This window comes from Kordia aestuariivivens (genome assembly GCF_014397005.1).
GTDB lineage: Bacteria > Bacteroidota > Bacteroidia > Flavobacteriales > Flavobacteriaceae > Kordia > Kordia aestuariivivens.
This window is the reverse complement of the sequence record NZ_JACGWS010000002.1, coordinates 403,701-459,640: the sequence shown is the minus strand read 5'-3', so window position 1 is coordinate 459,640 and position 55,940 is coordinate 403,701. Positions and strand designations below refer to the sequence as shown.

At 31.9% G+C, this 55,940-nt stretch carries 59 protein-coding genes and 1 tRNA gene (1 of these 60 only partly in view); 29 read left to right on the top strand and 31 right to left on the bottom strand.

Annotation, left to right across the window (positions count from 1 at the left end):
- The 13 genes from H2O64_RS05470 to H2O64_RS05410 all read left to right on the top strand — a co-directional run.
- Nucleotides 1-1,007: NAD(P)/FAD-dependent oxidoreductase (locus H2O64_RS05470; protein ID WP_235982774.1), on the top strand; the 1,007-nt coding region annotated here is incomplete at its 5' end.
- 429 nt (nt 1,008-1,436) lie between these two features.
- Complete coding sequence (locus H2O64_RS05465; protein ID WP_235982773.1) at nt 1,437-2,099, top strand: VIT1/CCC1 transporter family protein; 663 nt, start codon at nt 1,437-1,439, stop codon at nt 2,097-2,099.
- A gap of 75 nt (nt 2,100-2,174) precedes the next feature.
- Nucleotides 2,175-2,690, top strand: a complete 516-nt coding sequence (locus H2O64_RS05460; RefSeq protein ID WP_187561148.1) for a flavodoxin domain-containing protein — start codon at nt 2,175-2,177, stop codon at nt 2,688-2,690.
- Nucleotides 2,691-2,829: 139 nt separating this feature from the next.
- Nucleotides 2,830-3,453 carry a hypothetical protein gene (locus H2O64_RS05455; protein WP_187561147.1) on the top strand — a complete coding sequence of 208 codons (624 nt, stop codon included), beginning with the start codon at nt 2,830-2,832 and terminating at the stop codon, nt 3,451-3,453.
- A 63-nt stretch (nt 3,454-3,516) separates the two neighbouring features.
- Nucleotides 3,517-3,993 (top strand): hypothetical protein, encoded by a 477-nt coding sequence (locus H2O64_RS05450; RefSeq protein ID WP_187561146.1) that lies wholly within the window; start codon nt 3,517-3,519, stop codon nt 3,991-3,993.
- 63 nt (nt 3,994-4,056) lie between these two features.
- A complete protein-coding gene (locus tag H2O64_RS05445) occupies nt 4,057-4,677 on the top strand; it encodes a DUF4386 domain-containing protein (protein WP_187561145.1) in 621 nt (206 codons plus the stop codon).
- A 12-nt stretch (nt 4,678-4,689) separates the two neighbouring features.
- Nucleotides 4,690-4,959, top strand: a complete 270-nt coding sequence (locus H2O64_RS05440) for a DUF4386 family protein (RefSeq protein WP_187561144.1) — start codon at nt 4,690-4,692, stop codon at nt 4,957-4,959.
- An 11-nt stretch (nt 4,960-4,970) separates the two neighbouring features.
- The gene (locus H2O64_RS05435) at nt 4,971-5,708 is read left to right on the top strand and encodes a DUF4386 domain-containing protein (protein ID WP_187561143.1); all 738 of its coding nucleotides are present in this window, start codon (nt 4,971-4,973) and stop codon (nt 5,706-5,708) included.
- 112 nt (nt 5,709-5,820) lie between these two features.
- Nucleotides 5,821-6,234, top strand: a complete 414-nt coding sequence (locus H2O64_RS05430; protein WP_187561142.1) for a DUF7670 domain-containing protein — start codon at nt 5,821-5,823, stop codon at nt 6,232-6,234.
- A 36-nt stretch (nt 6,235-6,270) separates the two neighbouring features.
- The gene (locus H2O64_RS05425) at nt 6,271-7,170 is read left to right on the top strand and encodes an alpha/beta fold hydrolase (protein WP_187561141.1); all 900 of its coding nucleotides are present in this window, start codon (nt 6,271-6,273) and stop codon (nt 7,168-7,170) included.
- A gap of 35 nt (nt 7,171-7,205) precedes the next feature.
- The gene (locus H2O64_RS05420; RefSeq protein ID WP_187561140.1) at nt 7,206-7,763 is read left to right on the top strand and encodes a GyrI-like domain-containing protein; all 558 of its coding nucleotides are present in this window, start codon (nt 7,206-7,208) and stop codon (nt 7,761-7,763) included.
- A gap of 29 nt (nt 7,764-7,792) precedes the next feature.
- Nucleotides 7,793-8,467 carry a DUF4332 domain-containing protein gene (locus tag H2O64_RS05415; RefSeq protein WP_187561139.1) on the top strand — a complete coding sequence of 225 codons (675 nt, stop codon included), beginning with the start codon at nt 7,793-7,795 and terminating at the stop codon, nt 8,465-8,467.
- Between the two features lie 80 nt (nt 8,468-8,547).
- Nucleotides 8,548-9,072 (top strand): hypothetical protein, encoded by a 525-nt coding sequence (locus tag H2O64_RS05410; RefSeq protein WP_187561138.1) that lies wholly within the window; start codon nt 8,548-8,550, stop codon nt 9,070-9,072.
- A 28-nt stretch (nt 9,073-9,100) separates the two neighbouring features.
- On the opposite strand, the gene H2O64_RS05405 is transcribed toward H2O64_RS05410, so the two are convergent.
- From H2O64_RS05405 to H2O64_RS05355, 11 genes are all read right to left on the bottom strand, one after another.
- On the bottom strand, nt 9,101-9,469 hold the full coding sequence (locus H2O64_RS05405; RefSeq protein ID WP_187561137.1) for a GerW family sporulation protein: 369 nt from the start codon (nt 9,467-9,469) through the stop codon (nt 9,101-9,103).
- Between the two features lie 12 nt (nt 9,470-9,481).
- On the bottom strand, nt 9,482-9,868 hold the full coding sequence (locus H2O64_RS05400; RefSeq protein ID WP_187561136.1) for a hypothetical protein: 387 nt from the start codon (nt 9,866-9,868) through the stop codon (nt 9,482-9,484).
- 578 nt (nt 9,869-10,446) lie between these two features.
- Nucleotides 10,447-10,602 carry a hypothetical protein gene (locus tag H2O64_RS05395; protein ID WP_187561135.1) on the bottom strand — a complete coding sequence of 52 codons (156 nt, stop codon included), beginning with the start codon at nt 10,600-10,602 and terminating at the stop codon, nt 10,447-10,449.
- Between the two features lie 91 nt (nt 10,603-10,693).
- The gene (locus H2O64_RS05390) at nt 10,694-11,869 is read right to left on the bottom strand and encodes a radical SAM/SPASM domain-containing protein (protein WP_187561134.1); all 1,176 of its coding nucleotides are present in this window, start codon (nt 11,867-11,869) and stop codon (nt 10,694-10,696) included.
- Nucleotides 11,870-11,967: 98 nt separating this feature from the next.
- The gene (locus H2O64_RS05385) at nt 11,968-12,207 is read right to left on the bottom strand and encodes an acyl carrier protein (RefSeq protein ID WP_187561133.1); all 240 of its coding nucleotides are present in this window, start codon (nt 12,205-12,207) and stop codon (nt 11,968-11,970) included.
- A gap of 176 nt (nt 12,208-12,383) precedes the next feature.
- Nucleotides 12,384-12,716 carry a hypothetical protein gene (locus H2O64_RS05380; RefSeq protein ID WP_187561132.1) on the bottom strand — a complete coding sequence of 111 codons (333 nt, stop codon included), beginning with the start codon at nt 12,714-12,716 and terminating at the stop codon, nt 12,384-12,386.
- Nucleotides 12,717-13,158: 442 nt separating this feature from the next.
- A complete protein-coding gene (locus H2O64_RS05375) occupies nt 13,159-13,944 on the bottom strand; it encodes a glycosyltransferase (protein ID WP_187561131.1) in 786 nt (261 codons plus the stop codon).
- Complete coding sequence (locus H2O64_RS05370) at nt 13,941-15,413, bottom strand: glycosyltransferase family 4 protein (protein WP_187561130.1); 1,473 nt, start codon at nt 15,411-15,413, stop codon at nt 13,941-13,943. The genes H2O64_RS05375 and H2O64_RS05370 overlap by 4 nt, the downstream gene beginning before the upstream one ends.
- Before the next feature lie 5 nt (nt 15,414-15,418).
- On the bottom strand, nt 15,419-17,041 hold the full coding sequence (locus H2O64_RS05365; protein ID WP_187561129.1) for a hypothetical protein: 1,623 nt from the start codon (nt 17,039-17,041) through the stop codon (nt 15,419-15,421).
- Between the two features lie 102 nt (nt 17,042-17,143).
- Entirely contained in the window at nt 17,144-17,341 is a 198-nt protein-coding gene (locus H2O64_RS05360) for a hypothetical protein (protein ID WP_187561128.1), read from the bottom strand.
- A gap of 81 nt (nt 17,342-17,422) precedes the next feature.
- The gene (locus tag H2O64_RS05355; protein WP_187561127.1) at nt 17,423-19,756 is read right to left on the bottom strand and encodes an outer membrane beta-barrel family protein; all 2,334 of its coding nucleotides are present in this window, start codon (nt 19,754-19,756) and stop codon (nt 17,423-17,425) included.
- A 47-nt stretch (nt 19,757-19,803) separates the two neighbouring features.
- Between H2O64_RS05355 and H2O64_RS05350 the strand changes: the two genes are divergently transcribed.
- Genes H2O64_RS05350 through H2O64_RS05340 form a run of 3 tightly spaced genes read left to right on the top strand, consistent with a single transcriptional unit; the run spans nt 19,804 to nt 22,892 of the window.
- Nucleotides 19,804-21,099, top strand: a complete 1,296-nt coding sequence (locus tag H2O64_RS05350) for an HAD-IIIA family hydrolase (protein ID WP_187561126.1) — start codon at nt 19,804-19,806, stop codon at nt 21,097-21,099.
- Entirely contained in the window at nt 21,096-22,070 is a 975-nt protein-coding gene (locus tag H2O64_RS05345) for a GHMP family kinase ATP-binding protein (RefSeq protein ID WP_187561125.1), read from the top strand. Before H2O64_RS05350 ends, H2O64_RS05345 begins: the two co-directional genes overlap by 4 nt.
- A 12-nt stretch (nt 22,071-22,082) precedes the next feature.
- Nucleotides 22,083-22,892 (top strand): FkbM family methyltransferase, encoded by an 810-nt coding sequence (locus H2O64_RS05340; RefSeq protein ID WP_187561124.1) that lies wholly within the window; start codon nt 22,083-22,085, stop codon nt 22,890-22,892.
- Here H2O64_RS05340 and H2O64_RS05335 read toward each other — a convergent pair.
- The 4 genes from H2O64_RS05335 to H2O64_RS05320 form a co-directional block, all read right to left on the bottom strand.
- A complete protein-coding gene (locus tag H2O64_RS05335) occupies nt 22,879-23,421 on the bottom strand; it encodes a D-sedoheptulose-7-phosphate isomerase (RefSeq protein WP_187561123.1) in 543 nt (180 codons plus the stop codon). The genes H2O64_RS05340 and H2O64_RS05335 overlap by 14 nt on opposite strands.
- A gap of 96 nt (nt 23,422-23,517) precedes the next feature.
- Nucleotides 23,518-23,694 carry a hypothetical protein gene (locus H2O64_RS05330; RefSeq protein ID WP_187561122.1) on the bottom strand — a complete coding sequence of 59 codons (177 nt, stop codon included), beginning with the start codon at nt 23,692-23,694 and terminating at the stop codon, nt 23,518-23,520.
- Between the two features lie 173 nt (nt 23,695-23,867).
- A complete protein-coding gene (locus H2O64_RS05325; protein WP_187561121.1) occupies nt 23,868-24,056 on the bottom strand; it encodes a hypothetical protein in 189 nt (62 codons plus the stop codon).
- A gap of 336 nt (nt 24,057-24,392) precedes the next feature.
- Nucleotides 24,393-24,536: a hypothetical protein gene (locus H2O64_RS05320; RefSeq protein WP_187561120.1), complete on the bottom strand. Its 144-nt coding sequence runs from the start codon at nt 24,534-24,536 to the stop codon at nt 24,393-24,395.
- 230 nt (nt 24,537-24,766) lie between these two features.
- Between H2O64_RS05320 and H2O64_RS05315 the strand changes: the two genes are divergently transcribed.
- A complete protein-coding gene (locus H2O64_RS05315; protein WP_187561119.1) occupies nt 24,767-25,825 on the top strand; it encodes a polysaccharide pyruvyl transferase family protein in 1,059 nt (352 codons plus the stop codon).
- A gap of 122 nt (nt 25,826-25,947) precedes the next feature.
- On the opposite strand, the gene H2O64_RS05310 is transcribed toward H2O64_RS05315, so the two are convergent.
- Entirely contained in the window at nt 25,948-27,003 is a 1,056-nt protein-coding gene (locus H2O64_RS05310; protein ID WP_187561118.1) for a glycosyltransferase family protein, read from the bottom strand.
- A 119-nt stretch (nt 27,004-27,122) separates the two neighbouring features.
- Nucleotides 27,123-27,398: an acyl carrier protein gene (locus tag H2O64_RS05305; RefSeq protein ID WP_187561117.1), complete on the bottom strand. Its 276-nt coding sequence runs from the start codon at nt 27,396-27,398 to the stop codon at nt 27,123-27,125.
- 94 nt (nt 27,399-27,492) lie between these two features.
- On the opposite strand from H2O64_RS05305, the gene H2O64_RS05300 reads away from it, so the two are divergent.
- Together H2O64_RS05300 and H2O64_RS05295 are read left to right on the top strand one after the other, a co-directional pair.
- Complete coding sequence (locus H2O64_RS05300; RefSeq protein ID WP_187561116.1) at nt 27,493-28,767, top strand: exo-beta-N-acetylmuramidase NamZ family protein; 1,275 nt, start codon at nt 27,493-27,495, stop codon at nt 28,765-28,767.
- A 42-nt stretch (nt 28,768-28,809) separates the two neighbouring features.
- The gene (locus H2O64_RS05295; RefSeq protein ID WP_187561115.1) at nt 28,810-29,742 is read left to right on the top strand and encodes a hypothetical protein; all 933 of its coding nucleotides are present in this window, start codon (nt 28,810-28,812) and stop codon (nt 29,740-29,742) included.
- 119 nt (nt 29,743-29,861) lie between these two features.
- Here H2O64_RS05295 and H2O64_RS05290 read toward each other — a convergent pair whose 3' ends face one another.
- Entirely contained in the window at nt 29,862-30,584 is a 723-nt protein-coding gene (locus H2O64_RS05290) for a helix-turn-helix transcriptional regulator (protein WP_187561114.1), read from the bottom strand.
- Nucleotides 30,585-30,709: 125 nt separating this feature from the next.
- Here H2O64_RS05290 and H2O64_RS05285 point away from each other — a divergent pair, with 125 nt between their 5' ends.
- From H2O64_RS05285 to H2O64_RS05250, 8 genes are all read left to right on the top strand, one after another.
- Nucleotides 30,710-31,105, top strand: a complete 396-nt coding sequence (locus H2O64_RS05285) for a molecular chaperone Tir (protein ID WP_187561113.1) — start codon at nt 30,710-30,712, stop codon at nt 31,103-31,105.
- A gap of 13 nt (nt 31,106-31,118) precedes the next feature.
- The gene (locus tag H2O64_RS05280) at nt 31,119-31,844 is read left to right on the top strand and encodes a PspA/IM30 family protein (RefSeq protein ID WP_187561112.1); all 726 of its coding nucleotides are present in this window, start codon (nt 31,119-31,121) and stop codon (nt 31,842-31,844) included.
- A gap of 87 nt (nt 31,845-31,931) precedes the next feature.
- Entirely contained in the window at nt 31,932-32,297 is a 366-nt protein-coding gene (gene speD, locus H2O64_RS05275) for an adenosylmethionine decarboxylase (protein ID WP_187561111.1), read from the top strand.
- A 1-nt stretch (nt 32,298) separates the two neighbouring features.
- Nucleotides 32,299-33,126, top strand: a complete 828-nt coding sequence (locus tag H2O64_RS05270; RefSeq protein ID WP_187561110.1) for an ion transporter — start codon at nt 32,299-32,301, stop codon at nt 33,124-33,126.
- A gap of 2 nt (nt 33,127-33,128) precedes the next feature.
- Entirely contained in the window at nt 33,129-33,665 is a 537-nt protein-coding gene (locus tag H2O64_RS05265) for a DUF4178 domain-containing protein (RefSeq protein ID WP_187561109.1), read from the top strand.
- 6 nt (nt 33,666-33,671) lie between these two features.
- Complete coding sequence (locus tag H2O64_RS05260; RefSeq protein WP_187561108.1) at nt 33,672-34,394, top strand: hypothetical protein; 723 nt, start codon at nt 33,672-33,674, stop codon at nt 34,392-34,394.
- A gap of 31 nt (nt 34,395-34,425) precedes the next feature.
- Nucleotides 34,426-35,295: a DUF350 domain-containing protein gene (locus tag H2O64_RS05255; RefSeq protein ID WP_187561107.1), complete on the top strand. Its 870-nt coding sequence runs from the start codon at nt 34,426-34,428 to the stop codon at nt 35,293-35,295.
- A gap of 24 nt (nt 35,296-35,319) precedes the next feature.
- Nucleotides 35,320-36,852 carry a polyamine aminopropyltransferase gene (locus H2O64_RS05250; protein WP_187561106.1) on the top strand — a complete coding sequence of 511 codons (1,533 nt, stop codon included), beginning with the start codon at nt 35,320-35,322 and terminating at the stop codon, nt 36,850-36,852.
- On the opposite strand, the gene H2O64_RS05245 is transcribed toward H2O64_RS05250, so the two are convergent.
- The 5 genes from H2O64_RS05245 to H2O64_RS05225 all read right to left on the bottom strand — a co-directional run bounded on the left by H2O64_RS05245 (nt 36,849) and on the right by H2O64_RS05225 (nt 46,097).
- A complete protein-coding gene (locus H2O64_RS05245; RefSeq protein WP_187561105.1) occupies nt 36,849-38,366 on the bottom strand; it encodes an NAD(P)-binding protein in 1,518 nt (505 codons plus the stop codon). The genes H2O64_RS05250 and H2O64_RS05245 overlap by 4 nt on opposite strands.
- Before the next feature lie 14 nt (nt 38,367-38,380).
- Nucleotides 38,381-39,922 (bottom strand): polyamine aminopropyltransferase, encoded by a 1,542-nt coding sequence (locus H2O64_RS05240; RefSeq protein ID WP_187561104.1) that lies wholly within the window; start codon nt 39,920-39,922, stop codon nt 38,381-38,383.
- A 985-nt stretch (nt 39,923-40,907) separates the two neighbouring features.
- On the bottom strand, nt 40,908-42,035 hold the full coding sequence (locus H2O64_RS05235; RefSeq protein WP_187561103.1) for an OmpA family protein: 1,128 nt from the start codon (nt 42,033-42,035) through the stop codon (nt 40,908-40,910).
- 20 nt (nt 42,036-42,055) lie between these two features.
- Entirely contained in the window at nt 42,056-44,152 is a 2,097-nt protein-coding gene (locus H2O64_RS05230; protein ID WP_187561102.1) for a hypothetical protein, read from the bottom strand.
- Nucleotides 44,153-44,174: 22 nt separating this feature from the next.
- Nucleotides 44,175-46,097 carry a hypothetical protein gene (locus tag H2O64_RS05225; RefSeq protein WP_187561101.1) on the bottom strand — a complete coding sequence of 641 codons (1,923 nt, stop codon included), beginning with the start codon at nt 46,095-46,097 and terminating at the stop codon, nt 44,175-44,177.
- Between the two features lie 139 nt (nt 46,098-46,236).
- Here H2O64_RS05225 and H2O64_RS05220 point away from each other — a divergent pair, with 139 nt between their 5' ends.
- Together H2O64_RS05220 and H2O64_RS05215 are read left to right on the top strand one after the other, a co-directional pair.
- On the top strand, nt 46,237-46,779 hold the full coding sequence (locus H2O64_RS05220) for an RNA polymerase sigma factor (protein WP_187561100.1): 543 nt from the start codon (nt 46,237-46,239) through the stop codon (nt 46,777-46,779).
- Between the two features lie 3 nt (nt 46,780-46,782).
- Nucleotides 46,783-47,493 (top strand): tetratricopeptide repeat protein, encoded by a 711-nt coding sequence (locus H2O64_RS05215; RefSeq protein WP_187561099.1) that lies wholly within the window; start codon nt 46,783-46,785, stop codon nt 47,491-47,493.
- Here H2O64_RS05215 and H2O64_RS05210 read toward each other — a convergent pair.
- From H2O64_RS05210 to H2O64_RS05175, 8 genes are all read right to left on the bottom strand, one after another.
- Nucleotides 47,473-50,535: a CHAT domain-containing protein gene (locus H2O64_RS05210; RefSeq protein WP_187561098.1), complete on the bottom strand. Its 3,063-nt coding sequence runs from the start codon at nt 50,533-50,535 to the stop codon at nt 47,473-47,475. The genes H2O64_RS05215 and H2O64_RS05210 overlap by 21 nt on opposite strands.
- 319 nt (nt 50,536-50,854) lie before the next feature.
- Nucleotides 50,855-50,930, bottom strand: a tRNA-His gene (locus H2O64_RS05205).
- A 123-nt stretch (nt 50,931-51,053) separates the two neighbouring features.
- Nucleotides 51,054-51,266 (bottom strand): hypothetical protein, encoded by a 213-nt coding sequence (locus H2O64_RS05200; protein WP_187561097.1) that lies wholly within the window; start codon nt 51,264-51,266, stop codon nt 51,054-51,056.
- 11 nt (nt 51,267-51,277) lie between these two features.
- Nucleotides 51,278-51,994, bottom strand: a complete 717-nt coding sequence (gene bshB1, locus H2O64_RS05195; RefSeq protein ID WP_187561095.1) for a bacillithiol biosynthesis deacetylase BshB1 — start codon at nt 51,992-51,994, stop codon at nt 51,278-51,280.
- Between the two features lie 234 nt (nt 51,995-52,228).
- Nucleotides 52,229-53,011 (bottom strand): hypothetical protein, encoded by a 783-nt coding sequence (locus H2O64_RS05190; protein ID WP_187561093.1) that lies wholly within the window; start codon nt 53,009-53,011, stop codon nt 52,229-52,231.
- A 74-nt stretch (nt 53,012-53,085) separates the two neighbouring features.
- Nucleotides 53,086-53,622, bottom strand: coding sequence for a hypothetical protein (locus tag H2O64_RS05185; protein WP_187561092.1), 537 nt, complete (start codon nt 53,620-53,622; stop codon nt 53,086-53,088).
- Between the two features lie 121 nt (nt 53,623-53,743).
- Nucleotides 53,744-54,901, bottom strand: coding sequence for a trans-sulfuration enzyme family protein (locus H2O64_RS05180; protein WP_187561090.1), 1,158 nt, complete (start codon nt 54,899-54,901; stop codon nt 53,744-53,746).
- A 47-nt stretch (nt 54,902-54,948) separates the two neighbouring features.
- Nucleotides 54,949-55,940, bottom strand: the 3' portion of a protein-coding gene (locus H2O64_RS05175) for an MATE family efflux transporter (protein ID WP_187561089.1). The gene runs 418 nt beyond the window's last position; 992 of the gene's 1,410 nt are visible here — the last part of the coding sequence; its start codon lies off the right edge, out of view; it ends in the stop codon at nt 54,949-54,951.

The window sequence follows — 55,940 nt, the reverse complement described above, 5'->3', positions numbered from 1 at the left end:
CTTTTGACCCAGATACCAATACAGTAGCTACCGCTAAAAATGGTGTAATATCGTATGAATATCTAATTGTAGCTCCTGGCTTGAAACTTGATCCTTCTAAAGTGGAAGGACTCACAGATGCTATTGACAAAGGAGTTGTTTGTAGTAACTATACAAACCCAAATCATACTTGGAAGGTTATTAAAAATTTTAAAGGAGGCGTTGCATTATTCACGCAACCTCCAAAGCCCTATAAATGTGGCGGAGCACCACAAAAAATAATGTATTTGGCAGATGACCATTTTAAAAGATCGGGTGTCAAGAATAAAACCAAAGTTATATTTGCTACCTCAGGAGATGGTATTTTTCCAGTTCCAGAAATTGCTGAAACACTTTATAAGGTAATAGATCGAAAAGGGATAAATATCAAGTTCAGCTATGAACTTAAAAAAATAGACAGTGCTAAAAAAATAGCTTGGTTTACGGTAAGCCCTGAGAGTACGGAGCGTAACCCTATAACTTTAGATCTTATGAAGGAAAAAAACCTAGTAGGGATTGCCTATGATATGTTGCATTTAGTACCTCCTAATACGTCTCCAGACTTTATAAAAAATTCTTCTTTAGTTGATGAAGCTGGATGGGTAGATGTTGATCCATATACTTTACAACACAAAAAATATCAGAACATATTTGGATTGGGAGATGTTTCTAATGTTCCTACATCAAAAACGGGAGCAGCCATACGAAAACAGGCGCCAGTAGTTGTCAATAATATTATAAATCTGATTGAACTCCAAAAATTAAGTTCAAAGAAATATGATGGATATTCTTCTTGCCCGTTTATTACAGGATATGGAAAAATGGTGCTTGCAGAATTTGATTATACAAAAAAATTCACACCAGATCCAAAATTAAAACGACTCTTAATCAAGGATTCATCAAAAGAACATTGGAGACTTTGGGTTCTTAAAAAATATATTCTACCCTATCTATATTGGAATAAAATGCTAAAAGGGAAAGAAGTCTAAATAGTATTTCTCCATAGTTATGTGTCATTGTACATTCCCAAAATTCAAGCTAGAATGATAACGAACACGCAACAATGATATAATTCATTATGGTTTTGTATCGCATCAAAATCATAGTCTAGCACTTTTAATTACTGTGAGCACGCTTTCGCGAAAACGTACTCAAAAAAAGATACTACTTCACTTGAAATAGTATCTTTTTTATTTTAGAAAACAGCGTCTTAACTTATTCTGCGAATTCTGACATATCTCGATTCTTTAGCACTCTTAAGGTCAACGCACTTCCTAGAAAAGAGTTATAAAATGCCCCACATCAGTAAACCAATGATTGTTGGAGTAACTGATATTGATCATTTTAGTTTTTAGTTGAAATACATACTTTAGTCATATTATAGAATTTCACTTATGAGGAACGAAAAGCACTATGTAATGAGAAGTGGTTGGCTTAGAGCTGCCATTTTAGGAGCTAATGATGGTATCTTATCTACCGCAAGTATTGTTATTGGAGTGGCAGCAGCTTCGGTAACAAAAGAACCCATAATCCTTGCTGGAGTTGCCAGTCTGGTTGCCGGCGCTTTATCTATGGCAGCGGGTGAATATGTATCTGTAAGTTCACAGGCAGATTTGGAAGAAGCAGATCTTAATCGTGAAATCAAAGAACTTAAAGAAACTCCCGAAGAAGAGTTAGTTGAGCTTGCTAAAATTTATGAGTCCAGAGGTTTAGATAAAGTATTATCAATAGAAGTAGCAAAGCAACTCACAAATCACAACGCTTTAGAAGCACACGCTAGAGATGAGCTAGGGATCAATGAGATTAGTGCCGCAAAGCCGTTGCAAGCTGCTTTAGCTTCGGGACTTGCTTTTGTATTTGGCGGAATCCTACCTGTACTCGCTATTTCATTTTTGCCCTTATCTCAAATGGTAATCTTGCAATACCTATTGGCTTTGATATTTCTTATAGTTCTGGGAACCATAGCTGCAAAAGCGGGCGGTTCTAGTATTAAAAAGGCAATATTAAGAATAGCATTTTGGGGTACAGTGGCTATGGGAACAACTGCATATATTGGGTATTTGTTCGGGATTAATGTCTAATAATATTTTTAGCCTTTTGATTAAAGATTTCTGAAAAATTTTATCAAGTCAAATTAATTATAAATATGATGTATTATGAAAGGAGCCATTTTTTTCTCAACTAAGCATGGCAGCACGGCACAATACGCCAATTGGATTGGTGAAGCCACTGGCTTTCCAGTTTTTGATGTGAATGATGCTAAAGCAGATCCATCTAAGTACGATTTTTTAATATTAGGTAGCGCACTGATTTTTTATCGGCTAACCATTCGAAAATGGGTAAAAGCGAATTTGGCGGACCTCGAAGGCAGATCGAAGATTTTGTTTTCTGTTTCTGGTGCTGGAGCGGGATCCAAACTTAATCAATGGGTTGCTGCATCTCTGCCAGAAAGTTTGTTGTCAAAAATGAATCATGTTGCACTTCGCGGCAGAATGAATCCAGCGAAACTTAGTTGGGTGCTTAGACAGATTATGAAAATTGGGGCATTACTAAACCCCAATCGCAAAGCTAGCAAAGAAGAGCGTGAAGGCTTTGACTATGTTGATAAATCTAGCATTGAACCCATTCTAAAGTTGATTGAGGAATTCCAATTAAGTGAGGTGTCAACTTAAGGATATTGTTAAAATAAATAATTTTCATGTGCTAAGTAAGAGATCATAGCACTAGAATCACTAATGCTTTTCAAATGACACAAGTCATTGTTTCAATATGCTATAGATGATAACTTCGATGTATTAATCCAAATATATCATGAAAAAAAAATACTTAATAATAATAGTAATTGCCATGTTTACAACAATGGCTTTTAGTCAAGAAGTTGCCTTAACAGATTCTGAAAATACTCAAACCGAAAAGCAAAAAATTGATCGACCACATACCATAGGAAGCTCGCTATGGGTTCTTAGTAATCTCTTTGATGATCCCGATCATTTTTATAAGTTAAGTTATGGCTACCAGTTTACAGAAAAAGACAATATTATAGCAGAGTTGCTCACTTGGACCTATGATGAGCCTTTGGGAGAATACGGCTCTGCAGACCAATTCTATCCAGGTCAAGTAAAAGCCTTCGGTATTGGATTTGGATATCAACGTTTCCATTGGAAGAAATTATTCACAACGGTATCTGCAACCAACTTTCTTCAGAAATTCGAAAATACAGAAGGCAAAAAAATTCAAAATGGGTATCAGTTATACCTCCAACTTATTGTGGGCTACCGCGTTGAATTCTTTAAGAAACGCTTGTATGTGGAACCTGCTTATTCATTTAGGTATTGGCCTGTTAATACGAATTTCCCCGATTCCTTTGCCGAAATTGAAAGGGGAAAACGTAATTACAAAATTGAAGCTAGTCTAAATTTTGGTTTTAGATTTTGACGTCACTAGTATAATTTATTCGTGTAAAAATGAAAATAGTATCTAATATATAAATCAATAATTATGAAAAAAATGATTTTAGCTGGCTTAATAGCTCTTGCAACCACATTCTTTACAACGGCGCAAAACGAATCGAATAATAAAAAACCAACGTTTGAAGTTAAAGTAATTACTAGTGTAGAATCGATAGTGCCGCTTGGCTTAGGTCGTTCACGACTTATTTCTACCAATGCAATTCGTGATTATAAGGAATTCTCATCAGAACAAACGGAAGAAGATAACAAACGAAATAAATCAAAACGAAAAGATATCCGTGTTAAGGATTTTGAAGAAACAAAACTATTGAACTTCTATAATATAGGCGGGATCCGTTTTCAAAATATTGCTGCCAATGATGCCGTCATATCCTCAAAATTAACAGCAATGTTGGCTGAAGGTTGGGATTTAATATTCGTAACAAGTGCTGTAGAAAGTGATGCAGGTGAAACCGATGAGCAAGGGATATTCATTACACGTTATATTTTTAAAAGACGATTGTAATAACATTCTGAAAATAAGAGAATTGACAACCTAAAATCTTCGATTCAAACACAAGGAATTAATATGAAAAAAATTCTCTCTAATATATCGTCAAGAAAAGCAGCAATGGTTGTAGGGATTGCATTTATCGCCTCGGTTTTTATAGTAACCTTAGTTGATGATTTTCTTTTAGCAAATTTTGTTATTCCTGGAGATACTGCTGCTTTAGCCATTGATATTGAAGCTAATAAAAAGCTCTTTGGTTTTGCAGTTATTGGTTATCTGCTCGTACTTATGCTTGATTCTATTATTGGTCTAGCACTTTATGTAGTTCTTAAGCCAGCCAATAAATACCTTGCTTCGGTAACTGGAGGGCTCAGGCTGCTATATGCTTTTTCTCTGATAATTGGGTTATTTGCGCTGGTTTTTCAAGTTATCGATGTTTATGATTATGCATCTATAAAACTTGTTGGATATATATTTTTTGCCTCCCATATTTTGGTACTTGGTTATTCGGTTTTCAAGTCAGGATATATCCCGAAAAGCCTTGGTGTATTGTTAATGTTTGCATCGTTTACATACATTGTTTTTTTTATAGATATAAATCTGTCAAAAACGATCGAAACGAGTATCATGATGATTATGGGGCTTGCGGAACTTTCACTAAGTATATGGCTTATCGCGAAAAGAAAGAAGCTACCTTAAAAAATAGATTTTATGGATTCAAATAAGCGTATAGCTAAAATTGTCGGACTATTATTTATAACAGCCACGGTTACTTCTTCACTGAGTATTTGGATTACTGAACCCATTTTTGAAGCCACGAATTTGCTTGAGGCTTTTTCGGATCAATCAAATCAAATTTCATTGGCAGGAATTCTCATACTTGTAGATGCTATTTCAGTTGTATTTATCGCGATACTATTATCCCCTATTCTTAATCAGAAATGGTTTCAATTGTTTAAATATGGAATTTGGAACGAATGAACACAAACAAAATGAATATTATTATTATCGATAAAAAGCAACATAAAATTGCAAAAATCATGGGCATCATGTTTTTACTTACGCTTGTTGTGCCTTTAATAAATTGGATGTTTGTACTTCAAAAATTTATTATTCCAGAGAATGTTTTAGCCACAGCCAATAATATCATAACAAATGAGTTGCTATTCCGGGTAAACATCATTAATGAACTAATCACAGCTTTCATTGTTATAGGATTAGCCATAGCGCTATACTCAATGCTTAAATCAGTAAATAAAAATCTCGCGTTATTAGCCCTTTATCTAAAATTAACAGAAGCCACTATTTGGATAATTATCACACTCGGACATTTTATTGGGTTACTCATTCTAAAAGAACAAGTTACATTAACATTATTTGAACCAGAACAGCTGCAATCAATTATCGGATTTTTTCTCAATATGCATCTTTCTATAACTGCAATTCCGGGAATACTTCATGGACTGAGTTTGGTGATATTTTTATATTTATTATTCAAATCTAAATATGTTCCAAGCGCATTGGCTGCTTTTGGAGTTATTTCATTTGCACTTGTCTTTATTTATGATCTCTTATTTATTCTTTCACCTGGTTACACTACTCTGTTGATAATTCAACTCATTGGTTGGGGACCGAGCATTCTTTTTGAATTAATAATTGGAATTTGGCTTTTATTTAAAGGAATTAATGAATCTGGAAGTGTTTCGGAGCATGTTAAAGCAGATCCTTAAAAAATCTATGATAACATTAGTAGTTGGTACAAATGAAAAGGACAAATGCCTGTGATCTATAATAAAGAAACAACGTTATAAATTATATAAATAAATTTAATACTGAAATAAAATGAAAAAATCTATCAAAGTATTTCATTGGTTACCACGGATTATCTGTATGCTCGCTATTCTTTTTATTAGTTTATTCGCGGCAGATGCTTTTTCACCTGAGCTAACAATCTGGCAACAACTTGGTGCTTTCATCATTCACCTCATTCCATCATTTATTTTAATTGCCTTTCTTATCGTTGCATGGAAATGGGAATATATTGGCGGTATCATTTTTATCATTATTGGTCTTGGATTGAGTCCATTTGTTTTTGCGCATAATTATAAAATGAACGACTCCATTTGGATTAGCCTCGGGATCATCCTGTCTATCACTATTCCATTCGTTATTGTAGGAGTTCTGTTTATCGTGAGTCATTTTCTTAAAAAAAGAACCTTCCGAAAACAGCTATTAACGAATAATAACAAACCATAACAGTTCATAAAGTTTATTCTTAACAAAGCGCTAAAAATGAATGCATCTTATCACCCTTTTAAGTCGAAAAAAGCAAAAGAAGAATATCTTACTTTTTACGATGAACGTGCTAAATTGTGGCCTGTTCCATCAAAAAATAAATATATTGAAACTTCTTATGGTCAAACCTTTGTCAGGATAAGTGGTTCAGAAGATAAACCACCTTTAATTCTTTTGCCTGGAGATACTGAAAATTCACTGTCTTGGATGCCTCAGATAAAGGCGTTTTCAGAATATTATAAAACATACGCATTAGACCACATTTATGATAATGGTCGTAGTATATATTCACGCCCTTTAAAAGAACCACGAGATTTTGTGAACTGGTTAAATGAATTATTTGACTCACTAAATCTGAAAAATGATATTAATCTGTTAGGGTTTTCATACGGCGGATGGCAAACAAGTATTTATGCGCTTGCACATCCCGAAAGACTTCATAAAATTATACTTATCGCTCCATCTGCAACCGTAATGCAACCAAGAATAGGGTACTTGATTCCTGCAATAATAGTTCATTTTTTTCCAATTTATTTTATTACAAAAAAACTAGTGTATTGGGAAAGAAAATGTTTAATAAAACAAGGAGAAGTAAGCAAAGCTATTGCGGATCAAATGATTGAGGAGATAGTGTTGGCTGGGAAATGTTTTAAAAAAAGAAAATATGTCAATCCGACTGTTTTAACGGATAATGATCTGCAAAAACTGAAAATTCCTGTATTGTACCTTATTGGGGAGAAAGAAGTGTTGTATTCTCCGAATAAAGTCGTGCGCCGTCTTAATGATGTAGCACCTCAAATAAAAACAATAATTATTCCTGATGCCAGCCATGATATAACGCATTCGCAAGCAGCGATCGTAAATAAAAAGATTCTCGATTTTTTACAAGAGAAATAAGGTTTATAACACAACAATGTATAAAAATTTAAAAGATGAAAACTATAAAAATTATTTTAATCGTATTAGCAATCTTAGTAATTGCTCTGGTTGCGTTTTATGCCTATTATGGCGGATTTAAGAAGATTGATGTTTCAGTTGCTAAAGCTGGTGGAGACGTCATAATTTATGAAGAAATACAAGGAGATTACAAACAAAGTGGTGTCATTATGGATAAGATTTATTATGCGCTGTTGAATGAAGATAATATTGAAACTTTTAAAGGTTTTGGTATATATTATGATAATCCTCAGAAAGTTGAAAAGAGCAAATTACGCTCTGAAGCAGGCTGTATACTTGAAGAAAAGGATATTGATAAACTTCCAATGCTGGAAAATAAATATACCATTAGAACATTTCCTGAAAAGGAATACATGATAACAGAATTTCCATATAAAGGGAAAATATCCATATTTTTCAGCATTATGAAAGTGTATCCTGCGCTAAATAAATATGCAAAACTAAATGGATACCAAGAAGACACTCCTGTTATGGAAATATATGATATTCCAAATAACAAAATTTTATATCGAAAAGAGTTGATTAAGGAGTAATACCAAAATGAAACTAAAGAATAGACAAAATGGGATATTATATTGATTTAAAAAGCATAAGTATTGATGCCTACAAAGACATTCTAAAAACTAAAACATTTATTCCAAGTTGGAAAATTTTAGAAAATGATATTGATAAAAATCTGAACATTCTAAAAGCACATCAAATTAATAACCTTGATGAATTACTCATAACACTAAAGGACAAAAGTAAAATTCAAGAATTTTCAAAACAAAGTGGTTTGCCAGAGAATTACTTAGCAGTTCTGAAAAGAGTTGTAAAAGGATATCGACCAAAACCCAATAGAATAAAGGATTTTACATGTATTAGTGAAGATATTGTTCTTAAACTTGAAAAAACAGGAATCAAAAACACATTAAAATTATATGATGAAATTCTAACTGATGAAATAAGGAGTCAACTTTCAAGAAAAGCAGGGATTAGTGATAACGAGATAATGAAACTTACCAAACTCACAGACCTTTCTAGAATAAGATGGGTAAATCACACATTCGCGTATGTACTATTAGAATCTGGATATGACACAGCAGAAAAAGTTGCAAAGGCAGATTATCAAGAGTTATATGAAACCATAAAACAATTGAATAACGAACGAAAAATTTACAATGCTCATATAGGAGTAAATGATATGAAAATGATTATTGAATCTGCTCAAAGTTTGGGTTTTGAAATCGAATATTGAAGTAGCGACAAATCCTGAATAGAAACATACGTTAATCGTTACAAACCATTTAATCACGTGAGGTGTAAAAAGAAAAGATTATGAAAACAAAAATAATACGAAATGTCTTTGTGATTTTATTAGGATTCCTAGCAATAGGAGCAATTGGTGGAGGTTTGGTATTGATAACTTCTCCAACAGGGGAGTTAATTGGAATACCTTTATCTGAATTTAAAAATATGCCTTTTGATAATTTTCTGATACCTGGAATTATTTTATTTTCAGTACTTGGAGTTATTCCGCTATTGCTGATAATTGCTTTGCTTAAAAAACCTGAATCTAAAATAGCCGAGCAAATCAATATTTTTAAAGATATGCACTGGTCATGGACATATAGCATTTATATTGCTTTTATACTCATTGGCTGGATACATATTCAATTGATATTTCTTCAAGGAGGCGTGTATTGGTTACATACATTTTATATGTTTTATGCAATTTTAATTATCATCATTGCCTTACTCCCGCAGATGAGATATTTATATAAAAATGAAAAACGCTATGAAGAAGGATTGAGAATGAAAACCCTAAAGGACGAGACAGTTCATTCAAATAAAAGCCCATAAACAGAAGCTTATGGGCTTTCTCTTTTTTCTATGCTTTTTCTGTTTCCCTATTTCTAGCAATCGCAATCTTTTCAATAAGGTCAGGTACTTTTTCAAATACGGCAGCTAATCCACTCGTTTTTCCAGCAGCTAAAAAAGATATATTCTCTCCTCTACTAACTAAGAAACCAATAGGCTCAATGCCCACTCCAGCTCCAGCTCCCATACCTTCACCTTTAACTCCTTTTGGTTGCGTGCCTTCACCTCCTCCAGAGCCAAATCCCATACCTACTTTTATAACAGGTACACACTTAAATTCTCCTAACTCAAATTGCTGACCGACAATAGTTTCTGTTTTTGCTTCAGCCTTAATAAAGTCCATTATTTTTCCTAATAGTTCTTCAAAATGTAAATCCATAATTTTAGTTTTTTAACGATTAATAATTGCTTTGATAATTCGAAATGGTCTATTCTGCATGCAAATGAACATTTCGTTTCTTCCGTCATAATTGATTTTAAAACCACCAACTGTATAATTCAAAAGGGCAAAAACTGGATATAATTTTGAATTACAAATACAGTCACCAGTATCTATGTTCAGAAGAAACTTTTTAACTTTGAATGATTTTAATACTCGTAAAATTGTTGATAATCTAAAGCTAGTTTTCTTCTTCTTTAGTTTCTCTTTTTCTGTTGATTCCTTCTTTTTAGAATTTTTATTTTTTCTCAAAGGATAGAAATGAAAACTAAAAAAAAGGATCTTCAATTTTATTTTTAGTACTTCAACTTGGTCTGCCTCTACACTTACTTTTGCCAATCCCTTAAAGTGTATATAATATTGACTTGTAATCGTATTAATACATAGAGTAATAGGAACCCATATCAAATAAATTAACACTAGAAGAAATACTATGATGAGTATACTAAAGATCATATTTCTTTTAATATAAAGGAAGTAAAAATCAGTCTATTACACCATGATGTAGATCATGTTACTGCATTTTTTTTTACCCCGATACAGCTGAAAATATTTTGATCGTTTCTGATAATTTTTTACGTAAAGTTTAGCTGATTTATCTGATCGGTATCATTGATTCAGATTGCTGTAATTAGTAGCTTTGGTTTTGCAATAGTATTCGTTCATAATGCTATAATTATGAAAGAACTAACTGCTATGGTGATGAAAGATTACCAATAGCTCTTTCTGATAATAGAAGAAGTTAAGCTTAGAAAAAAGGTTGTTTTTTATAAATTTATAAAGACAATAAGTTAGATACCAGAAATACGTTTCTTTCGCTCGTAGGTTCTTAAAAAACAAAAATGCTACACTATACATCATGTGTATAGTGTAGCATTTTTATTTTTCTAAATTGTACTGAATTCTTAACCTAAAGGTTATCTAGGTGCTGGTGCAGGTTTAACAGGTTCTTCTTCAGTAGGGCATGTACATCCACTGTTAGCCAATCCACCAAGAAGTGTTTCCGTTTGGTAAAACTTTAAAACCTTAGTTTTCTTTAGGTTTAAAGTTTTTTTAATCTTTTTATTTTTCATAATTATAGAATTTATTAACTCAAATATAGCTAATTTTTCTGTAACTATCTAGTCGTCAATTTTTTTTATGTAAGATCATACATACTCAGATTTACATTCCATTAGAGAATAATATTTCACATTTTGAACAAATAGGCATCAATTCGTTGTTATGTGTTTCTCTGAATTTATTGAACGTTTCTCCATGCCATACTTCTTTCATAGAATTTGCATGAAGATTCCCCATTTTAAATTCCGTAAATTTCTTGCAAGAAACTACACTTCCTGATGGCATAACATCCATACGGTTTGAAATCCCTAAACATGTAGATTTGCATGAAGGTGCTTTGGATTTACCTTCAAGATATCCTTTGATTTCATGCAATTCTAAATTTGGTTGAAAACGAATTCTTATATTCCAAGTTTTGTCTAAGATTCTATTAATTTGAGCAAGCAAATCATTCAACTTACTCATATCTATATGAAAATCAAATGATTCCCATGTTTTTCTTTTTATGCGCGATTTTTCAAGCCATGAATAGTTTTCATCATAGTAATCGGTCATCGCTTGTGCTTCATCTTCTGGAATATACCACGGGAAGTTAAAGTATAAGGTATCAATTCCTTTTTCTTCAAAGTATTCACAGCATTCGTATAAATGCGGAATTACATCTTCACTAAATACTGCAGCAATAGAGATATGCCCTTTGTAAATGCCTTGTTTTTGCAAATCGATCAAATAATCAACATTGTCCATGATCTTTTTAAAAGTCCCTTTTCCTCTTAGTTTATCATGCTGTGGCTCTAGTCCTTCTACACTGACTAAAGTGGTCAATCTCTCAGATATTTTTAGTAGTGAATCTATTTTTCGTTTGATAGAGAGCCCATTCGTGCAAACTACGGTATCTCTAGGATCGTTTGCTAATAATTCTACCAACTCATTCCAATACGTATAAATCATTGGTTCGCCGCCCCAAATGTAGAAATGTGATTTTGTATGACGTGTTTCTTCAAATAGTCTTTTTACAATGTCAATATCTAAATCTCCTTGAACTTTTACTTCGTTTTTGTCTAATTGTCTATGAAAACCTTCATCATTCCATTGAAAGCAATGTGTGCAACGCAAATCACATCTATTGGTTAGCTTTAACCCAATTTCACGTGGAACTTCTGTCGCAAACGTAGGATCTTTTAATCGTTCCGTATAGCATTTTCGAGTGAAATCAATTTTTTCTTTAAATCGCTGTAATGATTCTACTGTATATGGTTTGGTGCTTTTTGGTTGCATGATATTTAGTGCTTATCTAATAAGTTCGTATATGGAGTTAGAAAACCTAGCGCTTCCCTTTTAATGGCAATAGTTTACTTCTTTGTTTATGATCATTTTTACGATTGCCTGCGCTCAATGTATTCTTTTATTGATGTGTATGTAAAGAATGTTTTTACATCAATCTCTTCAAAATCAATTTCAACTCCAAAAACACTTTCAATTTCTAAGACAAGGTATATTGTATTGAGTGATGTTAATCCTAAATGGGAAATAAAGTCGGTATCTTCCTGAATATCTTCTGGAGTAATCGTTTTTTCTAAAATTTCGGTAAGTATGATTGCAAATTCTTCTTTCATCTGTTTGTATATAATTTTCAGCAATGTGTAATTGCACTTGGTATTTATAGCATAGTAAGCATAATTATTTGTCAAGTTTTTATATTGAGATTTTTACTTAACTTTTTGTAAAAACCCTACTTTAAAAACTAAAAGAAAGCATGTTATACGCAACAATGCTTTCAATTTAATGTATGCTATCTTTTAATTGCTTCAATGGTCTTATCGCCGTCTCGATCAAATTTATGATATTCTTCTACGTAAAGACTGTCATAAAATAAGCAATATGCCAATTCTCCATTTTTGTGAAAGAATGTAATAATTTGATCCGTGAGATGTTGTTCATCTCCTAACATATAATTTATTTTATATTTTACATAAAATATATTATTACCTGTTTTGAAGTATTCACGCTCAATTTCATCGTTACTTTGATAAATTGCATCTTCATTAGGAATACGCATTTTGAAGACTTTTTCAAATTGCTCTTTCAGTTTTGGTTCGCAAGAATCTATTGGTACGGTTTTCATTTTATTTTGTCTATGGATTATAGTATAGTGTTCTAATTAACCTGAGTTCAATATAATATCTATAAAATAAAAACTTGAATACTTCTTGAAAGTTCAGGAATAAGTATTTTGATTTTCAATTGATTATTTTCATTTTCTTTGCTCGCACAAAGAAAAGAAACAAAAGAAAATGCGCTTTTCCAGAGGTATTTTTAGTTTTTCTCTTATTGAAAAACTAAAACCGCATGAATTTTTCTAAATTTTCTCCAAGGCTTCAAAAATTCTTAACGAAAAATTCCTGCTATACTGCGGAAAAGAAGAAAATGGCTTTTAAATTTTATATCGAACTCACGTTAATTAGTTTTTTTGAGTATATCAATAGTAAATATACCTTTTTTTTTGTGTAATTTTCTTGTTGAAGAAAAGAAATCTAGCTTGATTTGTTATCCATTATGGTTTCAAATCACAATGCTTCAATATCTTCTTCGTACGTTCCTAAAAAGTCGCCAATTAAATAATTAGCCAATGCTTTTTTAAAGTTTAAATCTTCATTGGTCGCTTTGTCTTCTTTTATTAGATATCGTTTGTTATCGGAATGACTTAGGTGAATACAATTCCCTTTTTTCACTCTTTTTATACCATGAAATTCTAATCTATATACCAAATCAATGTCTTCCCAGCCCCAACCGACTAAATCAGCATTCATACCAGCTATTTTTACAAAATTAGATTTTGATAGAATGACTAAGCCAGGACAACTACGTGCATTTTCAGAGAGAAACATTCGGTTTGTTTCCACTAAAACTTCCTTTCCTTTTTGGTCTTTAAAACCAATATAGTAGGCAAGTTCTTTTATTTCGCCTTGGATTCTTTTCTTGCTACTTCTGTTACTTTCTGTTGTTTTTAGTAGCGTTAAAAATGAATTCTCATCTTTTAAACCAGCTGTAATTTCATCGATTGAATCATTGATTACAATATCGCAATCTAATATAAATAGTGTTTCATTTTTAGCATGATATGCGCCAATGTTTAATGCTTTTGATTTGTTGAACACATCACTTTCGATATGTATTATTTTAATATTATTGAGTGCTGATGTAGTTACAATCTCAGTAAGCTCATCACTATTCCCGCCAAAATTGACAATAATGATTTCTATATGATCAAAATTGAATTTAGCATAATTCTGTTCTAAACTATCTGCCAAGTCAGGTCGGTTGCTCCAAGGGATGATGATACTTACATTCATGGTGTTTTGTGTTGAGAGAATACTAAAGCTCCGATTGAAATTAAGTTTAATAACATCGTATGATCTAATTCAAACGATAGCTTCTCTTTTAATTGGTTATAATTTGTGGTGGTTTCGCAAGCTTTTAGGATTTCTTCAGTTTGTGTATTGAACGGAATTTTTGCAGGCCACGTTGGATCTTCAAATATGATTTGCTGTTCTAAAATAGTGAATTTACTGAAAGTTCTCAAAAAAAGTGTGCTTGAAAATTCTATGTTTTCAATGGACGTATTGCAATATATCTGCGCTACTTTTTTATAGTAATTCCATGAAGGTTTTACTTTTGGTAAATACACATTTTCCGTATAGGTTAAGAAATCCAAATTCCCTGTCATACTAATTGTAGATAGTTTACTATTCGTGGAACTATTGACTATTTCAACTAAATTCTGAGCACAGCTTTTGAATGAATAGTGTGCTTCTGCTCTTTCTAAACAATTGTTAGTTACTTCTTGTTTTAAAGCTGAATTACCATGGAGTTTTTTTATAAAGTTTAATCCACTAAAATAATCTGACCGTATTCCCGATGCTGAACTCCACGTATCTAATAAGAAACCAGTTTTTTCATGTACAATTGAATCTTTTAGACCTCCATACGCAGTTCCAATCACCGGCGTACCACATTTCATAGCTTCAATAGGTGCATACCCAAAGTTTTCATCTAGCGAATTTGTGGGATGTATTAAAAAATCTAAAGCTCCATAACACAAGGTTAATTCATCATTGCTAAGATTTGATTGAAATTGAATGATGTTTTCGCTTAGTTGATAGGAAGCTATGAGCTCATTTATATACGTGTGATATTCGTTTTCTGTTTTTTGCCAATTTAGAATTGGATAATCTACCCAATAGTCTCCAATTACAATCAATTTTACAGCTGTTGTGATTTCATTTTTCACTTTGTTTAGCATGTGAATTGCATGATGCAGATTTTTTTGAGGCAAAATTCGAGCTACATATCCTAGTAATAGTGTATCCTCATTGATATTGAATACAGATTTACAATCATTTTTAGCATAGTTGAGTTCTATATCTTTACTGATTGGCAACTTTAGCAAATGAATGTTTGGAGGCGTTACAAATACTTCTTTTAAGATTGCTATATCACTTGTACAATTGACAATGAAAGCATCGTGAGCACTTACCTTTTCAGCATTATTAACCAAGAATTTATAGTTTAAAACAGCGCCGCCATGCAAGCAAAATATAACAGGCGTTTTGATTTTGTGTTTGTGTTCCCAAACAAGATTTCCGAAAAAGTTAAGAACGATATCAAAACTATCTAGTTTTTCAAAGAATTCTTTTTCACTATGAATTAAAATTATTTCGTACGTGTTTTCTAAACTTTCTATGTAAAAGCTTTTTGTTCTTTCTAAACTAATCCATCCTTTTAGACCAACACATAAGAAGCCTATTTTTTTTAAAGCCATCGTTTTTATACTTCTAATTCTTGCATTTTGTTGGATATTTTTTCTTCACTTAGGGCTATTAATTTTATGAAGTCTTCAATAATTTTATCGGTAGCAACTTCTTTAGTATATGCCATGTGCAAACGTCCGCAATTGTACCAATTTTTATCGATTAAGACTTCTAATTCTGGTACGTTTGCTTGAATGTATTGATGTATTTCTTCTAAGTCTGAAAATAAATCTTTGTATGCTACATCTTCTATGTGAAGTTCTACTCCAATTGAATCATCATGCGTGTACTGCACGATTTCAAAATGAACAGAACGTGGCCATTTGTTAGGATGGTATCTTCTAAAGTGTTCAAAACCACCTTTTAATTCTAGGGCACTTTCTTTTAAAATTTCGTTTTCTAACACTTCATTTAGTCTTGGTAAAACGTTGTAGTCTTTTACGGAGAATAAAAAGTATTCTTTGTAATGTTGTTCATCTACATCTTGGGAAGCAGATGCTGGATTCTCTTCTTGAATCGCATCTAAATCAACCGTATATAGTTTTAGTTTTTCATTGATATTAAAATCAGCATTTATATTGAGATTTTCATCTATATTTTTTGAAATTTCTAGTAATAGCAATGATGCTCTTCTGTAATGTCCTAAGGAAAGGAAACTTTCTAAAAAGCTAATAGCGTCTAATCCGAAGTGATATAAAAATCGGTTTGCTGTATTTACAGCTTTGATCATTAAATTGTAATGAACCATATCAATTTTGAAGCCATTCAGCATTCCAAAACAAGCATTTTCAATAGCATGTCCTAAGTAATACACATGATTTTCAAAATAGCTCAGAATCACCATTTTATCTCTTATGGAAGTTAGCAAAGCAAGATCTCCATCTTCATTGAGTATTTGCTCAAAGATCAGCTGTATCAATCCAACCATTTCTGTCTGACCATCTAAAAACCGTTGCGCATCTGGTTTGTATTTCTCTAATTGAGATACTTTAGCTGTTATCGCACATAAGCCTTCTGATAAATGAAATTTACGACAGACTTCAAATCCTCCGTAATCATGCGCATCAATTGCTCTGTGTATTAGTGCTTCTAAATCATGTGAAACTCCGTTTAGATAGAAAGTACTTTTTAAATCGTTTTGTTCGTAATTATTTGCAAATGCAAAAAGCAAATGTCCTAATTCTTCTCCTTTGTTTTTATTGATCCAAACACTGTTGAATGCTAAGTCTTTTAAGGAATGATTTTTAACTTTAACAGTATTAAAATCAACGCCTGCCATACTTGTGTATGCCAAAGATTGCCACGGATGAAAATCTCCTTCAGGATCGCATTGTTTTATGTAAGGTTCATTATTTTTGTAGAAGATAAAGTCTTCCATTTTTTCAACAATAGGTGCGCCTTCATACGTGAAATTTCCCCAACCACATATTAAATGTGATAAGTTGGGCAAACTATTTCTTTCGACTATTGTATTGACATTATTTTTTAATAAGATATTTACTTTTTTATCTACTTTTTCAAGCAAGTTAACATCTAATTTTTGTGGAGTTTCTTTTATGGTGGATTTTAATTTTTTTAGTGCTTCTTTTTCTAAATCAGAGAGCGCTATCGGAAACCATACTTTTTCCCTTTTTTTCATTGTAGAAATTCTTTAAATAAAAAAAAGCGAATGTTAAAAATACATTCGCTAATTAATTAAACTAATAGTTTTTAGTTTTTTCAAGCTTTAAGTACACTACTATTAACTTGGAGTATCAGCACTACCGGCAGCACTACTAGCAGCGCTACTGTTTGTTCTTACACCACCTTCTTCTTCTTCTCCACAACATCCTTGTGTGCAGCATCCTGCTAATAATCTTCCTCCAACTAAATTAGCTTCTTCTAATTTAGTTAGCATGGCTTGTTTTAAAGCGCTTAACTCTTTTTTCGAATGATTCATAATGATAATTTTATTTGTTTCTTATAAGAATAATTACTACCAAATATAGACTTTATAAGATAAGATAACAAGAAAATACTGTTAAAACTGGACGCCATTTACGTCCCTTCTTTCAATTGAATTTCGCTTTTTACGTCTAATATTTTTAGTCTTATTTGATTTGAAATTGTATGAAAATGTTACCCGCAACCTTCTTGATTCAGGCTCAAACAGCCCTAATCGATAGGCATTGTCTGTTCTTATTTCATATTCTGGATTGTAGGTATTGAATATATCGTACACCTGAATTGCGATACTTCCATTTCCGCTGAAGATTTTTCTGTTATATCCAAAATCAACTTTACCGTAAGGATTCCTCTTACCTTGTGGGAAAACGGCATTTCCTTTATGCCTGAAGTTAAGTTGGAAGTTATTCTTATTCCATTTAAACCTGTTGTAGCTTCTTAAATAATAAGATGTGAAATCTCTTTCGACTATTTGATCGTCTATGATGGTTCTTATCACAGCAGTGTTTACGTCCAAAGTATTTGTTGTGGTATACCAATTATTTATCTTCCACCTACTCGATACTTCCAAACCATACGCATTATCACTTTCAATATTTTCCAGCGTGAAGATATAGATATCCGAATTCGCATCTGATGGTCTTTGTATGTGAGAGATTCTATCATTCATGTTTGTATAGTAAACAGTCGTTGATAGGCTGAATCCCTTTTTTTGATAATAATGAGACAACTCCAGTACGTTGATGTAAGAAGGTTGTAATTCAGGATTCCGAACCGCAAATGATGTAGGAGAAAAATATTTTGGAATCGTTGTGAGTTGCCAATGCTGCGGTCTTACCAATCTTCGATTGTAACTCAATGAGATTGAATTTGCATCATTTATCGTATTAGAAACTAATACGTTTGGATAGACCTGTGTATAATCGTAGTCAAAATTATCTGTATTTAATGCCAATTCACGCTTTACATATTCCGTTCTCAATCCGGCTCTTAAGCTCCATTTATTAAAGGTTCCATTATAATTAAAATATCCAGCTAGTATATTTCTTGAGAAATTATAATCTAACGCAAAGTCAGGAAATGTTGGATTGTTTATACTTGTATTTTGTAAGAATTGATCAATATCTTGAAAACTCGATTGCACTCCGAGATCAAATGAATGTTTCGAAGAAATTTCTTTTTGATAATCTACATTGAACTGCGCAAAATTTCCACTTCCGTTATAGTCATACAAAAGTGTATTGTTTCCTAAATTATCTTCAGATATTCTTTCGGATTCACTATCACTAGGCGACCATGAAAAGTACGCTTCAATGTCTAAAAAGTGATTTTCTCCATCTAAAATTTTCTTGTATCCAACACTCAAATCATGATTGTTATACTTATAATCTGTTTCATGAAAATTCCTGTCTATATCATTTACAACAAAGCTTGAAATAGCTTCTGGTGAAGAAAAGTTACGTTTATAGTTTACAAAAAACTGGTTTTTATCGTCCAAGAAATAATCAACTCCAAAAGTAAATGCTCGGTCATCTGATCTGTTTATGTTTTCTGTTATTTGCAGGATATCATTTAGAAAATCTTCCGTTCTTCCTCCAAAGAAATTTTTACTTTTATTATAGGAGAGTGTACTGTTGAAACTAAATTTATCAATCGTATAATTAGCGGAAAGACTTGATCTATATTTTGCAAAAATTCCTTGAGTGTAACTAAAATTACCATTAATATTTAATCCTCTTTCTCTATTCTTTTTTAAAATTACATTTATAATGCTTGAACCGTCCGCATCCCACTTTGCTGATGGAGACGTAATCAATTCTATTTTTGAAATATTAACAGGCGACATTTGATCTAAGCTTATCTGCGCTGGTTTTCCATCTATATAGATCCGTACATCTGTACTTCCACGCATTAAAATAGTACCGTTTTCATCAATATCTACTGAAGGAATGTTTTCCATAATGTCTGTTATAGATGCACCTTCATTCATAATGTCACTATCCACTCGGATAATGATTTTCCCCATTTTTTTCTCTATCAACTTATCGCTTGTGCCTTCTATGACAACTGCATCTAGGGTTTCTATTTTTTCTTCTAATAGGATTTCATTCAGCATCAAATTAGACGATAATTTATGTATTGGAATGATTAAATCTGTATAGCCAGGACTTTGAAATTTAAGCACATAACTCCCTTTTTCTATTTCTTTTAGTGAAAATTTTCCTTCCTTATCTGAGGTAACTTTTTGAAATATTTTATCTTTAAGGATTAATGATATTGTAGTTAATTCAATAGGAGATTTTTTTTGTTGATCTAAAACAGTTCCCTGTATGGAAAAAGTTGTCTGTGCATAAGTATTTATTGAAAACAGTACAATAATTAAGAAATTAATCCCATATTTGAAAACCATAACTTCGTCTAATTTTGACACTAAAAGTATAAAAATAAATAATATAAATGGTACAAAAAGCTGTAATATTAGCTGGCGGAAAAGGTACAAGGCTTGGAAATATTTCTAAGAAAATTCCTAAGTCCTTACAACTCATAAATGGGATCCCAATATTACATCATCAAATTGCTTTACTATCTAAATATGGGATTACAGAAATTTATATTATTACAAATTATTTGTATGAGCAAATAGAAGATTCTCTACAAGAAATAAAGACGCAAAAACACTTAAAAATAGTTGTTCATAAAGAAAGTAAAGAGCTAGGAACTGTTGGCGGAATTAAAGAAATTGAACATTTATTGACAGCAAATTTTTTTGTGCTTTATGGAGATATTATGTTAGATGTAGATTTACACCGAATCTCAAAATTTCATTCAAAAAATAAATCAGATGCTACTTTAGTCGTTCATCCTACAGATCATCCAAAAGACAGTGATTTATTAGGCGTGAATACATCCGATAAAATTATTGAGTTTTACCCTAAACATTTAAGAAATCTGGATGCTGTACATCCAAATATTTCAAATGCTGGTTTATATCTTTTTACACCTAAATTATTTCCTTTTTTAATTGAAGGAATAAAAGCTGATTTTGGAAAAGATATCTTTCCGAATATCATTGATAAACTGAACATGTACGCATACAATACGCCCGAATATTTGAAAGATATGGGCACGCCAGATCGTATTGAAAAAGTTCGAAAAGATTTTGCAAACGGAATTGTTCAAGCTAAGAATTTAGAACAGAAACAAAAAGCTATCTTTATTGATAGAGATGGTGTGATTAACAAATTGGCGGGTTATATTAGTAAACCAGAACAATTAGTTGTTTTTGAAAATGCCATTCAAGCAATTAAGAAAATCAACGCATCCGATTATCTCGCTATTGTAATTACGAATCAGCCAGTAGTTGCGAGAGGATTATGTTCTCTAGAAGAATTACAAAAAATTCACCATACATTAGAATTTGTCTTAGGCGATTCAGGAGTAAAACTAGATGCTATATTCTTTTGTCCGCATCATCCTGATAAAGGATTTAAAGGTGAAAATGTAGCCTATAAACAAGATTGCAATTGCAGAAAACCCAAAACGGGAATGGTTGATAAAGCCGTTGCACAATTCAATATTGATGTACAAAAATCATATTTCATTGGAGATACGTGGAGAGATATTGAATGCGGTACAAACGCACACGTAAAAACCATTTTGGTAGGTACATCAGATGAAGAAATTACAGTTACTCCTACCTCAAAAGCTCATAATTTACTGGAAGCAGTTCAACAAATACTAACCAACTCATGATTATTACACGAACACCTTTTAGAATTAGCTTTGTTGGAGGCGGCACAGATATTCCTGAATTTTACCAGCAACACAAAGGTGCCGTTTTGAGTACGTCCATAAATAAGTATATGTACATTAGTTCACATCCTTTTTTTGACAAGACTCAAATAAGACTTAAGTATTCTCAGACAGAAACTATTACAAGTATTAATGACATAAAGCATGAACTCTTAAAAAGAATATTTACGGAAATGAATGTGAGTAATGGCATCGAACTTTCGTCTATTGCGGATATTGTTTCTGGAACCGGAATGGGATCTTCTTCCTCATTTACAGTAGGTGTTTTACACAATTTAGCTGCACAAAATGGAGCGCTCATAGATAAAAATGAAATTGCTAAAAAAGCATACGAAATAGAAAGATCATTATATACTTCTATTGGAAAACAAGATCAATATGCGGCAAGTTATGGAGGTTTGAATATGTTTGAGTTTTTGAAAAATGGCGAAGTGATTCAAACTCCAATACTATTAAATGCTGATTTTAAAACAGCACTCAACAAAAAACTCGTTTTATTCTATATTGGAAGTAGAAAATCTACCAAAAGTATTTTAAAATCGTATGAATATGAAAAGAAGAAAGATGTCTTAATTCAACTGACTGATTTAGTCTACGATTTAAAAAATGCGTTGGAAAGAGAATCTATGGAAGACTTCGGTTCTATACTTCACGAAGGTTGGTTACTAAAAAAATCTATTTCCAATCAAATATCAAATGATGAGATTAATACGGTGTACGATGTTGCCTTAAAAAATGGTGCAACAGGCGGGAAACTTTTAGGTGCTGGTACAAGCGGTTTTATGCTTTTTTATTGCGAAGAAAAATACCAAGCGGCACTTATTGATCGTTTACAACCAACCTATCGAAAATTTGATTTCTCTTTTGAAGAAAACGGAACGAAAGTTATTTTTCAAGACACATTGATTTAAAAAATATGTATTGTGGAAAAAACCATTAAGAAAAGAAATGTAACATTTAAAGTTTTAGACAATCACAGAGTTGCTGGGTATTGTCCAAATGGTTTTTTTACAGATTGTATTCAAAATAGAGATTGGGAAGAAGAAACATTTATCATTTTAGAAAAATATGCTGCCACCGATAAAATATATCTTGATGTTGGCGCCTGGATTGGTCCTACGGTATTATTTGCAGCTAAGCTTTATGAAAAAATAGTTTGTTTTGAAGCGGATCCGATCGCATTATTGACCTTAGAATATAATATCCTAATCAATGATTTTGAACATGTGATTCTTGAGAAAAAAGCATTGGCGGCTCATAATGGGAAAATTAAGTTTGGCGGCAATTGGGAAATGGGAAATAGTGAATCTACCATCTTAGTGAATGACACATCTTTTCTATCAGAACATGCAACTGAAGGACAAAGAGGAACCTATAAATCGCGTACCGAAAACATTGTAGAAGTAGCTGCTACTACTATTGAAACAACCATTACCAAACATACCATTGATGCGAATCGTATCGCTTTGATAAAAATGGATATTGAAGGTGGAGAATATATCGTAATTCCTGCTATGAAAGATTTTCTACAAACCTATACACCCAATTTCTATGTATCACTTCATTTTGGATATCTATTGGATTTTCAAATCAATGAGATCTTAGCTATTTTGTTTGAAATTTATAACAGATGCTATACAATTATTGATGAAAAAGAAATAGAAATAACTCAACTTGAAGTTACTGAAAAGAAGATTGAACTGTTGGTTTTTGAGAAAACTATCGAGGATTAGTAAGCAAGTTATTTGCAATATCTCTTTTGATTGCATGAAAACAAGAAAGATGTAAATCTTCTGTTATTTCCATATCATGAATTGGAATATGTATGTTTTTGCTTGCTTTAATTTTCAAATCGCCTCCATCAAAGCCACAAAAACCTATCGTCTCTACTCCTACTAAATTCGCATACTCAATAGCGTTTATAATGTTTTTGGAATTTCCACTTCCTGATATTGCAATAACTAAATCTTGTGCTAGTAAGATGTTTTTTAATTGTTCTCTGAAAATTTCTTCATAGTGAATGTCGTTTGCAATGGCTGATACAACCGTTGTATTATCATTTAAACAAACGATACGCAATCCTTTTATCGTTTTTAAATAATCGCCAGCTACATGAGAAGCTGTAGCGCCACTTCCGCCATTTCCGAAAATGTAGATAGTTCCTTTTCGGTTGTAACAGTTTAAAATACGATCGCTAACTGACAGTAAACTAGCAGTGTTAATTTTTGATATTGTATTCGTTAAATCACTAAAATATTGCATTATAATCCACTGTAAATTATGTAATCGTTTACTTTAAAGCTACTAAATTTTACTATCATAAAAAAAGCAAACCGAAGTTTGCTTTTTCCATTTTATTTATTCCCAACACATAGATACATCTTGTTTTGTATAACAGTGCTGAATATCAGAAGCATTTACTGGCTCATTACAAGTTTCTCCATCAGAACAATTTATTCTACCTCCTAAAATTGAGTCAAAAATTGAAATTGAATTTTTGTTAAGTTTTAAAACTTTTAATTTCTTTTTTTTCATGATTTGAAATATTTAAATTAATAATCATACAAGTTAGAATAAAAGAATTAATGTTACTAGAATATTTTCTTAAAAAATATTGAAGCGCTTCTTGGTATAGAATACATAGAGACTAAAAATTACGAATGTTTACTTCATAAAAAAAGCAAACCGAAGTTTGCTTTTTATTTTTTTTATTCCCAACACCAAGATGCATCTTGTTGTGTATAACAGTCCATAATGTCAGAATTATTAGCTGGTTCAATTGGTTTATCATTACAAGTTCCTCCATCAGAACAATCTGCTCTACCTCCTAAAATTGAGTCGAAGACTGAAATTGCACTTTTGTTAAGTCTTAAAGTTTTAAGCTTCTTTTTTTTCATGATTTTAAATATTTAAATTAATAAGCATACAAGTTAGAATAAAAAGAATGAATGTTACTAGAATATTTTCTTAAAATATATTGAAGCGCTTCTTGGTATAGAATACATAGAGACTAAAAATTACGAACGTTTACTATCATAAAAAGAGGCTGTCTAAAAAGTCAAAGTTTCGTCAAACCGAACTTGATTCGGTTTCTCATAATCATTGAAAATCAGTATGATGAGATTCTGAATCAAGTTCAGAATGACGCTTTTTAAAGCTTTTCAGACAGCCTCTTTTATTTATTTATTACCCAACACCAAGATGCATCTTGGTGTGTATAACAGTCTATAATGTTATGAATTTCTGATTGGTTTATTTAGTCCATTATCAGGACAAGTTTCTCCATCAGAACAATTTTCTCTACCTCCTAAAATTGAGTCGAAGATTGAAACTGCACTTTTGTTAAGTTTTAAAATTTTTAATTTCTTTTTTTTCATGATTTTAAATATTTATATGAATAAGCAGACAAGTTAGAATAAAAAGAATGAATATTACTAAAATATTTTCTTAAAATATATATCATTATAAAAATAAAACGTTCCTAAACTAAATAGTCAGAAAACTAGAAACAATAAAAAAATTCCAAAACCGAAAACAATTGACCATCTTTGTTCAAAGCACCTATTTTGAACATACAACAAACGAATAATTAGATTACACATTAATTATGATTAGAATATTAACATTTTTTGACTGCTACAATTACGGAGCTTATTTACAAGCCTATGCATTACATAAGTTTTTAATAGCGAATGGATTAGAAAATGAATTCTTAAATTACAGAAGTAAGAAAAGCATCAAAAATGAATTTAATGAAGAGCTAAAGCTAGGTGCTCAAAATTTCATATTACGTCTTAGAATCTTGGGTAAGGTTTTAAATTTTAAACGTCACCAACGAAAACTAAAAAGGACAAAACCGATATGCGTGTCGACGGATCTTAAAAATATTAAGTCTGATAAAGTTATCATTGGTAGTGATCAAATTTGGTGTTATACACAAGAATGGGGAGGTTTGGATACTACCTATTTCTCTGATAATATAAATGCAGAAACCATCATTGCGTATGCCGCAAGTTTAGGACCCGATAATTTCGACAAACAGCATCCAAGGTCAATTTTAAGATTAATGAAGAATTTTAAACATGTCGGTGCTAGAGATCACAACACCTTAAACTTCGCTAAATTAGCGCGTCCGGATGCTAAAAAAGGACCTCATTTAGTTTTAGACCCAACCTTAATATATAATTTCAATAAAGAGATTAAGGAACCATCTATCAAAAACTACATTATATTTTATTCTGATAAGCTTGAACCTTCGCAAGATGTCATAGCGAGTATAAAAAAGATTGCAAAAGAAAAAAATCTCACCATAATTTCTTTAGGAAAACCGTATGATTGGTGCGATAAAAACATCATCACATTATCTCCTTTTCAGTGGATGGGCTATATGAAAAATGCCAATATGGTAGTTACATGTATGTTTCATGGTTTACTTTTCTCTGTAAAGTTTCAAAGAGATTTTATGATGTTCCTAAATAGCCACCGAAAAAACAAATGCTTAGATTTCTTGAAGAGAATTAACCTTGAAAATAGAGTTATTGAAAAAAGTGAAGATGTAGCCGATTTATTCAACACGAATATAGACTACAAACCAATTAATTCTATTTTGAAAACGGAAATTGAGTATTCTCAAAAATTCTTACTAAACTCGCTCGCTGATAAATAAAAACAACTTTTGTCACTTCGAGCGCAGTCGAGAAGCTAAAGAACACGACTGTTTTTTATTGAATCTCGACTGCGCTCGATTTGACATTTGTCTTAAAATACTGAAAATTATTTTTTTTACTTTTATCTTTCGAGATCAGCTATTATTTTTGAAGTCAAATCTGGCAGGTCAATTTTTATCCTTTCAATATTCTCATGAAATTCCACAAGCATTTTATTTGAAAAATTTTCTTGCTGCCATGCCTTGAAGGAAGTGCCAATTTTCAGCCGTTCAATTAAGAGTTGATTTCCTTCTTCATTTTCTCCCATGGGATCAAGATATAGCAATGGAGTTCCTGTAATAATAGAATCTACGATCGTCATTCCTCCCGGTTTGGAAATAATTGCTTTGCTATCGACAATTAAATCTAACACAGCATGATACTCATCATTAATAGCATATACGATAGTATCCTTTGAACTAATTTCACCGAGTCTTGGGAAATAAGACACATCTGAATTATTAATAGGATTCCAATCGGGATCATTTATATAAAAAGTAGTTTTTCCTTTTTGAAGAACATCGTTAGAAAAATCTTTTACTAAGATCTTCTTGATGATATTTTCAGGCAATTGCTGCGTTGTTTCCAAAAAATCTCCAAGTCCCCATCCGCCTCCGTGAATCACAACCGATGCTGTCCTTTCGCTGTAAGGAATATAATGTAGCGTTGGTATTGATAGTTTATAATTTATTTTTCCTTCGGGAAGATCCAAAAAAGAATATGTTTCCTGTATAACAATCTCATCATTAGTTCTCCATGTTACGGCATCACCAGCATCTAGTCTGCATAATTTCACACTGAGTTGTGGATTATACTTGGAATATAAAGACAGTAAGTCTAACCAAAGTCCAGAAAAACACAAAAATTCAGAAATCTTTTCCTCTTTCCATCTTTTAAACAATGTTTCAACCTTAGCCGTGTCAAACATGTCTGAGGAATCAATAGAAAGTTTAGTAGCTAATTTGGCAAGTTTATAGTTTTTGCTATAAGCAGTTTTTGACGCTTCATACGTCTTTCTTTTTGCGTCGGTGAAGAAATGTTCAATAAGCAAAACTTCGCTGTCAAATCCGGCTGCATTCAAACTATTCGCAACAATCCGAGCTGGAAAATAGACTCCAAACCCGAAAAGAGATGTCAAAACCTTTGGTGTAGCTAATTTTTTAAACATTAGGTTGATTAAAATTCAATTCTAAGACAATTTTCTCATAAACAGATAGTTATGAAATAAACTGAATACCCTTTCTTATTCTATTACAATCAATTAGTATTATTTTTCTCTATGCATTCCTTGATAAACTTCTCTATATACTCATACTTCTTAAAATATCGCAGATCCAAACTCCCTACATCAATTTCAACATCAAACTCATTCTCTAATTCTAATATAAATTCTAGAAACTGTAATGAATTCAATCCAATTTCATCAATCAGATCAACTTCATTCGTTAATTCATTTGGCGCTACATTTCTTGACAGAACTTCAGTTAATGCCTTCGCTATTTTTTCTTTTAAAAGATTCTGATTATTATCCATTTTGCACTATATTTATTTCTTTTGCACTATATTTCAATTCTAAAGTCCTAAAATAGGGCATTTGAAAATACTACTATCATTTTAAATACAAATTATGAAATATTTTAGGGTTTTAATAATTTTAGGTCTACTTATAATTATTCCTTTGTTACTTTTTACAAACCTAAAGACCGCCACTCCTGAAAGCGTTGATCAGCATAAAATTCTAACAGCAAATCAGCATGGAGTTTTAACAGTTGATCTGCCTAAAATCCGAACAGGTGCGGATCAAATAAACGAGTACTTACCGTATCTAAAAGACAAAAAAGTGGGGCTTTTAGTGAATACTTCTTCAATCATTGAAAATACTTCTCTGGTAGATAGTTTGCTCTCTCACAATGTCAACATAAAATACATTTTTGGTCCCGAACATGGTTTTCGATCAAACGCGGGTAATGGAGTTTCCATAAAAGATGAAGTTGATCCTACCACAGGAATTCCTATTATATCTTTATACGGAGGAACAAGAAAACCGACAAAGAAGCAAATGGATGAATTGGATTTGATTGTATTTGATATCCAAGATGTTGGTTGTAGATTTTTCACGTATATAAACAAGCTTTATGATATTATGGAAGCTTGCGCAGAAAACAATAAGGAATTGATCATCTTAGATCGTCCAAATCCAAATGGTTATGTAGATGGACCTGTTTTAGACATGAAGCTGAAGTCGGGAATAGGAAAATTTCCAATACCTATAACGCATGGAATGACAATGGGGGAATTTGCACAAATGATCAACGGAGAAGGTTGGCTACCAAATAAAGCCAAATGCAAAATACGCGTAATATCACTTAAAAATTACACACATTCAACGTATTATGAATTACCCGTAAGTCCATCACCAAACCTCAACACGCAACCATCTATTATGCTCTACCCTTCACTATGTTTATTTGAAGGAACAATAATTAGTCAAGGAAGAGGAACGTATATGCCATTTACGGTATTAGGAAATCCTAAATTAAAAGATCAATATACATTCTCATTTACTCCAAAAAGCATCCCTGGTATGAGCACAAGTCCATTACACATGGATAAAACCTGTTATGGAATAGACTTAAGAGATTATGACATTAAACAATTGCTTGAAACAAAGAAAATCAACCTCAAATGGTTAATAGAGTTCTACAAGAATTATCCTGACAAAGAGAAGTTTTTTGATAAATCTCAGAGTTCACAAATGGGAGATTTCGATAAATTAGCTGGCACTGTCAATCTAAAAAAACAGATCATAAACGGAGTCTCTGAAGAAGAGATCAGAGCAAGTTGGGAACCAGAATTGTCGAAATACAAGGTTATGAGAGAAAAGTATGTGATCTATGAATAGGTTTCATGCTTCAATTTCATAATTAATAGATTAAAAAAACAAATGAAAAAAATCGCTTCTCTTTCAGCAATTGAATATGACTTAGGAAAAAGTAAAAATATTGATACGTTAGATTTTTTAAAAAATGATCCGAATCAATTAAATATCTATAAAAAAGCAGGTGCGAATTACTTTGCAAAATCTGAAATATCAAGTATTGAACTTTGCTTTAATGCAATCGAAAAAACGCTCAACGCTACTTCTGTAAAGAAAGATGAAATTGATGTGGTTTTATATGTGTCTGAAAATGCTACAAGAGGGTATCGTATTAATGTAATTGATATCAACAAATTGCTGTTGAGAGCTGGTTTACACAAGGCATTACCAATCGGTATTTCTCTTTCTGATTGTGCTAATATCATCACTGGTTTGCAAGTAGGCGTAAGTATGATTGCCTCAGGAATGGCAAACAATGTCCTTTTGGTCTGTTCTGATATGATAACTGGAGAAGACGAAAAGCGAAAAATGGATCGAGATACCTCAATTTTCAGCGATGGAGCTGTAAGTTGTATGCTAAGTAAACCAGGGAATGGTGACTTTGACATTTGCAGTGTGATCAATGAAAATTCACCATCTTTATGGGCGAAGAATTCAGAAACTCACGAACATGAGTATTCAATGGAAAAATTTAAAATCATTCATCGTATCAGCCGTGCTATCCTTAAGGAGAATACGTTAACCGCTGCGAACATCAAAAAAGTATTTACTAGTAATTATTCACTGCCTACGAATAAATTATTTCTTAGAATGGCTGGTTGTAAGCCAGACAAAGGGTTTTACGATAATATTGGAAGGTTTGGTCACACATTAGCCGGAGATATCCTTATAAACCTTAAAGACTTCGAAAAAGATAACACTATAAATTCTGGGGATACTTTTCTCTCGCTGGTAGATTCATATTCAACTTGTGGAGCTATCGTATTTTGTAAAAAATAAAAAGCAAGGAGATTTGAAGAGATCAAAAACCTCTTAAACAAAAAAAGCCTTCCGTTAAGAAGGCTGATGACACTTACTAATTTATTTAGCAATTTATTTTTTTAAGATTTAAAAGTAAGCTATGATTTTATTTGGCTTAATTGTTCTTCTATTTTAGAAAGTCTTGCGTCTAAATAATTTAAAATATCTAAATCTGAAGTAATAAATAATTTTATTTCAAAGAAAAATTTAACTCCTTTATACGTTTTAATTTCAGTAGTATTTACTAGTTTTATTGATACTGTAGAAGTGCCGCTAATATAGTTCCCTACAATAATTTTATTGGAAGAAACCATTACTACAATTGCGTTTACAGCAGGTTTGGCTACACGCAAACAAATAAGTCCTTTTATGTTTTGGTTATGTACACCTTCAATCAAACCTTTTTTAAAGTTGAAGTAGGTATCAGCTTTGCCTATTATTTTTGGAAAATCAATTTTATCTAGCGTTTGCTTTTTTTCAAAATGCGCCACTAAACTTTTCTTATCTGAGAGTGCATCAAAATCAATATAATTTAATTGTAGTGTATTTTCAGAAGTACTTTTACTCTTGGCTACATCTTTAGTTACCGCTATATTAAAGTTAGTCAACTGATTTACAGTTACATTTTTTGTAAAAATAACATCTAATGATATGCTAAAATATTTAGCTATCTCAATAACCGCATCAATCTTTGGTTCTGCTCTACCTTCTTCATACGCACCGATACTTGCTCTCGTTAAGCCAAAAAGCTCAGCAAACTGTGTTTGACTGTAGCCTTTTGTTAATCTAATTTTTCTAATGTTTGCACCTATTTTAGACATATTCTTTTTGTAATTATTAGGCAATATAATATATTTTTGCTAAAAATATTAGCAATTATAGTTTATTTATTTATATTTGCAATCAAGATCGATCAAAAATTATGTATTTAAAAAACTAAATTAGAATGGAAAACAATTTTCACAAAGTTAAAGACTTTGTTTTAGACTTAGGGTACACCATAAGTAATTCAATTGAGGAAGACCAAATTATTATTATCAATGATGAAGCATCTGGAATTAAAAATTGTGCTATCGGTTGTGCAGATCCGATTTTAATTATAGAGCAATATTTATTGGAATTAAATTCGACATCTTCTGAAGTTTTCCAAAGCCTCCTAATGAAAAATAGAGATATCATTCATGGCGCTTTCGTTTTAGATGAATCTGGAAAGAAAGTCATTTTCAGAGATACACTTCAAATCATGAATTTAGACAAAAACGAATTGGAAGGTTCTTTGAACTCTTTAAGCCTACTTCTGTCTGAGTATTCTGATGAATTAATAAAATTTTCAAGAAATTAAAATCACAAAAAAAATGAGTTTATTTAAAAGACTTTTTACAATAGGTAAAGCAGAAACCAATGCAGTTATAGACAAATTGGAAGATCCTATAAAAATGACGGAACAAGGTATTAGAGACATGAAAAAAGATTTAGAAAACTGTCTAAAGTCTCTTGCTGAAGTGAAAGCCATGCAAATTAGATCAAAAAACGATACTAAAAAAGAAGCTGATCGTGCCGCAGATTATGAGCGCAAAGCTATGTTATTGATTCAGAAAGCAGAATCAGGACAAATTTCTGCTGAAGAAGCAGACCGTTTAGCAAGTGAAGCTCTCAATAAGAAAGCTGAATGTGAAGAACATGTTGCAAGAACAAGTCAACAACAAGAACAATTTGGAAATAATGTTTCAAATCTTGAAAATAGTGTGAAAACATTACGAACTAAAATCAGTTCTTGGGAAAACGAGCTTAAAACATTAAAAGCTAGAGTAAAAGTTGCGACAGCAACGAAAAACCTCAACAAACAAATGGCTAACATAGACTCTTCTGATACTATATCAATGCTAGAAAGAATGAAAGATAAAGTATCTCAAGAAGAAGCTTTGTCTGAAGCATATGGAAGCATTGCAAATGAAACAAGATCATTAGACGATGAAATCGATAATGCAATTGGAAGCGATTCGCAATCAGATTCAGCAAACAGTCTTGCCGCTTTAAAAGCAAAAATGGCAGCTAGTAAAGGAACTAATCTATTAAAATAATACTGATAGATGCATTAAAATTTGCAAGAGAAGGGCAATTGCCCTTCTTTTGTTTTATAAATAAATATAAAAAATATTTTATCTATAATGAATAATGGATTAGGACTACATATTTTAATGGAGTTTAATGAGTGTACTGCTGAAGTTCTTAATGATTTGGTGTTTTTAGAACATGCGATGAACAAGGCTGCAGAAGTTTCAAAAGCAACAATTATAAAGTCAGTATTTCATCAATTTTCTCCTCAAGGAGTTACTGGTGTAATAGTCGTTGCTGAAAGTCATTTGGCTATTCATACGTGGCCAGAACATGGATATGCTGCTGTCGATTTTTTTACGTGTAATTCTGGAATGGATTATATGAAAGCGTATGACTTTTTAAAAGAGCAATTAAATTCAAAAGATCACAGTTATAAAAGTATTACGCGTGGCATTATTAAAACTACAATAAGTTAATATGAGCTATCAAAGTTTCAAAAAACGAACTTATGAAATTTTAGAAAAAGGAACGCCTGATGACAAATGGAGTCACAGAGTAGACGTTTTTATTATATCCTTAATCTTACTAAATATTCTAGCGGTAGTTTTAGAATCTGTCTTAGCAATAAGAGAAAATTATCAACAAGTTTTTAATTATTTTGAAATATTTTCTGTTATTATATTTAGTATTGAATATCTTTTTAGAATATGGTCTATTACTGAAAATAAAAAATATCAAAATCCCATAAGTGGTCGATTAAGATACTTATTTTCATTTTACAGTCTTATTGATTTAGTTGCGATCTTACCAGCGTATATTCCATTCTTTATAGGTCTCGACACAAGAGTTGTAAGAGGTATACGTATCCTTCGATTATTCAGAATTTTAAAACTATCAAGATATAATAAAGCCTTTAGCCACTTAAAGCAAGTGATTCAATCTACTAAAGAGCAATTGGCTATTTCTCTTTTTGCTGTATTAATGTTGCTTGTTATATCGTCTACATTAATGTATTATGTAGAAAACGAAGCACAACCAGAAGCTTTTTCCAGTATTCCAGCAACCATGTGGTGGGGAGTTGCGACACTAACTACCGTTGGATATGGAGACGTATATCCTATAACTGAAACAGGAAAATTAATGGCTGGCGTTATTGCTATCTTAGGAGTAGGGTTGTTTGCGCTCCCAGCAGGTATTTTAGCAAATGGATTTGGAAGTAACTTAGAACATAAAGAAGAAAAAAACCACAACGACGAAAGACCTTGCTTTTGTAAACATTGTGGAAAAAAAATAATAGAAGATTAATTATGGGATTATTCAGTTTTTTTAAAAAAGATAAGTCAGCTATAAAAAATGATTTTACATTAGATGAATTAAAAAAAGGATTTGTAGTAGACTATTTCATGAAAAGTTGGGAAGTCACTAAAGTCTATCTTTATGATTGGGGAAATAATTTTTTTGCCCGTGAATATTTATTAGATTCGGGAGATGAAACACTATATTTATATGTAGAAGATGATGATGGCTTAATTTGCTCTATTTGGAATAAAATAGATATTACCGAAATAGAACCCGATTTATTTAAAATGATTGTTGCTAATGATGACGCGCCTAGTCAAATAACGTATAAAAATGGCATATATACCAAGACAGAATCTAGTCAAGGACATTGCAACGAAGAGGGAGAAGATGAAGAAACGTATACAGAATTGGTAAACTGGACGTATAAAAACTCCAAAGAAAAACACTTTATTTCTGTCAGTAGAACTGGGGAAGAAGAGTTTGATGTTTCATATGGAGAATATGTAAAAGATATTGAATTCTCAAATATCCTTCCAATCTAAAATAATATGATGATAAAACTAAACAATCTAAAATTAATTATGTTACTGACTTTAGTGTCCGTAATATTATATGGATGTGGAGGCAAAGAGTTTAAAAAGACTCCTTTAGATAACTATATTGTAGAATTTTCCAATGAAAAAGAATTTTCTATCATCTTACAAGACATGGATGTTGATGGTACTTTCTTTAAAACCTACAAACATAAATATAGAATCATAAAACATAAAGAAGAGGAAGGTGAAGATGCCCCATACGAGGAAACTACAGATTGGGTAGAAGTAGGTGAAGATTTTTTCTGGAAAAATGAAAACAACTTAGGTATGTCTGTGCTAGAAAAAGATGCAGAGGGAAAAATTTCGAAAGTCTCAGCGCCTCCAGGTTACAAATATGTTGGCGATAAAAGATATGGTGAATGGCGTACTCATAATGGCGGTAGTTTTTGGGCATTTTACGGACGCTATATGTTTATGAACCAAATGTTTGGAATGATTCAACGCCCTGTATATCAAAGAGATTATAATACCTATTCATCTGGCGGATATTATGGTAGAAGAAATTATTATGGTCCAAAAACAGGAAGTAGCACACTTTACGGTACAAACTCAGCTGCCACAAGAAAAGCGAATCCTAATTTTTTCCAAAGGCGTGCTTCAAAATCTGGATGGTCATCTTCAAAAAGTCGTTCAGGCAGTAGTAGCAGATCCAGAGGGTCAGGATATGGTAAATAATTTTCAATCATGAATCTAACATAACACGCGTATGGAATTCAATATTTTAGAAACAATAGACAGTCTTGTAGTAGCAGTAATATATCTTGTTGTTAGTTTTGCCCTTTTTTTTATTGGTAAAATAATATATCAACTTATCCATAGAAGTATCAATGTTGATGATGAACTCGTAGAGAAAGATAATTTAGCATTCTCGTTTGCCAATGTAGGTTATTATATTGGACTCGTGCTCGTAATACTAGGAGTTTACTCAGGTGACGGAATCTCTCACATTACGGAGGACCTTATTGATGTTGCCGTTTATGGATTACTTTCTATCATTCTATTAAATCTGTCTGTCATTATTTCAGATAAATTAATTCTAAGAAAATTCTCTTTAAAAAAGGAAATTATAGAAGATCAAAATGCCGGAGCAGGTATCATTGAAGGTTCTTTCTGTGTTGCCAATGGTCTTATTCTTTATGGAGTAATGTCTGGTAATGAAGATAGTTTTATTGAAATTATGATCTTGTGGGCTATCGCTCAAGTTGTTTTTATGCTCGTAGGTTTTGTGTATAATCTTATTACACCTTATAATGTACTAAAACACATTGAAAAAGATAATGTTGCCGTAGGAATTGGATTTTCAGGAGCAGTGATTGCCATTGCTAATCTTGTTCGTTTTGGGATTCAAATGGAAGCAGATAACTGGATACTTGTTGGTGAAAACCTACTCTTAGAAACTGGAATCGGATTATTAATGCTCCCGATAGTCAGGTTTTTAACAGATAAAATTTTACTTCCTAAAAGAAAACTTACCGATGAAATCGTAAATCAAGAGAAACCAAATATCGGAGCAGCAGTAATAGAAGCATTTGCGTATATTGGAGGATCTTTACTTATTTGTGCAAGCTTTTCATAAGTTTTCTAATTTACTTCTACAACAATGAAGAATAAGGGACTTTGGCTTAAAATTGCCATTTTTGCAACAGGAATATCAGGACTCGTTTCGGAATTCATTTTATCTACGTTAGCATCCTATTTTATTGGTGATACCATCATTCAATGGACAATTGTGTTATCGCTCATGCTCTTTGCTATGGGATTAGGTAGTCATGCAAGTCGTCTGGTCAAAAAGAACTTACTAACGACCTTTTTACTTATTGAATTTTCGTTATCGCTTTTAATAAGCTTTGCTCCACTCCTGGTCTATTCTTTAGCGGCAAAAACCGAATTTATTCACATTCTCATTTATGGACTTTCATTATTGGTTGGTTTTTGTATTGGCTTTGAAATTCCTTTGGCTACTAGATTAAATGAAACCTACGAACCGTTAGATAAAAACATTTCCAACATCTTATCCTGGGATTACATAGGAAGTCTTGTTGGAGGATTATTATTTGCCTTTTGGGGATTGCCGTATTTAGGAATTACCAACACTGCTTTTGTGTTTGGGTTTTTAAACTTTGGAGTCGCTTTGTTATTATTGTATAATTTTAGAGCTTTAATTTTCAAAGAAAAAAAGTGGCTTATTGGTATTGCTTGCTTTCTAATGGTGATCATTAGTTTTGGATTTGTACTATCTGAAAAGATCATTTTATACAGTGAACAATCACTATACAAAGACAAAATTGTATATCAAGAACAATCAAACTATCAAAAGATTACGGTTACACAATGGCAGGAACATTATTGGCTGTATATCAACGGGAATCAGCAGTTAAGTACGTTTGATGAATTTCTGTATCATGAACCGATGGTGCATCCTGTAATGGCGCTTACGCCCGAACATAAAGACATTCTAATCATTGGCGGCGGAGACGGCTTCAATGTAAAAGAATTATTAAAATATGAAGATATACACAAAATTACGGTTGTCGATTTAGATCCAGCTATGACCAAACTTGGTAAAGATTTTGAAGGATTGGTGAAGTACAATGAAAAATCACTTCATGATGCAAAAGTCGATATTATTAATGATGACGGCTTTACCTTTTTAGAAAAGCGGAATCATTATTATGACCTTATTATTATTGACCTTCCCGATGCAAAAAATATTGAACTCAACAAGTTATACTCACTTGAATTTTACCAAATGGCGTATCAGTCACTGAGACCAAATGGTCATCTAATAACGCAAGCTGGAAGTCCATACTACGCAACAAAAGCATTTTATTGTATTGACAAAACGATGAAAGCCGCAGGATTTAACAATCTACAATTACACAATCAGGTATTAACTTTAGGAGAATGGGGCTGGATTATTGGAAGTAAGAAATTGACAAAGCAAAAAATGATCAACATCATGGAAAATGCTTCGTATAAAAACCTCAACACCAAATGGTTTACTAACGAAACCATCAAATTGATGACTTCCTTTGGAAAACCTATGATTGATACGACTGGCGTTGAAATAAACACGATAAATACACCCGTACTTTACAGATATTATTTAGATGGGAATTGGGATTTGTATTAGTATATAATATTTTTAGTAGCCTGAATTCCCGAATCCATTGCGTCAAAAAGTAAAGGTAATCTCCCTGTGTCAACTCCGGCAAAAGCCAAATTATTAGTAACTAATTCCCTTGTCTTTGTCATGTATCCTGGTTTAGGAAGTGGCATTGCATGACCCAACAATTTCACATACGCTTTCTTCACATGCTTGCTCACATCTTTTCCGTAGTAAAGCCCTATTTTTTTTAAGGCATCATGCACGATGCTTTTATGTGTTTCTTCAAACTTCTGAACTACATAATGATGCACATCTGGAAAACAATAATACACTGTTAACACTCTGCTTTTAGTAGCGTTCTGAACTTTTGAATCTACAAATCCTAAGAAAGAAGGATCAGGTGACATAAAATCATTTTGCCATTTTGTGTTTTCAAGAATGATATCATCAAGTTCAAAGTTAATAACTACCCAAGGTGTATACGATACATCACTGAAAGTAGGATACGATTTTGGATGCACATATTTCAATGCGTTTTTTTGCCCAGCATAAATAACATTTTTAGCAATGATGCTTTTTTTGGTCATATTTTTAGTATCCAAAACATCAACCAACCACGTATCTTTTTGTTGTTGCAAACCAAATACTAAATGATTACAAAACAGGTTTTTAGCATCTATTTTTTTCATCATTTTCTGAATGAAATAATAATTTCCTTCTAAAGGAGAAAATAACTCAACATGACGTTTTTCATCTTCTTCATACGGACGACATTTGTAATAATGGATTCCTGCCAATGCAGAAATTTGCTTGGATGTTCCTCCATAATCATCCAATAATTGATAATCAATTGCCTCTATAAAATCGGAAGTAATAGGTAGGTATTTGTTTAGATAATCAAAAAAAGTGATTTTATCCAAATGATTCCACTTAGCATCAATCAGTGTTGTGGGCAACGGAAATTCATTATCATACACCTCAAACAAAGAAAACATATTTTTTCTTAATTCAGATTTAGGCAAAATAGTAGGTTTCATCTCGCCATTTATATAACAAGCTTCTTCTTTCTGTTTGGGAATAAGGTGTTGTTTCTCAATAAATTCCCATTGATTATTGATCGAACTAAATGAAATAATATTTAATTTTTCTAATAACTCCAGTCCTTCGTTACCAAAATTAGTAGGATACGCCAAATCGTAATGTGCACCTTGTGTATAGAGTGATTTATTAATTGTAATAGCTCCTGAAGTCCCACCAATATCGGCACCTAATTCACAAATCATAAAATCGTTTGAAGCTAATGAGCACGCTGCTGAAAGTCCTGCTATTCCGCCGCCAACAACCAGTGTTTCGGTTTTTATGATTTCGGAAACAGGCATAGAAACTGCTGAATGTACCAAATGACCAATGGCTCTATTAGAATCTAACTGAATTGGAAATTCGTATTCTTTTTTTTCAAAAAAATCCTTTTCGCTGTTTCTACATGCGGTTAATATTAATAAACCACCTCCAATACTTAAAAATTGCCGCCTGTTCATTTTCAATTCAGAATTTAAAGAAATTTAACCCATGTTCCATCTAAATAATAGCGGTACAACACAGGATTATGAATTGTATTCACTTCTACACCATCTGCATTTATAAGATCTTTTCCAAAAGAAGTCATTAATTTTATAGACTCATTCGTAATCCATTCCACATTTATGTCATCAAAATTTGCTTCTAAAAGAGCTTCTTTTATTTCGTCACTACTACTCTGTTTTGATCCTATAACCCAGCCCCATTCTCCAAATGAATACACATGATTATGAATTGGCAATACTTGAAAGCCCGAAGCAGCAATTGTTTTTTCGATGGATCGAAATGCTTTTGTGGTGTAATAAGGACTCACTGCCTGCGTAACGATATGACCAAACGGACGTAGCCTTCTGTTACAAAGCCTATAAAACTCTTTTGTGTAAACTCTGTTTAAATCAATACTTTTTGGATCTGGAAAATCAAGTATCATCACATCATAAAAGTTATCATTATTTTCAAGAAACTGAAAAGCATCCTGATTTACAACTTTCACTTTGGGATTGTGATAGGCACTATCATTCATTTTTGTGAAAATTTCATTTGACTTGCCTATGCGTGTCATTTCGGGATCAATATCTACAAGTGTAATCTGTTCTACACTTTTATATTTTAAAACTTCTCTAATTGCGCAGCCATCGCCTGCGCCAAGAATTAATACATGTCTCGGATCTTTCGTAAGCTTCATTACTGGATGCACTAATGGCTCGTGATATAGAAATTCATCAAACGTACAAAGTTGTTTACTAGAGTTTAAATACAGCCAATAGTGTTCTTTCCATTGCGTAATGGTTATTTTTTGATAGCGAGTTTCTTTAGAAAAAACCACTTTATCATTATATCGTTTTTGTTCTCCATAAAGTACAATTTCATCTGAGTTATAGCTCAAAAATAATAATATGCACGTTATTGTTGGTATGGCGATCGCAAATGAAATTCTATACGTTGGATGAATATATTTTTTTAATCTGAAGAAAAGCGCAATTGCTACCAGAAGGTTGATACCTCCAAGTATAAATGGCGTGTGCGTTAATCCTAAATATGGAAGTCCAACAAAAACAAAGAACAAACCTCCTATAAGGCTGCCGTAATAATCATTTTCCATGACGCCGGCAATATTAGTTCTTAGCTCTTCATTTTCTTCATTTATCCGTATCACGAGTGGTATTTCCATACCTATTAACAGACCTATTGCAATGCTAAATCCGTAAATTATAAATCCAATATGTTCTGTTTGGCCCATTAAAAAATAGGTAGATAAAGCGGCTGTAGAAGCTAAAAGCGACAGTGCAAATTCAGCAATAAGAAACTTTTCTAAAATTTTTGTGCTAAAATAGGTGCTTATTCTACTTCCTAATCCCATAGAAAACAACATAATAGAGAGTATCATTGTCCATTGAAATACAGAATCGCCTAAAAAATAGGTAGCTAATGTGGATAGAATATATTCAGCTACAATTCCTGAGAGTCCCGTAGCAAATAGCGCTAATTTTAAAATTTTAGATTTATTATTTTTCAACCTGTTTACGTTTATTTCATAAAAGAATCAGTTCATTACGTACTGATTCAAACTCTTCATTTTTTACGTTTACTCATATACCTAAACAACTTATTTTCATTGATCTAATACTAGAAAATTTATCAAATGATTCTCGATACGGATACTTCTTATTAAAAAAAGACTGAGACTGTTTCAGAAGAAAAATGATTAAAATCAAGGTTAAGTAAATCAATAATTATAAAAGATTTATTTCAACAAACTTAATCAAATTTCACATGGCTACAAAACAGTTTTAGATTAGTTTCTGCCGTCAGTGAAGATGTCAAATCTTAGCTTCTCGTTCTTCTGAGAAAGTTCTTAAAAAGCAGCATAGGACTTAAAAACTGTAACTAAAATAATCAATGAAGGTACTCTAAGCAAAAATGAAGAAAATTTGAAGAGATCAAAAACCTCATAAACAAAAAAAGCCTTCCGTTAAGAAGGCTTCATAAAAAGGGTAAAAGACGGGATTCGAACCCGCGACCCTCGGTACCACAACACGAAAGGGTCGTTTGTAACATAACTGGTTATCAATTATTTAATTCTCAAGGAGTATTGAAAAACCCTCGATTTCTATCAAAAACTATACTCTTAAACAATACTCCACGCAGTATTAAGAATACTTAGTAGATTTCACTTTTTTAAGAAGTAATTTATTTGGCCTATTTACAAAGAAATTTTAAACAAAAGGATTCATGTCAAGTCGTGTTCATGAAGGATAACCCCATGCAATATTTTGGCTTTTATTATCTTCAATGTCAAGATTCACAAATGTTCTTCCTGCTCCTAATTTCTTTAAATCCCAAATTGCGTGCTTCAGCTATAATTTGGTTTCGGATAAATACTGAAGGGCATGAACTTGAGAAAGTTTGATTCTCAATTGAAAAGTTTTTTATTGCTTTCGATTGTGTTTGAAAGACATTAAGAATTAATACTATTATTATTTTAATACTCTTTTTTATAATTAATCGCGATAACGATATTTACTTTGAGAAAAAAAGTGTCCTACATTAGCACTGAAAAAAGAGTATCTATTCATTTTAGTATTAAACTTTCTAATTTTAGATTCTGTTGAATATGAATTATATATTTTTCCTGCAATAAAACGAGCTCTAATTTTATACTTTTCATGATTAGACAGCTTACTTATTTCATAAGATATAATAGAAAAAAGAAATTTTTGACTGTTACTATAATAGTCATGACTTATTACATTTGATTGATATTTTGGAAAACACTCGTTTGTAAATGCTTCTACTATCACATCATACAATTCTTTTCTATTTTTTGCTATTATTTTGGTTTGATTGCTTGTAAATAAATCAATAAAAGAACCAAGAGTATATGTAGCAAACAATTTTGCGAGTTTTTTTGGATTTTTACTTGCTGCCACTGTTTTTTTAATTAAAGTTGTAGCTTGATCTTTAAATTCATCCTCATCATCAGAAGGCCTGCCTACGCCTGGTAATTCTTGTAAATGATATCCTTCTTTGATTGCTTTGACATACGGTTTTATTAACTTAAGAAATATTTTCTCTCCTTCTTCTATGTCGCTATCCAGCGTTTTTGCATTTAAATAATCTGCTACAAAATCTTTGACTTCTTCTTTTTCTTTAAGAACAAAAATTGGCTCTACTCTTCGATGATATACATAATCTTTGAGTCCATGAAAACCTTCCGATTTAATACCATAGATATCTTTATTTCCATATACCTCAATGTTAATTCTAGATTTAGGAATTCCTTTATTTATTAAAAATTTCTTTACCGCAGCTCCTCTTTTAGTGGCTAGTTCTTTATCGTAAGATTCTTTTTCTCCACCACTACTAAAACACTGAAGAGTAATATCATAATCTGCATATCTAAATCTTTTTTCTAGCATTACAAAAATGCCGCTCCACATAGCCGTTTCAGAGCTTTTATTAAAATCAAAAGCAAAAACATATTGTTTATCTCTAATTGCTTCTTCCATGCTATATGTTTTACTACGTTCTTCCGCTTCGGTTGGAGCAACCCAATTTTCTTGCGCTTGAAACGGTGTTGTTAACAGCATTAAAATTAGTACTGTTATTACTTTACTATAATATTTCATAATGTGAGTTTTAAATGTATTTATTCTTTTGTCTTATTACTTTTAAACATGCTTTCTTGGAGTGTAATAAATTTAGTGTTGGTAAAGGAATTATCTTTTATAATATCTCTATGACCAAATTCATAGTATGCAGTACCAGTTACTTTAATTGTATAATTGTCTGAATATTTCATGAAATTAACCTCATCTTCTGAGCCTTTTACAGAATGTGAAGAAAACCTTTTAGGTCCTCGAAATACGGTTTTATCTTCAAATAAAAACTCTAAGGATATTTCTATATATTTTAAAGTACCTTCTCCAGTATCTTTTAAAACAGGCGATAAATTGCTTGTTATTTTAATAGCATCAATGAGTGTAGATGTATTACTTTCTACTACATTAAATTCATTTATCAGATCAGTATAGTCTAATTGTTTTAAAATAGATTCAGGAATTTCAAGAGTTATTTCTTGATTATCTTCTTTTTGCCCTTGACCAGTTTTATAATCTAAATTAAAAGTATTATCATTAGCAAGAAATAATTTCAACAAGCTTAAATTTTCTTCAACTAGGTCAAACTCAAAACGAAGAATTTGATTGCCAATAGGTATTATTCTACCAATAGTTTTGCCATTTGCTTTTAGAGGTTGTGCATTTATTTCTAGTAAGGCTTTGGGAGGATTTTTTTCTAAAACCAACCCTTTTGTATGTAATACTTGACCAGCCGCAGTAAATTTTTCAGAATTATAGCCTAATTTAGATTCAATAGTTAATGAAAACTTTGAGTCTCCAGTAGCGTTATAATAAACATCTCCTAACTTATCTAACGTTCCTGTAGCTTCATTTTTAACTGGTAAAAGTGTTGCCTTAGTAGGTATAGCGTAATATTTGAATGCCTTTTGGGGCAAATCGTTAATATTACCATCTACAAGAATTTTAAGGCTTCCTATTGATCTATCTTCATTAATTTTGTCTTTGTTATATTTTCTATCAAACGTATCGCAATATTCTTTATAAAGACTATGATATTCAACATCACCTCTTAGTATGTCTGTATTTATTTTACTTCTATAGGTTTGAAATTGCGCTAACCTCTTGTCTTTTTCCCAATAACTTTCGCTAGGATTTTGTAATTCAGTTGCTATTTGACCAAGGATTTCTATGTATAATCTATTTAAAAGGAGTCCTTCATTTTCTTTAAATGGATCTATATATAGTTTAACAGAATTATCATATACCCAAAGCGGTGGTGATGGTGTAAGTTCATTTGTATTTAGTCCTTTATAAGGAGATTGATACTTGATTTTCTGTGACGAGAAAACAAAATCAGTAGGAGAACTCCAAACGCTTGATAATTGGATTGGTTTTTCATACAGTATAGTACCAGCAATAATTTTAATATAACTTCTATTTCCAATTTGAAATCTCCCTCTAAGGTCTACTTTAGAAGGACGACCTTGACCTCTATTTGTTGTAGTTTTCTTTGCTTTAGAATTTCGTTTCATATTCATAAAACCACGAGCAGAAAGAGGAATAAATAATGTGTCTGTAACTATGATATGATCTGTCTGTTTTTTGACTTCTAAATTGTCATATTTATCTTTACCCACTAACCCAATAACAAAAAGATTAATGTTTTTATGGTAGTAAACATTTGTCTTACCTAGAACACCTTCCATTGTAACATTACCTCCATCAGTTGTTTTTGAAATCCAGTTAGTATGAGGAATATAATTTTTAACATTAAATTCTTTTTGTGGAATGTGAGCTTTAGATCTAGCAACTGATTTATATGACTTATAGGAGTTAAACGTTACCGTATGTACATACTTTTGTTTATTCTTATAAGTAGGCTTGATTTCTGTTGACTGAGGTATATCCCAATGTCCAACAGATTTATTTGTACCTAGAACCCATACCTTTTTTTTGTTAAATGGCATATAATTTCGTTGATACAAACTACTAGAAGTAGTTGTTGAGCGTGCTGAAGGTCTTTTATAACCTATAATACTTTTTATACTTTTTTTAGTGGTTTTTGGTTTTTTATTAGTTTGTGCACTTTGGGTATTTTGTGCGAATAATGAACCTGAAACCAATAAGCAAAAAAATAATATGATAACTTTTATAGTATGTTTCATAATACAATATTTAAGAGCATATTTAGTCATTATTAAAAGTTCTCCAATCTTGATTTGACAATGTATTTTGACCTAATTCTATTAATTCTGTTTTTTCTATTTTATTTTTAATTGTCATAAACGTTACTTTACTAGACATGGAGTTGTCGTCTTTTGGCATTAAAATAACAATAGGATTAGGAGGACCATAAGTTCCATTTTCAACATAAGGTCTTATGGTTTTTTTAATACTTAAACCTCCACTTTTAAACTTGACTTCGGCATAATCCAAATCTGCTTTATCTCCTGTTATTCTATAAAAATCTAAAGAGCTACCATCAATTAATATCTGCCTTGTAAGTACCCCTAAGGCATCCATATTTTTATTCCCTTGTTCTAGTTGTACTTCCTTTTCGATAATAAAATCACTATTAAATACCTTTGAGAGCACTTGTAGTTTAATTTTGAACTTAGGCTCATTTCGTTTTTCAATATCTTTTTCGCCTATCAAATTAAACCGTATATACTCAATTTTAGCACCTTTAAAGTTTGTCCAGCCTTTATCTTGTGTCCATTTAGCAGCTTCACTATGTATTTTACCTTCACTATTTGTATAACTTATATCTAGGGCTAACGATCTTAAATCAAAACTTGGTGGTATATCTAGTAATCCTATTGCTATGTATGGAAAAGCATCATTTGCATTAATATCTATAATATGACCTTTTTCTTTTAACTCTTCTTCTGTCATATTAAACTTTGAAAACCCAATTACACTAAAGAAGTTAGTTGTCCGAGATTCAAGAAATTGAGTTCTAGAATCATAAGAAACTGAACCTTCTTTTCTCTTGTTAACATTTTTCACTGAGTTTTGATATCCAAACTGTATGGCTTTTTCGGCGTCTGTAATTTTATCTAATAATTTCTTTTTTATATCATCATCTTCAGTACTTGCAAACATAGATTGCAATTGGTTTAAATGTGCTTCTCTCTCTTGATACTCTTTACTCATGACTTCATTCTCTATCTTATCTTTTAACTTTTGAAAATGCTGATCTTCAAGAGAATTAGCAATTGTATCACATTTAATTCGTTCAATTTTAATATCGTTTGTTTGTTCAAGGCTTTCTATTAATTTGTTCTTGGTTTTGGTGCCTCCAAATTTGAATTTCCAAAAACTTATACCGCCTTCCTTTTTGGTTTGTTCTTCATAGAATTTATACACATTCTTCCATGATGCTTCTATGCTATATCCACAAGGAGGTGTTAATCCTCTATACTTCATTTTAACTTGAATTAGAATTCCACCTTTTCCTGTTGCTAGCTCTGAAATAACTGCTGCTCCCAATGCATTTAGATTTAGACTAAATCCCATTTTTTGATTTGCAATTAATGGTCCTTGAAAAGCGGTTTTAGTATCTGGGTTTCCTAAAAACTCTCCTTTATTAGTGAGTATTCTAAATTCACATTCTTGAAGTGGTATTGCAGATAATCTGATATCTCCAATTTTTTTTCTCAATTGAGGTCTTTTTGCTTGTTCAATTTTTTGAACTTTTTTTAGGATATATTCTTTCATAGTTTCAATAACCTCTGGTTCGGCAGCCATCGTCATTGTACCTTGTAAAATACCTCCTTCCACAGTTCCATCACCATTATCGTATTGATAACGTAGCAATGCTAAATCTGGAACTTCATTTCCATCTGTATCTTTAGTCTTTGTAACTTCAAGACTATTAGGCATATAAAAATATTGATCTGTTATTACAGCATCTCTAAAAACGGAGTATGTTTTTTCCTCTCCATCATTTGTAGTTACAACAATATCATCAATCCTGTTTTCTGCAGCTAAACTTGCTTGTGCATACATTGAAGGTTGAAATCCGACAAAGCATCCTATAAAGAATAGTATTAAATAAAGATTCGTATTAAAGTGTTTCATGGTGTTTTTGTTTTCTGAGTTTTTCATTGTGATTACATTTATATTATTTTTAAGTTTCAATTTGTTAACACTACTCCTTTATGTTGTTATTTTTAAAAAGTAAACATCAATTAATTAAAAAAAAATCTTTACTTAGATGTTTACATTAAAAGCAATTAAATACTGAATGATAGAGAGCAAAATATTAGAGGCACTTAAAAATGATGATAAGTCCGTTTTAAAATCGGTTTACTTAAAACATAAGTCTGCTTTTATAGGTTTTGCTAAAACGTATACGATTGATAATGAAGATGCGCTAGATATATATCAAGATGCCATTATTGCATTACGTGAAAATGCATTAAAAGGCCATTTAGATAATTTAAAAAGCGAATTGAAAACGTATCTTTTTAGTATTGGGAAATACATGTTTTATAAACGTTTAAAAGAAAAGAAGAAGTTACATTTAATTCATTCGACCAAAGAAACAAATGATTTTGAGGAATTAGAAATAACTGATATTGATTACAATTTTAATACGAGACAAAGGCAATTGCAAACAGCATTTACGAGTTTAGGTATGCAATGTAGAACGTTACTAAATCTATTTTATATGAGAGGTTTTACATTAGATGAAATTGTAGAAGAATTGAATTATAATAACAAGGATGTAGCAAAAAGCCAAAAATCAAGGTGTTTAAAATCTTTAAAAAAAATAATTAACGGTTAAGAAATGGATAAATCGGACTATATACTAAAATATTTTGATGGAACACTTTCTAAAGAAGAGTTGCAAGCATTTAATACATTATTAGCAGATGATAGTGACTTTAAAGAAGAGTTCGAATTCCAGAAAGAATTACAAGATACTTTAGTTTTAAATGATCGAGAACAACTAAAAAAAGAAATTCAAAATTGGGATACAACTAAAAATAAGCCTCGTTTTAAACCTTGGATGGCAGCAGCTAGTTTACTAATTTTACTTGGGATTTCGTGGCTATTCTTTTCTAAAACGCAATTAAATAGTACAGAAGATCTTTATGCTTCTTATTTTGAACCTTACAGGAATATAGTACAGCCTATAGTTAGAGGCGAATATAAAGATGATATAAAATCTAAAGCTTTTAAGGCTTATGAAGCTAAAGATTATGAAAACGCAATTCTATATTTTAATACAATTTTAAACGAAGAACGAAACACGACAATTTTATTCTATAAAGCGAACACGCTATTGCAATTAAATAAGACTAGTGAGGCCATAAAAATACTGGAAACAAATGTTAAAAATACGGATACGTTACAAGACCGAAATTTATGGTATTTATCACTAGCATATTTAAAAGATAACAATATTGATGCCTCTAAAAAAACACTAAAACAGTTACTTTCTCAATCTAAATTTAAATCTAAAGAGGCGAAGACTTTAATCGAAAATCTTGATTAATTGTTTTCTTAGAATAATTAAAAAAAGAGGGATTACAATAAAAAGTAACCACCAATAATTAGTCCCAGTTTCAATAGGCGATATATCTCCCGAAAGCACAAAACCTGCCCAATAAAAAGGGTGTTTTAAAAAAGAGTCTTCTACAGTATTTAGATACTCTAGTTTTGCAAGTTGTAAAGCCTTATTTTTTGGTGTTCCCGATTTTAAATAGGTGTAAAAGGACACCATTATTTGCGATGTTTCTTTATCTGGTACTTTCCATAGACTCATCACTGTGCTTCTAACTCCAGCATATTGAAATGCTCTAGACATACTCATTACACCTTCGCTTTTTTCTAACTTACCAAATCCTGTTTCGCAAGCACTTAAAACCGCTAATTCGGCATTAATTGGTAAGGTGTAAATATCTGAAGCTGTTAACACTGAATCTTGGGCAAATATTAACTTACTGTATAATGGATTGACCTTATCAATTTCTGCATGAGTTGCTAAATGCAAAATAGAAGAATTTTGAGTAGACTTTATGAAACTTTCTACCGTAGCTTGTTCACCTAAAAACGTATCTCCTCTCATTAATTTAGCCACAGCTTCTATTTCTATTTTACTTGAAGTGAGCGCGTTATTTGTTTTAAATTCTGGTGCAAAACCAACCCAATTCCTTGTGAATTTAAAGTCAAAAAAATGGTCTTGTTGTGTTTTTAATAAACTTGCTGAACCCGAATAACAAATGATATAGTTTTCTACTAAAAAAGCATCATCTTTTATTAAAGCTTCAAATGGTAAATGGTTTAATTCTTTATCAGGAATTATAATCAATCGCTTTGTGTCTACATTTAAATCTTTTACTAACAGCTTATATAAGGTTTTTGATTGCTGCGTAAGATCTTCTCTTTTATTTAATCGTTCCCTAAATACTTGCAAAACAGAAAGAATGTTTTGCGCTTTTGGAAGCTCAATAAAGTTAATTTCAGATTTAGATATTGTAAAAACATAGACTTGATTTTCCCCTAAGAAATATTCGATTACGGTTTCATCATCTTTTAATATGTTATTTTGAAGTTCCTTAATACCAATCCCTTTCTCACTATATTTTAACTGATAATATTTAGGATGTTCTATTTCAATTTTTGTGAAAAGACTATCTAATGCTGTTCTACAAATAAGCTGCTTACTTAACAGCTCGTCTACATATTCGCGATCTGTCTCTTCAGCATTTTCTTCATAATAAATTTCTTTTTTTAGACGCGCTAACTCATGATTTAGCTTGTTTTCTTTTAGTAATAAGGCTTGAGGAACATTTGCCATTTTTTTAAATCGAACATCTTGTACTCCTGCAACGAGCGCACTACTTCTATTGAGTTCAGATAACTCAAAAGCTTTTTCAACATACATGAAATCATGAGTTGAATTATATAATATATAAGATGCTTCAATGGCTTTAGCTACAAAATAATTCATGCTATTATTAACATAAATCCTTGATTTACTGCTTGGGTAATCTTTCTTGATTTTGAATATTAATTGTATTGCATCATCAATATTCTGAATGTTTTTTTCAAGAAGTTTCAAGTCTCCTGACTCATTATAATCATGTAAAGCGATGTTTAACTCTAATGTCAATGCATCTAAACCATAAAACAAATTAGAGTTTTTAGCATTCGCTTTTATAACTTCAATAATTTGTAATGCAGTCTCTGGAGCCCCTTTTTTGAAATAATTTTCTGCTTCGAGCACTAATACCCTTAAATGCGTCTCGTGATAATTTCCATACGTCGTTATAAATTTCCCCTTTGCTGCTTTTAAAGCTGCTATAGCCAAATCATGCTGATTCGTTTCAATATAAATGGTTCCTAATCCAATTTCTGCGTACGCTTGAACAAGCTTATTATTAATAGACTTTGCAATGGTAATGACTTCGTTGTAATTTTTTTCGGCTTCAGTAAAACGCTTCAGTTCTACTTGATTTTCAGAAATGGACAACAAACTCTCTGCTGTCCATCTATGGTTGGCTCCATAGGTATTTCTTCGTATTTCAAGTGCCTTTTTGACATATTCAATACTCTTTTTATAATCTCCTTTTAATTCAAAAATATTTGAATAGGCTATATATGCAAAACTCGTATTTGGGCTATTTTCTCCATACCTTCTAATAGCAATTTGTAATGCTTTTTCGGCATACTCTTCTGCTTTTTCAAGATCATTCTTACTAAAATAGGTGTTTGTAAGTGCCACATAAATATCTGAAAGAAAACCGATCTCTTCTCCTCTATCTGATAAATCATACTTAGCTGCCTTATTATAAAACTCGATAGCTTTATCATAATCGCCTAAATCTTCATACACAATACCAATATTATACTTTGCTATAGCAAGTTGATAATTATCTGCATCTATAGCTTGCTTTATTTTATAAGATGCATTATAGTAATACAATGCACTATCCAATTGATCTTTTAAATAAAACCCAACACCTATAATATTTAATAGAGCTGCTTTTTGTTCTTGATTTTGGTCATTAGTGTATGACAACGCTTTTTTAGCCGAAATAATTGAACTATCATGCCTGCCTAAATCGATTTCTACGCGACTTTTAATTTGGTAAGCATTAGCCAAGTATTTTTCTGTCTCTTTTTTTGCTTTTAAATGATTGATTAATGAATCGGTAATAACATAAGCCTGCTGAAACTGACCTAGAAACTTTAAACTCAAAGCTTTTCCAGACATTAAATCAGCATACATACTATCATTGTTAATTTCACCATGCTTTAAATAAGACAAAGCCTCAATACTATAGTCTAGAGAAGAGTTATAATCACTTTGAATACTTTTAATCTTTGAAATATATGATAGACAAATAACAACATCTAACGCGTTTTGCTGATTTAGAAATTGCTGTTTAGCTAATTGAAAATTTTCTAGAGATTGCTCGTACTGTTCAGCATTATACTGCTCTTTTGCTTTTTCGTAATATGTATTACTATTTTGTGAGAAACAAGTAAAAGTTTCGATAAAAAAAAGGAGAACTATTAAACTAAATCTCATATATAATAAGTGTTCAACAAATATACTAAATAGATTGTTGAGCAAACTAATGCTTAGAACACAAGGCTATTGAAATAGAATAACTTACCATTTTATTGTTCTTTAAATCTCTATTTAAAGAATTTTGTAATATCTCTATAATAAATTAGCATTGTTAAATTCCATCCTAAGGTCGCCAAATCATAAATATCTAATTATCAAATAATTAAACGCTAAAAATCTAAAGCACTAAATTATAAGAGTATTGTTTATTGCAATTTTAATAAAAGAAAAAAACATATAAAAACAAAAAAGTCGCTGAAATTCAGCGACTTATAAAGGGTAAAAGACGGGATTCGAACCCGCGACCCTCGGTACCACAAACCGATGCTCTAACCAACTGAGCTACAATTACCATTTGTTTTGCGGATGCAAATATAGGATATTTTATATTTCATACAAAGCAATTATAAAACTTATTTTACTTTGTTTTTTATGTGTGTGATTTTAAAAAGATTAGCTTTTAAAAAACTCCATAATTATCCGAAACATCCACAGATTATGCCTATTTGACATGGAACATATTGAGTGATGTGATTTAACTTGAAAGTCTCAGGACTTATCTCATATAAAGGAATCATGACAAAGATAAATACTAACACTATTGCCATCAGCTTTGTTCGTAACGAAAATCTTCGCGTGCTAGACGCATATTGTAATTGAAATGGATCGTATGACTGTTCTTCTTCCATATTGCTATTGTTTAAATCAAATCTGTAATTGAAGCTACTGCAACATAACGTTCCGTAGTGAAGCCTTCTGCGTAATCTACGCCGATTAAGCGACCTAAATCCCGTGCGCGGTAGTTAATGCTATCAATAAAATTTTTACTCGTTATAGGCGTTTCTGCTTCGTTGCTCTTCGGATCATAAAATTGTGAACTATACGCCAACACCGCTTCTTGCTTTGTATCAATATATCCCGAAACATCAACTACGAAATCTGGTTCTATATTTTTCCATTGAATGTAATGATACACGTGTTTTGGTCGCCACTTTTCTTGTGGTTTTCCGTCGAGTTCTGTTTCAATCTTTAACAATCCGCTCAAAAAACAAGCATCGCTCACCAATTGACTTCCTTTTCCGTGATCAATATGGCGATCGTCAATCGCATTACACAACACAATTTCTGGTTGATATTTGCGAATCATCTTAATGATTTCCAACTGATGTGCTTTGTCATTCTTAAAAAAACCATCTGCAAACGCAAGATTTTCTCTGACTTCCACACCCAATATTTTCGCAGCATTTGCGGCTTCTACATCACGTAAATCTGCAGAACCACGCGTGCCTAGTTCGCCTCGTGTCAAATCGACAATACCAACTTTTTTACCCTTGGCAACTTCTTTGGCAACTGTTGCGCCGCAACCCAATTCTACATCATCCGGATGCGCGCCAAAAGCTACTATATCTAATTTCATACGTTTTCTTATTCTTTTTTTGGGCATTCCAATTTATTTCCTTGCTCAAAAGCAGTAAACAAATTGTCGGGCTATTCGTTATATCTCCCAATGAAAAATTGGGAGGATGCCACTGCTATCCCTAATGCAAAATACCAAGTTCGTTCAATTTACCTTTTTGAATCACGTATTCAAAATCAGCTATACTATGGTTCTTTGCTTTTTACAAAATTACATTATTTTGTTTACTCCAAACTACATACGCTTCATGATTTCTAGTTCTGTAGTTCCCATTTTTACAATCAAGCTATATCCGCGAGGTATTTCTGAATCAGATTCATACAAATTTGTCATTTTTTGAATTGCTAATTCTGAGGCTTTTAAATCGCCTTTTGATAAGTGATATTCAGATAAGTATAAATATCCATACAATTTGTTGAGACTATTAGTATCTGACGCTAACAATTTATCAATCAACGGCTTCACTAACACGTCATTTTCAACATTATCATCAAATAAATATAAATCGATAATTTCATAAGGTTCCCCTTTTTTGCATTCTTCTTCTTTTTCTTTTGAATACAAATCTTTTCGATACACTAATTTATCACCTTTCATAAAATACCATCTTGCTAATTGATCTTTAGGATCTGGACGTTCTTCAAATTCTCGAGTAGCATTGCTGAAATTTGTCAGCATGATAAATATATCTCCTTTTTTAGGATCTTTTTTTGTAAAATAAACTACTTTACCTATTGCAGGAGTTGTTTCTTGGTATTCTATTCTCACTCTATCTTTAAGCGTTACTCCATTGTATATATTTTGTAAAATTGTCGTCATTTCATTATACGATAACTCTTCATGTAAATTCAGCATAAAAAAAGAATCTGCAAAAGTTTGGTGTACAAAGTAAAATTTAGAAATCCCTAATTCGTGTGTAGCTGTTTCGTTTTCTCGAAGAATTTTAAATTTTTCTTTAGGACTATGATCAAAAGTAGTCAGTAATAAAGTAAGTGCGCTTAGTAGTAATTTATTCATAAAGTAATTGGTTATTTTTTATAATTTTTTCAAAGAATAACAATATAGTGCAAATTGAAATATTAGAAATGAAATTAACATTGCTTTATCACTTTTGCAATGTATTTTAGAATCCGAATTAATTGTTCTAAATGTTCCACACTATAAATTCCGTACGATGGTGTAAGTATGATTTGAGATTCCTTTTTTTGCGCCGTACGAACGTAAATCATTTCCCAAAGAATATCTTTAATGAACGCTTCGTTTTTTACGAGCTTTTTATGAAGATGCACATCGCCACCAAAATAGAACTGTTTCCGTACTTTTTTAGGAATAAATTTTGTTTTCTTAGGAAAGAAAAAGTCTTTTACGTTTCCCCATCTATTTTTGGGAAACATATGCAACTCTGTGTCATATATTTTATCTAAACATAAAATAATTTTAATAGGTTCCGCAGTTCTTGCAGCATCTGAAGGTTCCGAAAAGTTAATATAAATTTTACTGCCATCAATTTCTAAAATTCCTGTTTGTGTTTGATAGGTATATTTTCCACCGGGCGTATATATACTTTCCTTATTGTCTTTTAAATACGTTCCGTTGTGTTTTTTTATAAATTTTTCAATGATATTCATACACTAATAGTATAAAATTGCATTCAATTGTTACGTAGCTAACCTAAACAACGAATTGTGTTTTTAATAAAAAACCTCAATCGTGATTAATTGAGGTTTTATATCTATTTAAAATTATGACTTATTTTTTCTTCGCCTTTTTTAACGCTTGATTAATATCTGAAATGATATCTTTTCTATTTTCAATTCCAACGGAGAAACGAATTAAACCATCTGCAATTCCTTGTTTTGCACGTTCTTCAGGTGTTAATAATGCATGTGATGTTTTGGTCGGACTCAACATGGTACTTTCTACACCCGCCAAACTCATGGAAGGTTTGATCATTTTGAGTGACTTGAAAAACTTCGTCACATTGTATGCTGGTTTTAGCTCAAAAGATAGCATTCCTCCAAATCCTGACATTTGCGATTTTGCCAATTCATGATCTGGATGCGATCTCAATCCTGGGTAATATACGCGCGCAACAGCTCCATGTCTATCTAGATATTTTGCGAGTTTTAGTGCATTCTTGTTTTGCTGTTTCACACGAATTCCCAAGGTTTTCATGCTTCTTTCCAACATCCAAACGGTAAAATCACTTAAACTTCCACCTAAGTTTTTCCCTAATTGAAAGATCTGGTTTATATGTTCTGCGGAAGCGGCAACAGCACCCGCCAAAATATCACTGTGTCCACCAAAATATTTGGTCGCACTATGAATCATGATATCAATTCCCATGGTTCCTGGCAACTGATTTACAGGACTTGCAAAGGTATTGTCAATCATCGTGACAATGTTGTGTTTTTTGGCAAGTTTGGCAACTTTACGAATGTCTGTAATTTTCAATAACGGATTCGAAGGCGTTTCTATATAGATCACTTTTGTGTTCTTTTTGATTGCCTTTTTGAAGTCTTTAACATCCAAACTTTCCGTGAACGAATATTCAATTCCGTATTTGTGAAATTCTTCCAATACCAAATTCATCGTTCCGCCATATAGTGCATTTTGCAATACAATATGATCTCCTTTGTGCAAAAAGGCAAGTAAACTTGTGCTTACAGCTGCCATTCCGCTTCCAAAAATCATTCCTGCTTCTGTGTGTTCTAAAGCGGCTATTTTTTTGCTTAATGCTTCTTGATTTGGCGTATTAAAATATCGCGGATACCGCTTTACATCCACATCATCAAACGCATACGAACTACTCATATATAAAGGAGAAACTGCTCCTTTGAATTGTTCATCTTTAACTTCGCCTATATGTGTACAAACTGTATTGAGTCCTAAATTTTTCTTTTTCATAAAGATGATTTTGTTGCTCCCAAATTACAAAACTATGTGCTATAATCCTAGACTTTGATAGTCTTCCATTTTCCTTTTTTGAATATGATCATTCCAACAATCGCAATTAAAACTTCTGCTGCTGTAATTGCCCAAAATACACCTTGTGGTCCATATTCCAACTCTATTGCTACGATATACGCAAACGGCAATTGAAATAACCAAAAACAAAGAATATTTATATGCGTTGGCGTTTTCGTATCTCCTGCTCCATTGAATGATTGAATGATAACCATTCCGTATCCATAGAAAATATACCCAACGGCAACAATTTGCAAACACAACGCGCCATTTTCTACCACAATAGTTTCATCCGTAAATAGACGAATGATTTCTTTGGCAAATATGAAATAGATCACAGAAACAATTGCCATTAACCAAGCATTGTATTTTCCAGTTTTCCAAACGGACGTTTCTGCTCTATTTGGTTGCTTTGCTCCTAAGTTTTGTCCAACTAAAGTTGCCGCGGCATTACTCATTCCCCAACAGGGCAATAGTGTAAACATCACAACACGAATAGCAATTGTATATCCTGCTAAAACATCGCTTCCAAATTCAGACATGATACGCATTAAGAAAATCCAACTTGATGTTGCAATGAGAAATTGTCCAATTCCACCTAAAGAGATTCTTAGCAAATTCATCATAATGGTGGTTCGCAATACTAAATCTTTGAATTTGATTTTAATGGCGCTCCAACCATAGAAAAGAATTCCTAATTGAAACAGTACAGCACTTCCACGTCCAATGGTTGTAGCAATAGCTGCACCTTCTACACCATACGCAGGAATTGGTCCGAATCCGAAAATAAATATTGGATCTAAGATAATATTAAGTCCATTGGATAAAATCAACGCTTTCATAGCAATAGAAGCATTTCCAGCACCTCTAAAGATTGCATTGATCAGAAATAATAACATGATCGTCATGTTTCCGCCTAATAGAATTTGTGTATACCCGTAACCTTGTTCTATAAGTTCTGGTTCTCCGCCCATTAATC

Bases quoted from the DNA above. Each gene is read 5' to 3' on its own strand.
- H2O64_RS05270 (WP_187561110.1), top strand. From the start codon at position 32,299: ATGAGCTATCAAAGTTTCAAAAAACGAACTTATGAAATTTTAGAAAAA.
- bshB1 (WP_187561095.1), bottom strand. From the start codon at position 51,994: ATGAAATTAGATATAGTAGCTTTTGGCGCGCATCCGGATGATGTAGAA.
- H2O64_RS05200 (WP_187561097.1), bottom strand. From the start codon at position 51,266: ATGGAAGAAGAACAGTCATACGATCCATTTCAATTACAATATGCGTCT.
- H2O64_RS05435 (WP_187561143.1), top strand. From the start codon at position 4,971: ATGAATATTATTATTATCGATAAAAAGCAACATAAAATTGCAAAAATC.
- H2O64_RS05300 (WP_187561116.1), top strand. From the start codon at position 27,493: ATGAAATATTTTAGGGTTTTAATAATTTTAGGTCTACTTATAATTATT.
- H2O64_RS05235 (WP_187561103.1), bottom strand. From the start codon at position 42,035: ATGAAATATTATAGTAAAGTAATAACAGTACTAATTTTAATGCTGTTA.
- H2O64_RS05220 (WP_187561100.1), top strand. From the start codon at position 46,237: ATGATAGAGAGCAAAATATTAGAGGCACTTAAAAATGATGATAAGTCC.
- H2O64_RS05440 (WP_187561144.1), top strand. From the start codon at position 4,690: ATGGATTCAAATAAGCGTATAGCTAAAATTGTCGGACTATTATTTATA.
- H2O64_RS05215 (WP_187561099.1), top strand. From the start codon at position 46,783: ATGGATAAATCGGACTATATACTAAAATATTTTGATGGAACACTTTCT.
- H2O64_RS05405 (WP_187561137.1), bottom strand. From the start codon at position 9,469: ATGGATTTACATTTTGAAGAACTATTAGGAAAAATAATGGACTTTATT.
- H2O64_RS05290 (WP_187561114.1), bottom strand. From the start codon at position 30,584: ATGTCTAAAATAGGTGCAAACATTAGAAAAATTAGATTAACAAAAGGC.
- H2O64_RS05265 (WP_187561109.1), top strand. From the start codon at position 33,129: ATGGGATTATTCAGTTTTTTTAAAAAAGATAAGTCAGCTATAAAAAAT.
- H2O64_RS05285 (WP_187561113.1), top strand. From the start codon at position 30,710: ATGGAAAACAATTTTCACAAAGTTAAAGACTTTGTTTTAGACTTAGGG.
- speD (WP_187561111.1), top strand. From the start codon at position 31,932: ATGAATAATGGATTAGGACTACATATTTTAATGGAGTTTAATGAGTGT.
- H2O64_RS05250 (WP_187561106.1), top strand. From the start codon at position 35,320: ATGAAGAATAAGGGACTTTGGCTTAAAATTGCCATTTTTGCAACAGGA.
- H2O64_RS05425 (WP_187561141.1), top strand. From the start codon at position 6,271: ATGAATGCATCTTATCACCCTTTTAAGTCGAAAAAAGCAAAAGAAGAA.
- H2O64_RS05255 (WP_187561107.1), top strand. From the start codon at position 34,426: ATGGAATTCAATATTTTAGAAACAATAGACAGTCTTGTAGTAGCAGTA.
- H2O64_RS05430 (WP_187561142.1), top strand. From the start codon at position 5,821: ATGAAAAAATCTATCAAAGTATTTCATTGGTTACCACGGATTATCTGT.
- H2O64_RS05420 (WP_187561140.1), top strand. From the start codon at position 7,206: ATGAAAACTATAAAAATTATTTTAATCGTATTAGCAATCTTAGTAATT.
- H2O64_RS05380 (WP_187561132.1), bottom strand. From the start codon at position 12,716: ATGAAAACCGTACCAATAGATTCTTGCGAACCAAAACTGAAAGAGCAA.
- H2O64_RS05245 (WP_187561105.1), bottom strand. From the start codon at position 38,366: ATGAACAGGCGGCAATTTTTAAGTATTGGAGGTGGTTTATTAATATTA.
- H2O64_RS05450 (WP_187561146.1), top strand. From the start codon at position 3,517: ATGAAAAAAATGATTTTAGCTGGCTTAATAGCTCTTGCAACCACATTC.
- H2O64_RS05190 (WP_187561093.1), bottom strand. From the start codon at position 53,011: ATGAATAAATTACTACTAAGCGCACTTACTTTATTACTGACTACTTTT.
- H2O64_RS05305 (WP_187561117.1), bottom strand. From the start codon at position 27,398: ATGGATAATAATCAGAATCTTTTAAAAGAAAAAATAGCGAAGGCATTA.
- H2O64_RS05280 (WP_187561112.1), top strand. From the start codon at position 31,119: ATGAGTTTATTTAAAAGACTTTTTACAATAGGTAAAGCAGAAACCAAT.
- H2O64_RS05320 (WP_187561120.1), bottom strand. From the start codon at position 24,536: ATGAAAAAAAAGAAATTAAAAATTTTAAAACTTAACAAAAGTGCAGTT.
- H2O64_RS05350 (WP_187561126.1), top strand. From the start codon at position 19,804: ATGGTACAAAAAGCTGTAATATTAGCTGGCGGAAAAGGTACAAGGCTT.
- H2O64_RS05375 (WP_187561131.1), bottom strand. From the start codon at position 13,944: ATGAATGTAAGTATCATCATCCCTTGGAGCAACCGACCTGACTTGGCA.
- H2O64_RS05180 (WP_187561090.1), bottom strand. From the start codon at position 54,901: ATGAAAAAGAAAAATTTAGGACTCAATACAGTTTGTACACATATAGGC.
- H2O64_RS05315 (WP_187561119.1), top strand. From the start codon at position 24,767: ATGATTAGAATATTAACATTTTTTGACTGCTACAATTACGGAGCTTAT.
- H2O64_RS05460 (WP_187561148.1), top strand. From the start codon at position 2,175: ATGAAAGGAGCCATTTTTTTCTCAACTAAGCATGGCAGCACGGCACAA.
- H2O64_RS05185 (WP_187561092.1), bottom strand. From the start codon at position 53,622: ATGAATATCATTGAAAAATTTATAAAAAAACACAACGGAACGTATTTA.
- H2O64_RS05445 (WP_187561145.1), top strand. From the start codon at position 4,057: ATGAAAAAAATTCTCTCTAATATATCGTCAAGAAAAGCAGCAATGGTT.
- H2O64_RS05455 (WP_187561147.1), top strand. From the start codon at position 2,830: ATGAAAAAAAAATACTTAATAATAATAGTAATTGCCATGTTTACAACA.
- H2O64_RS05210 (WP_187561098.1), bottom strand. From the start codon at position 50,535: ATGAGATTTAGTTTAATAGTTCTCCTTTTTTTTATCGAAACTTTTACT.
- H2O64_RS05260 (WP_187561108.1), top strand. From the start codon at position 33,672: ATGATGATAAAACTAAACAATCTAAAATTAATTATGTTACTGACTTTA.
- H2O64_RS05330 (WP_187561122.1), bottom strand. From the start codon at position 23,694: ATGAAAAAAAAGAAATTAAAAGTTTTAAAACTTAACAAAAATTCAATT.
- H2O64_RS05465 (WP_235982773.1), top strand. From the start codon at position 1,437: ATGAGAAGTGGTTGGCTTAGAGCTGCCATTTTAGGAGCTAATGATGGT.
- H2O64_RS05295 (WP_187561115.1), top strand. From the start codon at position 28,810: ATGAAAAAAATCGCTTCTCTTTCAGCAATTGAATATGACTTAGGAAAA.
- H2O64_RS05230 (WP_187561102.1), bottom strand. From the start codon at position 44,152: ATGAAACATACTATAAAAGTTATCATATTATTTTTTTGCTTATTGGTT.
- H2O64_RS05395 (WP_187561135.1), bottom strand. From the start codon at position 10,602: ATGAAAAATAAAAAGATTAAAAAAACTTTAAACCTAAAGAAAACTAAG.
- H2O64_RS05410 (WP_187561138.1), top strand. From the start codon at position 8,548: ATGAAAACAAAAATAATACGAAATGTCTTTGTGATTTTATTAGGATTC.
- H2O64_RS05365 (WP_187561129.1), bottom strand. From the start codon at position 17,041: ATGAAAAAAAGGGAAAAAGTATGGTTTCCGATAGCGCTCTCTGATTTA.
- H2O64_RS05415 (WP_187561139.1), top strand. From the start codon at position 7,793: ATGGGATATTATATTGATTTAAAAAGCATAAGTATTGATGCCTACAAA.
- H2O64_RS05390 (WP_187561134.1), bottom strand. From the start codon at position 11,869: ATGCAACCAAAAAGCACCAAACCATATACAGTAGAATCATTACAGCGA.
- H2O64_RS05360 (WP_187561128.1), bottom strand. From the start codon at position 17,341: ATGAATCATTCGAAAAAAGAGTTAAGCGCTTTAAAACAAGCCATGCTA.
- H2O64_RS05385 (WP_187561133.1), bottom strand. From the start codon at position 12,207: ATGAAAGAAGAATTTGCAATCATACTTACCGAAATTTTAGAAAAAACG.
- H2O64_RS05345 (WP_187561125.1), top strand. From the start codon at position 21,096: ATGATTATTACACGAACACCTTTTAGAATTAGCTTTGTTGGAGGCGGC.
- H2O64_RS05370 (WP_187561130.1), bottom strand. From the start codon at position 15,413: ATGGCTTTAAAAAAAATAGGCTTCTTATGTGTTGGTCTAAAAGGATGG.
- H2O64_RS05355 (WP_187561127.1), bottom strand. From the start codon at position 19,756: ATGGTTTTCAAATATGGGATTAATTTCTTAATTATTGTACTGTTTTCA.
- H2O64_RS05335 (WP_187561123.1), bottom strand. From the start codon at position 23,421: ATGCAATATTTTAGTGATTTAACGAATACAATATCAAAAATTAACACT.
- H2O64_RS05325 (WP_187561121.1), bottom strand. From the start codon at position 24,056: ATGAAAAAAAAGAAGCTTAAAACTTTAAGACTTAACAAAAGTGCAATT.
- H2O64_RS05225 (WP_187561101.1), bottom strand. From the start codon at position 46,097: ATGAAAAACTCAGAAAACAAAAACACCATGAAACACTTTAATACGAAT.